We start from the raw sequence: 57671 nt of genomic DNA, 5'->3' as shown, positions 1-57671 counted from the left end.
ACCTTCCTGATCTTCGCATCGAGAAGTGTGCCAGCCAGTTGCAGCTTCATTCCCGAGATCGGGCGCACGGCCAGGTCGAATTCAATGCCGTAAGTCCGCGCGCTGGCAGCATTGACGACCTGCGTGACGGGAAACCCGTTGTCGGTGAAGTTGAACACTTGCATGTCGCTGAAGTCGTTCAGGAAACCAGCAAGGTTCAGGGTGACCGCGCGGTTAAGCCAGCTAGACTTCAGGCCGATTTCAAACGCGTTCACATATTCCGGTTCTACCGTGCTGAATTCTTGAGGCAGGAACACGGTCCCGTTGAACCCGCCGGTTTTGAAGCCGCGATTGAAGCTCGCATAAAGCAACTTGGTAGGATCGACCTGATAGTTCACACCAAGCTTGAAGGTCGGCGCCTTGAATGTGCGCTTCGTGTAAGCGTCAACCAATGCAGTCGGCGAACCCAGAGGAACGAAGACGCCATCGTCGACCGTCAGGAAGCTGATGCTCTTGTTTTCGTAGGTGTAACGCGCACCGGCGATCAGGCTCAGTTGGTCGGACACCTTATAAGTGAGCTGGCCGAAAGCGGCGTAATCCGATGTCTTCTGGTTGTAGCTCTGGTCGCTGGTTCCCCCCAGGAAAGCCGTGATGTTGCTGGCGGTCAGGCGCTCGTGGAAGAAGTAAAGTCCGCCCAACCACGAAAGCGGGCTGTCATTGTCCGACGCCAGGCGCAGTTCCTGTGAAAACTGTCGGCTGAGGTCGTTATAATCAACCGTGGCGACCTCGGCGGGTGAGGCATCGGTATCCTCGAACGTCGAGTAGCGCGTCCGATCATAGGACGTGACTGAAACGAGGCTGGCACCGCCAAGATCGGCCTCAAGCCGCAGAATGCCTCCCTTCTGACGGATGCGCTCCCGCTCATCCTGATAAGGGCTCGAGATCGTGAAGAAGTCTTTGTTAGCGACAAAGCCGTTTATGTCGCCCAGTTCACCGGTGCCGGTGGGGACTAGGCCCCGGCTGTAATAATAGTTCGGGTTGGCATTGGTGTTCGCGGCATGGACATTGGCAACGATCGTGACATCGTCACTTGCCTTGTATCGCACGATGGCGCGGCCTGCATATGTCCGATAGCCGTAAGTGCGGCGATTGGTGACGTCATTGAACTCAACCCCGTCGCGACGGTCATACGTGCCGGCAAAACGAAGCGACAGTTTGTCGTCCACCGGGATGGTGATGCCGCCTTCGATGCCGTGCTGGGAAAATGCCCCCGCACTTGCAGTGACATGGCCTTCCAGCGCATCGCCAGGTTGGGCGGAGTTGAAGTTGATCGCACCACCGGTGGTGTTCTTGCCGTAGAGAATGCCTTGCGGACCGCGCAAGACTTCGACGCCTGCAAGATCATACATCTGTGCGAGCTGGCCTGATCGCGCGGCTATGAAAACTTCGTCCTGATAGACGCCGACCGCCTGCTGATCGGTGGCATTGAAGCTTTTGAAGCTGATGCCCCGGATGGCAAACACCGGCTTGGAAAACTGGAACGATCCGGCGATCTGCAGACCTGGGGTGGCAATCGCGAGGCTGCGCGGATCGGTGATGTGCGATTGCGCCAACGCGGCGGTATCAAACGCGGCGATCGAGATCGGCACCTTCTGCAGCGGTTCGGCACGGCGCTGCGCGGTGACGATAATCTCGCCTTCGGTGTTCGCATTGTCGATTACCTCGGCGGTCGAGGTGTCCTGCGCGAGAGCTGCGTAAGACGAGCCGGCAAGCGTCGCCCCGATCAGCGATCGCGCGAACCATCTCAATGCCATCGAGCGTGCAGCCATGATTTCATACCCCTGATTACGCAGTCTCTGCGCATTTATTTTAAGCTTAAAACTGTTGAGATGTTGGACCCTTGTCAAGCGGAATTTCCAGAGGGAAAATCTTCGGGTCGTCCGACGTCGCCGCTGGGATGCGGGCCAGCACCCCCACGATTGCAGGCGTCCGCAGGTACGGATGGGTCAAGGGAGGCATCGCGCAGGGGTGCGCTATCGTCTCCGTCGCCAAGCCAACCGGCTATCGCGAATGGCTGATGGGCGCGCTTGTCGCCCCGCGATTATCTCGTTTTGAAATAATCGGATGGGCAGGTGGTGCAGGACGCCGATACGTCGCCGAATGGCGTACATTCCGCGTCCGTTTCTTACCGCCGTTCCCTCGACACCGGTTTTCCGATCTCGGATTTGACGATCAGATAGCCGAGGCAAGCGCCAGGAGATTGGCGTTCGAAGCCTCCGCATCTCCACGCATTTCCTGCCTGACAAAATCCACGAATGCCCGAACTTTTGACTGGGCATAGTTTCCGCGCGGGAAAATGATGTGCAGTGAAATGCGTTCGGTCACCAGATCGGGCAACAATGGTTCCAGTCGGTTGGCCGCAATATCATCCTCGACCAGAAAGCGCGGCAGATAGCTTATGCCAAGCCCTTCAAGCGTAGCCTCGCGCGCCATCCGCACCGAGTTGCTGGTCAGCGGTCCACGATTGATTGCCACCGTCACGTCTTCCGACAGCCGCCATTCGCCCACTTTTGAGATATGTGTCTCAACGATGCAGGTGTGGTCCTTCAGGTCATTGGCGACGTGCGGGCGCCCTGCATGTTGCAGGTACTCGCGTGATGCGACCAGCACCATGGGATAGTTGCGCAGGCGCACTGAATCGAGCGAACTGTCGAATGTTTCGCCCATCCAGAAAGCAACGTCGAAGCGTCCCTTGATCAGGTCCACCTTGCTGTCCGACAAATTGAGAAAGAGGCGGACGTCGGGATATGTTTTCAAAAAGCGCGGCAGGATCGATGTGAGATCAAACAGCGAGGAGACGACCGGCGCGTTGACCTTGAGTTCTCCGCGCGGTTTCGAAACCATGCCGTTGATGATCTGGTTGGCCTCACTCACTTCCTCGACGATCCGCGCGCAGCGCGCATACATCTCGCGCCCGGCAGGGGTAAGCGTAACGGAGCGGGTGGTGCGATCGAGCAATCGCACGCCGATGCTCTGTTCAAGCTTGGCGATCTGGCGGCTGACAGCGGCCTTTGAATAGCCCAGCATGTTCGCCGCGCTTGAGAAGCCGCCAGTGCTGACGACTGCAGCAAACGACATCATCGCCATCACGTTACCAAGATCGGGCTTTTCGTCCATGCGTTCTCCTCTTGCACGCGAGGCTGCAAGTCAATGGCAGCCTCTCCGTATCCGCCAGCCACTCATGATGCCAAGCCGTGCACCAAGCCGGGAATTGTTCACTTAACGTAAGAAACACCGCCATAACACTATCACTGTTGCATGAGTGTACTAAATGCGCGAAGACGGTGCGTCACAGATGTGCCGCCCTGATTCGAGATGCGTGATGGGCCGGCGATGGGAGAAATCAAATGGCAACCCAGCTTTCCGAGGCCGCACTGCGCGACCAGCGCAGCCAATTCCATCCATTCACTTCAATAACCGATCTCATGACCGATGGCCCAACGGTTATGGCCAGCGGCTCAGGCGTGCGTGTCACCGATGTAGACGGCAAGGAATATCTCGACGGCATGGCGGGCCTGTGGTGCGTCAACCTCGGCTATGGCCGCAAGGAAATTACCGAAGCCATCGCAAAGCAGAGCGAGCGGCTCTCGTTCTTCCACACGTTCAACGGCATGTCGTCCGACGTGGTTGCCGAATGCGCCGAAGCGCTGCTGCAGCGTGCGCCGGTGCCAATGTCACGCGTGTTCTTCGGCGCTTCGGGCAGCGATGCCAACGAAACCCAGCTCAAGCTGATCTGGTATTACAACAATCTGCGCGGCAAGCCGGAAAAGAAGAAGATCATTGCCCGCTGGAACTCCTATCACGGTTCTGGCGTCGCCACGGCCAGCCTTACCGGTCTTCCCGGTATGCACACGCTGTTCGATCTTCCCAAGGGTCCGATCATTCACGTCAGCGCGCCGTATTATTATCGCAACGCGCCCGAAGGCATGAGCGAGCGCGAGTTCTCGCGCCAGCTGGCCAAGGAACTGGAAGACACCATCGAGCGCGAAGGCGCCGATACGATCGCCGCCTTCTTTGCTGAAGCGGTAATGGGTGCAGGTGGCCTGATCCCGCCGCCCGAAGGATACTTCGATGAAATCGGCCCGATCCTGAAGAAGCACGATATTCTGCTGGTGGCGGACGAGGTCGTCTCCGGGTTCGGTCGGCTCGGCACCTACTGGGGCAGCCAGACCTATGGCTACGAGCCAGACCTGGTCACGTCGGCCAAGGGCGTGACCTCGGGCTACTTCCCGATGTCGGTCTGCTTCATCTCGCCCAAGGTGTGGAACGTGATCGAAGGCGCAGCTGCTACGGCCGGTCTGTTCGGCCATGGTTATACCTACTCGGCGCACCCGGTCGGTGCAGCAGCCGCTCTGGCCGCGCTGAAACTGATCGATGACCTCAAGGTCGTCGACAATGTTGCCGATGTCGGACCCTACATGCTGCAGCAGCTGCAGGACAAGCTGGGCCAGCACGCCCACGTTGGCGATGTTCGCGGCAAGGGCCTGATGATCGGCATCGAGCTGATGAAGGACCGTGGCACCAAGGAAACCTTCCCGATGGCCAACCGTACCGGACGCCAGGTGCTCAAGGCTGCAGCGGCGCGTGGCCTGATCACGCGCGCGCTGGGCGACACGCTGGTGTTTGCGCCACCGCTGGTGATCAACCGCGCCGAAGTGGACGAACTGGTTGAAAAGTTCGCATTGGCCATCAACGATGTCATGCCCGCCTGATCGACACGAGTGATACTGCGCGCGGGGGAGTGGGTGTGGCGATAGATCGGGCACAGACGATAGACGATATCTCAGCGGCATCTGGCGAGGTTGTCCGGCTTACGCCGGCTGGCCTTGCCAGTGCTGTGGCGGTCGGAATGATCGGTGCTCTGGTTATCTTCGTGACACCCGGCTTCCTCGCGCTCGTCGCGCAGCAGACGGGTTTCGACAACGACCAGCTCGGCTATCTCGCCGCGTGGGACATCAATGCGATGGGTATCACTATCGGTCTTAGCACATTCGCGCTTTCGCGGGTTCGCTGGCGGTTGGCGGTAGCTGTCGGCCTGATGCTGATAGCGGTCGGTAATGTGCTGACCGGCCTTGCGACAAGCTTTCCGGCGATGGCGGCGGCGCGTGTCGTGGCCGGTGCGGGGGAAGGCATTGCGGTGGGCTTTGCCTTTGCTGCGCTGGGGCGGGCACGCAACCCTGATCGTGCGTTCTCGATCTATCTCGTCGCCGGCGCGCTGTTCAGCTCATTGTTTCTCTATGCCTTGCCTGAGATTCAGGCCGCTTTTAGCCCCAGCACCGTGTTTGCGGCGATCGCCGTGGCCAGCGTTTTGGTGATGTTTTCGCTCAAGGCCCTGCCTGATGGCTCGGTTGACGAGGTGGATGTGTTCGCCGGGAGCGGTGCACTTGACCGGCGGATCGCATTTGGATCGCTTGTGGGCGTCTTCCTGCTGTTTTTCGCCATGGGCGCTGGATGGAGCTATTCCGAACGAATGGGCATCGAAAGTGGCGTTCCGTCCGGCACGATCGCCAGCGGACTTTCGATTGGCACGATGGCGGGTGTTGTGGCTGCTGGCCTTGCTGGGTTCATGCCGCAACGTTGGGGCAGGGCAGGGCCGCTGATCGTCAGCGCCATTACAGGTGTGACCGGCTTCCTGCTGTTTCGGGGAGAGATCACGCAGGGCGCATTTGTGGCCGCGTGCGTGCTGATGATGTTCAGCTGGAACTTTGCCCAGCCTCTATTGTCCGGCATCTGCTCGGAAGCCTGCGGGCGGGGACGCGTTGTCTGCGCGATGGGGTCTATCCAGACCTTCGGCACGGGCCTTGGCCCGGCGGCGGCTGCAGCAACCCTTGCCACCGGCAACTTCAACCTGATGCTCTATGCGTGCTGCGTGGTGCTGGTGTTGAGCGTGGTGGCAACGATCTGGGCCACATCACGCAAAACAGCGTGAAGCAATGTCACGATAGGTAAGGAAAAAGGGCGCTGACCGTAAGGCCAGCGCCCTTTTTTGCATCAGAGGAACACGGCGCGCGACAGACCGCCGTCCACCGCGATGGATTCGCCAGTGATACCACTGCCCAGCTTCGAGCAGAGGAACACGATCGGATCGGCCACTTCTTCAACTTCAAGCATCCGGCGCAGTGCGGCAGGCGCTGCGGCTTCACGCTCGACGATGGCATCGAAGGTTGTGCCTTCTTCGGCAGCCATTTCGGCAAACCATTCTTCGATGTGCTCCGTGCGCGTAACGCCGGGGTGGATGATATTGACGGTGATCCCGTCCTTGCCGACTTCGTCCGACAGCGTCTTGGTAAAGTGCACCAGCGCCGTGTTGCGCATGCCCGAGAGCGCTTCGGTGCAACGCGCGGTAAGGCCGCCGACATTGACGATGCGGCCCCAACCAGCCTTGCGCATGTGCGGCACGCAGGCCTTGGCGGTGCGGAAATAGCCGAAAAGCTTGGTGTTGAGGTCGAGCATCAGCGCGTCCTCATCTGCTTCTTCGATCGCGTTGCGAACAAGACCGCCAGGTGCTGCGGCGCAGTTTACCAGAATGTGCACGGCGCCAAAGCGCTCGACTGCGGCTGCCACCAAGGCTTCGACCGACTCTTTCGATGTCGTGTCGGTAGGCACGGCGATGATCTCTCCGCCGGTGCTTTGGCGTAGGTCTTCAGCCGCCGCTTCCAGCTTGGATGCGGTGCGGGCGGCAATCACGACCTTGGCCCCGGCCAGTGCAAGCTTGCGCGCCGTTTCCTTGCCGATGCCGACACCGCCGCCGGTGATGACGGCAACCTTGCCGTCCAATCCTAAATCAAGGTTCATAATCAAATCTCCCGATAAAGTTCATGCTACAAGAGTGATGCGGGCTGCGTCGATGCCGTCGAATCCGGCGACGATCACGTCCCCGGCATTGACCAGCGTGGCGCCTGTGCAGGAGCCGGACGCAACCAGTTGTTCGCGGCGCAGTCCGCCTTCGCCATTTTCGCAGAGCCAGTTGGCGAGCCACACCAGCGCATCGAGCGGATTGCCCATGACGCGCACGGTTGAGCCATTAACCCGCACGTGGCCATTGGTGGCGATGGTTACGGGCATGTCACCGAAGTGATCTTCCCACTGGAAGGAAAGGCGATTGCCGAGCACCAGCGCATGACCCATCGCGTTATCGGCCACAAACAGGCCGAGTGGCAGATCCGTGGTTTGAAAACGCGATGCGGCAAGTTCGATGCCGCCATAAATCGCCTTGATCGCCGGCAGAACGGTTGCGCGTGTGTAAGGACTGTCGGTTGGTGGCAAATCCTGCCCCAGTTCGAACACCAGTTCAGCTTCGGCATATACCTCTGGCCAAACGTGCCGCGCCTCAGAGCCGGTGTTCAGGATGGCGCTGGCTGCCAGCCGCCCTACTGCCGGCATATCGGCGCCGAATGCCTCGCGAGCAGGTAGCGACGTCAGGCCCAGCTTCCACACCATAACGGGAAGCTCGCTGGTGCGCATGACTGCGCGTTGCACGTGGTAGGCTTCAGCCAGGGAAAGTGCCTGCGATGGAAGCGCTAATGACGCGCCAGTGCTGCGGGCTCGTACGAGCAAGCTCTCCAGGGTTTCTCCGGTTTCGGCCATGGCGTGTTTCTCCCCATTGCGCGCACACCATTGAAAACTGGACCGCGCCACATATCAATTGTCTATCTTATGAAACAACCAAACTTAAAAATCTAGCATTGTTTACCTTGTGAAGGTGCGTTATCACGTGATTCGAAGATGACCGACTATGGCCGGATGAACCGATGGGTGTTCGCGTATGGCATGGTCGATCCCAAGGAGGGGTAATGTCCGCAGTTGCTCAAGCCACCGCAGGTGACGCTTATTCCATCGCCAGCCGCCTTGAGGCCGGCCTCAAGGGTGCGCCCCGGGGACTTCTGATTGATGGCAAATCGGTACAGGCCGTTTCAGGCAAGACATTCGCCACGCTTAATCCCGCGACCGGCAAGGAAATCTGCCAGGTTGCCGAAGGTGGTGCTGCCGATGTCGATCTGGCTGTGCAGGCTGCGCGCCGCGCGCTGACGAACCCGGCATGGTGCAACATGAGTGCGGTTGATCGCTCTCTGGTGCTCAACCGTCTGGCCGACCTGATCGAGCGGGACGCGCAGGAACTGGCCGTTCTGGAATGCATCGACAACGGCAAGCCGGCAACGCTGACCAAGGTGGTAGAAATCGAAGGGTCGATCAAGACCTTCCGTTACTTCGCCGGTTGGCCGACCAAGTTCGGCGGTGAAACCCTGCCGGTTTCGCCGCGCAGCGGGGCCAAAATCCTCAACTACACCGTGCGCGAACCGGTTGGCGTGTGCGGCCTGATCGTGCCGTGGAACTACCCGATGTCGATGGCGGCTTGGAAGGTTGCACCGGCGCTGGCAGCAGGGTGCACGGTCGTGCTCAAACCTGCAGAGCAGACGCCATTGACGGCGCTGCGCCTTGCTGAACTGGCTCTGGAAGCGGGTATTCCTGCGGGCGTGTTCAACGTGATCACCGGCTTCGGTGAAGCGGGTGCGGCACTGGTCGACCATCCGGGCGTGGACAAGGTGGCGTTCACCGGTTCGACCGAAGTTGGCAAGGCCATCGTGCGCGGCAGCACTGGCAACCTCAAGAAGGTCAGCCTCGAACTGGGCGGCAAGTCGCCGCAGATCGTGCTGCCCGATGCCGATCTTGATGCAGCAGCAGCGTCCATTGCCGCAGGCATCTTCTTCAACCAGGGGCAGACCTGCACCGCCGGGTCACGCCTTTATGCCCACGCCTCGATCCATGACGATCTGCTGGGGCGGATTGCAGATCATGCGGCAAAACTGACTATCGGCAACGGCCTTGATCCTTCCGTGAACTTCGGCCCTCTGGTCTCCGAGGAGCAGTGGGACCGCGTCAGTTCCTATGTCGAAATCGGCCAACGCGAAGGTGCCGAGCTCGTCTGCGGTGGCGCGCGGCCTAACGGTCTGGGCGATGGCTTCTTCTTCCAGCCGACCATCCTTGCCAATGCCGGGCGCGACATGCGCATCGTGCGCGAGGAAATCTTTGGCCCGGTCCTGAGTGCGCTCAGCTGGTCCGACCCTGAAGATCTGGTGGCGCAGGCCAACGATTCCGATTTCGGTCTCTCGGCCGGTATCTGGACCAACGATCTCAAGCAGGCCCATCGTCTGGCCGGAGCGGTCAAGGCCGGCACCGTCTGGGTCAACTGCTTCAACCTGGTGGACAACGCCACGCCATTCGGCGGGTTCAAGCAGTCGGGTTGGGGCCGCGAACATGGCCGTCAGGCGATGGAACTCTACAGCGAAGTAAAGAGCATCTGGGTCAACCTCAGCTGAGCCAGAATAACGCCAGAACAGCAGGAATGGGACAACCATGAGCAGGACACTCATTGTCGCAACAGACGGACAAGCCGTCATGCGCAGCCACGATGATGGCAAAAACTGGTATCGCATCAATATCCAGCAGGATCTTGAATACGATGATCGCGTGCGTTGCTTGCTTGTCGATCCGGCAAACCCGGAAGCCATCTTCGCTGGCGCGGAAAAGGGCCTGTTCTACAGCGAGGACCGCGGCGTCCATTGGAAGCGGATCGATTGCGCGCTCAATGGTTTTGCGGTCTGGAAACTTGCGGTCAGCGAGAGCGATCCACGGGTCATGTATGCAGGAACGGGCGCGCCTTCGCTTTCAGCCCTGTTCCGTTCGATCGATGGCGGGCAGACCTGGGAAAAGACCTCGCTTGAAATGCCGGAATTCTGCGCCGGCGTGAACCGCCCCCGTATGCTGGCCGTTGTGGTCGATCCCCACGATCCGAAGGACGTGTGGGCAGGCGTCGAAGAAGGTGGCCTCTACCGCAGCCGTGATGGTGGCGACAACTGGGATCGCATCGATACGACCTGGTCGGAATTCGGCGGCAATTCGGATCTGCACGACATCATGATCCTGCCGCAGGATGATGGCAGCAAGGTTCACCTCGCACTGACGGTTATCGCACTTTACCGGTCAACCGACGATGGCAAGACCTGGGTACGCACCCCGGCCAAGGAGGCCTGGGGCCTGCGCTATTCGCGCGTGATGTTGCGCAAGCCAGATAGCGCCACGCAGATCGCCGTTGGCATCGGTGACGGAACGCCGGGCACGACTGCAGCCATCCTGACATCGGACGATGCGGGCCTGACGTGGACCCATGCCACGCTCGACAAGCCATCGAACTCCTGCATGTGGGCATTTGGTTCGAACCCGGCCGATCCGGAATTCCTGCTGGCGGCCAGCAAGTTCGGCTATCTTTATCGCAGCACCGATGGCGGCCGTAACTGGGTGAAGGAATGGCGCGAATTCAACGAGATCACCGATCTTGCGTGGGTTGAAGGCGTGCCGGAAGATCTGGGGTTGCCACATGTCACCAATTAAGGTCGATCGCATCGCGCACATCGTTCTGTTCGTGCGCGATCCTGAAGCGTCTGCGCAGTGGTACTGCGACGTACTCAACATGAAGATCACCGCTCGTGCGGGCGATGGCCCTTACAAGGGCGGGGTCTTCATGAGCTTTGGCGAGAGCGACCACGACATCGCCCTGTTCAAGGCCGAAGACGGTGCGACCAAAGGCAAAGAGTTCGAGCATGTCGGCCTGATGATGGCTGGTACCAGCATGGAAGACTTGCGCGCGAATTACGCCTTCTTCAAAGATCGCGGCGTTGAAATTGCCGAAATACTCGATCACGGCGTATCGGTGGGGATCTATTTCTATGACCCCGATGGCCACATGCTGGAAGTGTTCTGCCAGAAAGTGCCGCAGACAGGCGGCCTTTCGCAGGAAGAATTGAACCGCAATCAGGGCCAGGCCAATCCGACCACGCTTTGAATTCTGACTGACCGTGAGCCACCCTCAGCGGGGCCGCGATAGAATTACTTGGGGAGTTATCATGACGACTTATGCCGCCAATTTTGGCGCTTTCCACGTTCGCCGTTGGTACGCACAGGTTCAAGAAATCTGGGCTGGTGAAACCGGTGCTGCCGCCGACGGCGAGCCGGTTTTCAAGTACATGATCGGTGCCTGCATCAAAAATCCCTACGCCGGTCAGTTCGTTGAAGACCTTTCGGGCTGGATCGAGGCTTCTCCGGTACTGGGCGTGGAATTCGGTCGCCGCCTGAATGCGCTTTCGGGTGGCACCAAGATCGAAAGCTACGGCAAGGCGATCCTCGTCGGCTTGGATGGCGAGTATGAGCACGGCAACGCGTTGCTCACCAATCCGGCGGCCAATCCGATCCGTGAAGCCGTGGGTGGCGGTGCGTCATGGGTGCCGTCAACCGGCAAGCGCGGCGTGCCCGGCACGATCCTCGATATCCCGCTCGGCCACAAGGACGCGCTCTATGTGCGTTCGCACTATGACACGATGAGCGTGTCGTTCGACGATGGCCCGAACCGTGACGAAGTGATCGTGTGCTGGGCCTTTGCCACGCGCGGCCGCCTCAACGCACGTCTCGGCGGGCTGCGCGCCGAAGACGCCGAAGGCAATGGCCTGACCTGAGTGGCTGAAACGATGTCCGCGTCACAGGTCTCTGGCACTGCACCGCTCCCCGTCAACCTGCTTGACGGAGAGCGGACAAGGACTGTCGCCAATGGCGATGTGAATATCCATGTGCGGGAGTGGGGCGATCCGGGCAATCCGGCAATCGTCCTGCTTCACGGGTTGCGTGGCTATTCCGGCACTTGGCGGAACCTGGCGCGGGCATTGGCCGACCGCTTCCACATGATCGCATTCGACGCGCGCGGACGCGGCGAAAGCGCATGGGACCCGGGCCAGAACTACTATACCGATGCCTATGTGTCTGATCTGGAAGCGGTCGTTGCAGATTGCGCGCTGGACCGATTTATCCTCATTGGCCATTCGATGGGCGGCACGACGTCCTATGTCTATGCTGCGAACAATCCCGGCAGGCTTCACGCGCTGATCGTTGAGGACATAACGGCCGGATCGTCGGTATCGGGCGCAGGATTCGAACGGATCGTGGCCGAAATGAAGGCCTTGCCCACGCGCTTTTCCGGGTGGGCCGACGCGCGCGCCTATTGGCGCAAGCTTCGCCCCAATGTCAGCGACGCCGCCATCGAAGAACGGTTGTGGGAAAGCATGCGCGCCACCGACGATGGTGCGGTGATCTGGCGCTATGACGCGCAAGGCATAGCGCAAACGCGCGTTTCGCCCGATCCGGCGCGGGTGATCGATCTGTGGCCGGTGATCGCGTCGATTGCGGTGCCAACGTATATCATCAGAGGCAGCCGCTCGGACTTCTGCAATCTTGAAGCGGTGCACAAGCTCGAAGCGCAGAATACGATGCTGCGGCACGCCACGGTCGATGGCGCATCGCATTATGTGCATGACGATGCGCCACAGGAATTCCTCCGTCTGGTAGAAGGCTTTGTGGCCGGGGTCAGCGCGGGCACAAGACAGGAACAACAAGCATGAGCGAGCAGACCGTGGCCAAGGGTCGCGCCGGTGCGGATGTGATGTTCGATGCCCTCTGGCAGGGCGGGTCGAAGATCTGCTTCGCCAATCCGGGCACTACGGAAATGACCATGGTCAGCGCGCTCGCTCGCAATGGCCGGATTCGCACCGTGCTCAGCCTGTTCGAAGGCGTCTGCACGGGTGCAGCCGATGGTTATGCCCGTGTCTCGGGCGACGTGCCGATGACGCTGCTGCACCTTGGTCCGGGCTTTGCCAACGGCATCGCCAACCTGCACAACGCCCGCCGTGCCGGATCGCGGATCATCAATCTGATCGGCGATCATGCAACGTGGCATCTGGCATACGATGCGCCGCTGACATCGGATATCGAATCTCTGGCATCGCCCGTATCGCGTCAGGTGATCCGCATGGCCTCGACCGCTGGGATCACACAGGATGTCGATGCCGCCTTTGCCGCCACTTGCCTCGCAGAAGGCGGAGCCGCAACGCTGATCATTCCGACCGACGTGATCGATGCTCCTGCACAAGGCAACGCTGCAACGCTTGTCGCCCGGGCGTGGGTTGGAAAGGCCGTGTCCGACGATGCAATCGGGCAGGCGCAGGCAGCACTTGCTGACGCCAAGGACGTGATCGTTCTGCTGGGTGGCAGTGCCTTGTGCGAAGCTGGCGTGCGCGCCGGCGCCGCATTGGCCGCGCATCTGGGCGGACGGCTCTTGATGGAGCCTTATCCGGCAATCGTCACGCTTGGCGGTGATTTGCCCGCTGTAGAGCGGCAGGCTTATTTCCCGGACGATGTCATCGCACAAATGGGCAGCGCAACCGTCGTGCTGGTCGGATCGCGCATGCCGATCAGCTATTTCGGCTATGAAGGCTATCCCAGCCAGCTGGTTGCCGAGGCGCAACTCGTACGCCTCGCAGCGCCTGAGCATGATGCTGTCGCCGCGCTTGAAGCGCTGAACGAAGCGTTGGGTGCCCCTGCGTTGCCTGTCCAGCCAGCTACCCCGCCGGTGCCAAGCAGCACCGATCGTGCTTGCGCGCTCACCCCGGCTTTGGTGGTCGAAGAGCTCGTGGCCCAGTTGCCCGAAGATGCGATCATTTCGCTGGAAGGTTCGACGCTCGGCGGCCCATGGCTGCGCAATGCCCATCGCGCACGCCGCCACCGGGTCATGACCAACACCGGCGGTGCCATCGGGCAGGGGCTGCCCTGTGCGGTCGGCGCGGCACTGGCAGAACCCGCAGCGCGTGTCATTTCGCTCCAGTCCGATGGTAGTGCGCAGTACACCGTTCAGTCGCTCTGGACGATGGCGCGCGAGAAGTTGCCGGTTACCGTGATCATGGCAGCCAATCATCGCTACGCCATCCTTCAGACCGAACTGGTCCGCGCCGAAGCACCGCTCGACGATGCGGTGATCGCTGGTTTGACCCTGCTCGACAATCCGCGCATCGACTGGACGGCTCTTGCCGCGGGATACGGCGTGAAGGCTGTGCGTGTGACGACCGCCGGAGAACTGGCCGATGCGCTGCAGGAAGGCCTTTCCCATGACGGACCAATGCTGATCCAGGCGGAACTACCGTGAACACAGCACCGGTCGCAATCGTAACGGGCGGCAGCGGTGGCATTGCGCCGGGCATCGTGCGCGCACTGGCCGCTGCGGGCTTTGCGGTTGTCATCACGGCGCGGGACAAGGCGCGACTTGAAGCCGCAGCGTTGGCGATGGCGGGCGAAGGCACCGTAGTCGCACTGACTTCCGACGCGACCTCTCCGGGCAGCATATCGAGCATGGTCGAAACCGTGCTTGAGCGCTTTGGCCGGATCGACGTGCTGGTCAACGCAGCGGCAAGCTCCAATCCCATTGGTGGTGCGATCGAGGACGTCGATGTCAGCCTGCTGATCGCAGACGTCGATACAAAAGTGGGCGGCTATCTGCGCTATACGCAGGCCGTGGTCCCGGCCATGAAGGCCCAAGGCTTGGGCCACGTGATCAACATCGGCGGGCTCACCGGCCGTTCGAGCGATACGCTGAGCGGCCTTCGCAACGTGGCGGTTGCCCATCTCACCAAGGTTTTGTCTGACCAGCTTGGTCCGTTCGGAATCAGCGTCAACGCGGTGCACCCCGGCATCGTGCGCACGCCGCACCTTGAAGAGCTGTTTGCCGAAATGGCGCACGATCGCGGGGTCGAGCCAGCTGTGATCGAGGCCGAATTTACTGCCGATATTCCCACCGGCGCGATACTCGGCGTCGACAAGATCGGTCGTATGGTGGCTTTCATCGCGACGGGGCAGGATGCGGCGATCACGGGTCAGTCGCTGACCGTCGATGGTGGATATTCACGGGGCATTTACCTGTAAAGTCAGGGTAAAGGGGAGAACGATCATGGCAGGCACTACGGTACCAACCACCAAGTATCCACGTTCGATGCGCATCCTGCACTGGGTGCGCGCAGTGATCGTTCTGGGCCTGATCTGGTCTGGCTGGTACATGACCAGCCTGCCCGAGGATACGCCAATGGCAACGTTCGACTTGTTCTATCCCAACCACAAGCAGTTCGGGGTGCTCGTCTGGTTGCTGGCGATTGTCCATCTGGCGATCCGGTGGAGCAACCGTGCGCGTCTGCCGCATGAACCCGAAGCGTTGAAGCCTTGGGAAAAGATGCTCTCGCATGTCGTGCACCGGTTGATCATGCTGCTGACCGTCCTGGTCCCGCTTCTCGGCTATTCCATGTCGTCGAGCTTTACCCAGAGCGACGGCGTGCCGTTCTTCTTCTTTGGCGAATTGCCCGAACTTCTGCCGAAGAACGATGACGCCTTCGCGATCTTCGATGCGATGCACAAGTACAGCGCCTATGCGCTTCTGGCTCTGGTTATACTCCACGCAGCAGGGGCGATTAAGCACCGCATTCTCGACAAAGGCGGCGAAACCGACGTCCTGCCGCGGATGCTCTGAACCGCTCACTTTCAAAACAAGGCGATACCATGACGGCAGATTCTGCCCTCGGACTCCTGCGTCCGCACACCCTTGATTCCGATGACGGCATCCGGGTCCTCAATCCGGCCAATGGCGTGCTTGTGGCATCGGCGCGCCGCTATGACGTGGACGAGACGGCGGCCATGATCGAGGCTGCCGACGTCGCGCGCCGCGAATGGGGCGCGCGCACTGCCAAGCAGCGTAGCGATGTGCTGCGCGCGTGGTACGACCTGATGGTGGCTCACGCCGAAGACCTGGCACTGCTGATGACGCTCGAAAGCGGCAAACCGCTCGATGAAGCCAGGGGCGAAGTGAAGTACGGCGCATCTTTCATCGAGTGGTTCTCGGAAGAGGCGCGGCGCGCCTACGGCGAGGTCATTCCGAGCTATGCCACGGACAAGCGGGTGCTCACGCTGCGACAGCCGGTGGGAACCTGCGCGGCGATCACGCCGTGGAATTTTCCGCTGGCAATGATCACCCGCAAGGTGGCTCCAGCACTTGCGGCAGGATGCTCGATCATCGTCAAGCCGGCCGAAGCAACGCCGCTTTCGGCACTGGCGCTTGAAACGTTGGCACATCGCGCAGGCGTTCCAGAAGATCTGTTCCGCGTGGCTCCGGCGCGCAAGTCATCGGCGATCGGGGAGCTGTTCTGTACGCATCCACTGGTGCGCAAGATCAGCTTCACGGGTTCGACCGAGGTGGGCAAGGTGATCATGGCCAAGGCTGCCGGGCAGGTTAAGCGCCTGAGCCTTGAACTTGGCGGGAACGCACCTTTCATCGTGTTCGACGATGCCGATCTGGATCGCGCAATCGCAGGGGCCATGGCGTCGCGCTTCCGAAATGCCGGCCAGACATGTGTCTGTGCCAACCGGTTCCTTGTGCAGGCAGGTGTATACGAAGCCTTTGTCGAGAAGCTGGTTGCGGCAGTAGCCCAGGTGCGGGTTGAAGACGGGGTCGCAAACCCGAGCGGCATGGGACCGCTTATCGACGACCGCGCGGTTGAACGCGTGGCAGGTCTCGTTACCCAGGCATTGGCTCAGGGCGCGATGCGTGCAGGCGAAAATGTCGCCGCCCCTGCAGGCGGGGCATTCCATCCACCCGTGGTTCTGGCCGAAGTGACCGAGGCGATGGCGATTGCCGGAGAGGAAATCTTCGGACCGGTCGCCCCGGTTCTGCGCTTTAAGGACGAAAGCGAGGCTCTGCGCATCGCCAACGACACGCCTTACGGCCTTGCTGCCTATGTCTTCACGGCCGATGCTGCACGCCAGTGGCGGATGATGGAAGGTTTGGAATATGGCATGGTCGGCGTAAACGACGGCCTGATCTCCACCGAAGTTGCACCGTTTGGCGGTATCAAGGAATCGGGCTTCGGCCGCGAAGGATCGAGCCACGGTCTGGCGGACTATATGAACGTGAAGTACTGCCTCGTCGGCGGACTTTGATAAGCCGCGCGGCACCGCACGCAAAAGGACCTGAAGCATGAGCGATGATCAGTTCGAACGTGGCCTGACGCTCCGCAAAGAGGTTCTCGGTGCGGGTTACGTAGAAAATGCAATGGCACGGGCAGACGATTTTACCCGTCCCATGCAGGAGCTTTCGACGACCTATTGCTGGGGTGACGTCTGGTCGCGTCCGGGCCTCACGCGGCGCGAGCGCAGCCTGCTAAACCTGGGCATGATCAGCGCGCTCAATCGGCCGAACGAGCTGCGCCTGCATGTCAAGGCGGCCCTACGGAACGGCCTGACAACCGAGGAAATCCGCGAGGCGCTTCTACAGGTTGCCGTCTATTGCGGAATTCCGGCAGGGATCGATTCTACCCGCATCGCTGCCGAAGCCATTGCCGAATACGAGGCCGAACTTGCCGGTGCGGCCAATACAGACCTGAAGTGAACGCGACCGGCAGTTTTGCTCGCGACAAAACGGTTTAAATTCGGCCACCCTTTTTGGCTGTGGCCGAAAATACAATCTATCGGACCGCCGCCGCAATACCGTCATGACGAGGTCATGACACACTCAGGCAATGGTCCAAGGTTGTAAGCTTGAGGGCCGAAGACGACAGTTTGAAGACGTGGTTCCGGTCTAGGTCGGATTGATCAGCCGGCGGTACCTGTACCGCTTTTCGGTCGCGGCCTTGCGTCTGTAGCAGTCTTGCCGATTGAGGGGGCAAATCTTGACGAAGCCGGTGCAAATCAGGGACGTTGCGGTGAAACTTCACCGCTACCTCGGCCTGTTGCTGGCGTTTTTCCTCGTGATCATTGCTGCCACCGGCAGCGTTATTGCCTTCTATGACGATCTGGAGCGCGCGCTCAACCCACGTATGCGCGTCGTCGCGCCCAGGGCGCAGCCAGTGACAGTGGATGATGCGCTCAGAATCCGCGAACGGCTCGAAGCAGAAGACCCGCACTCGCACCTCTTTTCGCTGCAGTTTCCGCAAAAGGCGGACGAACCGCTCTTTTCGCGCGTCATGCCTGCAATCGACAAGCGCAGCGGCGAACCCATGCCGATCGACTACGATGAAGTCTTCGCCAATCCCTATACGGGCGAACGTCTTGGCCAGCGGATTATCGGCGCTGCAACACTGCGCCCCGACGGGATCCCGTCGTTCCTTTATTATCTGCACTATGCGCTGATTTTTCCGTTGGGCATCGGCATCTTGCTGATCGGCTCACTCGGCCTTGTCTGGGCGGTTGCCGCCCTGTCAGGTTTCTACCTGACATTTCCGGCCAAGGTGAAGCGGGGCAAATCAGGAAACAAGCCACGCCCTTTCCATAAGCGGTGGGCTACTTCCTGGAAAGTCAGCAAGGGCAATAATTCCAACCGCTTCGTGCTCGATCTGCATCGTGCAACGGGGCTGTGGTTGTGGCCCCTCCTGATGATTTTTGCGATCACCGGTTTCGCGCTTAATCTTGGCGGCTATTACGGCAGCTTCATCAAGAACTTCGCAGAATACGAGCATTTTCAGGAGCTGCCACCGCGTGCGCCCTTGGCCGCGCCGCTAATCGAGCCGCCGGTAAATTGGTTCAAGGCCGCAGAGCTTGGGCAGGAGTACTTCCGACAAGCTGCCGAGCGTGAAGGCTTCACGCTCGGCAAGCCAGCAGCGATCGAGTATCGCCGGGACCTGGGCGTCTATTTCTTCCTGATGCACACGTCGCGCGATCTGCTCGATGCGCAGGGAAACCCCACCGAGACGGATTCACCCGCAACGGCCGCCACAATCGCAATAGATGCCCGCGATGGCAGGCTGCTTGGGCTGCAACTGCCCACAGGGCAACGCGCCGGGAACACGATCACAAGCTGGATTGTGGCGCTTCACGTGACTGCGATTGGCGGCCGGGCATGGCAGATTGCGGTGTCCGCGTTCGGCCTTCTGGTGGTGGGCATCTCGCTCACCGGCGTGCTGCTTTGGTGGCGAAGGCGACGATTGCCGCGCGCAAAACCAGTGACCGCGCAATCAAAAGCGGATGGCAAACAGAACTATAAACAACAACCAAAATATTAATTTAAAGGGGAAATATAATGAGTGGAGTAATCAAGCGCACACTCGCGGCGTCCTGCGTGCCTTTTTCAAGTGCAGTGATGCTTGCATTGGCGGCCACGCCAGCGGCTGCTCAGTCGGCGGCGAAAGCTGACGAATTGGGCAACGAGATCATCGTTACCGCGCAAAAGCGCGAAGAGCGGTTGAAAGACGTGCCCGTGCCCGTCACGGCTGTTGGCGGTGGGGATCTCCTGACACAGAACCAGACCAAGGCGCAGGATTTCTTCGCCAGCGTACCTGGCGTGAACCTCCAGTTTCAGAACAATCGTGCCCAGCTGTCGATCCGTGGCATTTCCACAGGTCCAGTCAGCGGCAACCCGGTCGTAGGCTACACCATCGATGACGCACCGTTCGGCGCATCGACCGGGCAGGGCGGTCTGTTCGGCTCTGCACCCGATCTTGATCCTGCCGATCTGCAGCGGGTCGAAGTACTGCGCGGGCCGCAGGGCACGCTTTATGGTGCCAGCTCGATGGGTGGTCTGGTCAAGTATGTCACCGTCGATCCCGACACCAGCGACTTTTCGGGCTCCGTCGCTGCCGGCACCAATCTGGTCCACGAGGGCGGAAGCGCTGGATACAACCTGCGCGGCTCGATCAACGTGCCCGTCAGCGAAACGCTCGCCGTGCGCGGCAGTGCCTTCGTCCGCAGGGAGGCGGGCTATATCGACAACGTTCGCACCGGGGTGAAGGACGCCAATTCATCCAAGGTTTGGGGCGGGCGCGTTTCTGCGCTGTGGAAGCCTTCGGAAGCATTCTCGGTCAAGCTCAGCGGCCTGTATCAGGTGCGTGACATCTACGGTGCGCCAAACGTCGATATCACCACCGGCTCGCTCTACAAGCAGACCGATCAGATCGGTTCGGGGCGCAGCCGCTCTGAAACTGAAATGTACACTGCCGAAGTGCGTGCAGAACTGGGCGCCGTCGACGTAACCTCTATCACGTCCTATTCGCGCGCCCGCAACTTCGACTCGCTCGATTTCACCGCTTCGCCGCTGGTAGAATTCGCACCGGTCTTTCCGATCCTGTTCCCCGGGATCAGCCCGATCGGAGACGTTTTCCGCCAAGGCTATAACGTCGACAAGTTCTCGCACGAAACGCGGCTTTCCGGCTCGTTCGGTGACAATATCGACTGGATCGTCGGCGGGTTCTACACCGACGAAGACGCCAACTACGATCTTGATAACTACGCAACCAATCCGGCCAATGGCGCAATACTGGGCGTCCCGATCAACGATGGAACCGGCCCTCAACTCGGCACGATCATCGTCTGGCGCGACACGATCAAGTTCCGCGAATATGCGGGTTTCGGCAATCTGACCGTTCGTCTGTCCGACCAGTTCGATGTCCAGTTCGGCGGGCGCTACAGCCACAACGATCAGGAAATGTTCCACCACGAGTGGTTCCAGTTCGATCCTTACCCTGCGCTTCCGCTCGAAGGGATCAACCGCCCTGAAGCAAGCGGTAACGCGTTTACCTATCAGATCACACCGCGCTTCAAGCCTTCACCCGATCACATGATCTATGCCCGCGTTGCATCGGGATATCGTCCGGGTGGAACCAACGCGGTCTGTGGGCCTCTGGCGGCGCCGGCCAACGTGCCGTGCCAGTTCGCACCCGACAAGACCGTGAACTACGAACTCGGTGCCAAGGGTGATCTGGCTGGCGGGCTGCTGTCCTACGATGTGTCGCTGTTCCACATCGACTGGAAGGACATCCAGATCGTGCAGGTGCTCGACGTGTTCACCTATAATGGCAATGCGGGCAAGGCACGCAGCCGGGGTGTGGAACTTTCGCTGTCTGCGCGGCCTGCCGATGGGCTGACCCTTAGCGCTTGGTATTCCTATGTCGATGCCACGCTGCGCGAAGAATTCGTCGATGCGAACTTCTATGCTCTGCAAGGGGATCGGCTGCCGTTTTCAAGCAAGCATTCCGGTCGCTTCTCGTTCGACTACAAGACGTCGGTCGGGCAGGATGCGGACTTCTCGCTTGGCGGCGCGGCAACGTACGTCGGCCAGCGCAACGGGGAATTCGTGCCGTTCGAGGGCGCCGCTCCGCTCCGGGCCAACTATCCCGGCTATGTCCAGTTCGATGTCAACGCCGCGCTCAACATCGATAATTGGACGCTCAGCGCCTTTGTCCAGAACCTCACCAACAAGCGCGGCATCATCGGTGGCGGCTTCTGGAACCAGACCAGCTACAACACCAACTGGTTCAACTATTCGCAGCCACGCACTGTCGGCTTGAATGTCGAAGTGAAGTTCTGATCAGAATAAACCTGCCGGTGCGGTAAAGCGCAGCGGCAGGTCCATAAATAGGCCGCAGCGGTTCCAGTCCGCTGCGGCCTTCCTGTTGGGCCCAAGGGTTGTGTTCAATGTGCCGGCGGCGTGAAGCCCCGTTCTTGCTCGATGCCGCCCTTGATAACGCGTGAACTCTTGATCGTGCCGCTGGCGTCCAGCGTGATCCGCACCACCGTCATGCCCCGGTTCTGCCAATGCCACCCGTGTATGCCGGTGAACGCGGCGACATAGCGGCCTGACTGGCGATCGGCCTTGGCGATGTCGTAGCTTTCCGTCTCGGCTTCGCCCCCGGCGAAGGGATGGGCGTGCATGTCATAGTTCAGCGGGCCAGTTGCGCTCCAGCGAAACGCCATCGGCTTGCCCTGCTCGATCTCGTACTTGAGTTCGATCTCTTCGTAAGGATGCAGCTCGTACTCCCAGTGATCTTGAATCCCTGGTTCCTGCGCGGCTTCGCCCGGCGTGAACACCCCCTTGCGTGCCCTGCCGCGTGCCAGCAGGCGCTCTGCCCCGGGGTTGGCCATCTTGGAAAGACCGCTGCTTTCGCCAAAGCCGGTCGGATCGATCCCCAGTTCTGAAGGCAGGATAAACAAGACGGTCACCGCACCTGCCACGATGGCGATGCCTGTGCCCCACAGCAGCTTTCGGCGCGTGGAACTGCGCGTTGGTTGGCTATTCATGATGCGAAGAACTCCATTGATTGCTGGATCATGATGGCAAGGCCGCAGACCACCAGAAGCGCGCTGGCCACACGGGCAGAAAACGCGAACGAGCGCGCATTGCGCACGGTGCCAAGAAACGCCACCAGCGGCAGAAGGACGAGAATTTGGCCAGCCTCTACCCCGATGTTGAAGGCCACAAGGTTGGTCACCAGGCCGTTGCGCGGCATTGCAAGGTCAATCAGCTTGGTGGCCAGGCCAAGTCCGTGGAAAAGCCCGAACACGAGTATGACGAGGCGTTGATCGGGACGCAGGCCGATCTTCTGGAACCCGCCGAGGTTGTCGATGCCCTTGTAGACTACCGATAGCCCGATAATCGCATCGACCACATGGGAATTGGCACCAATACCGCCAAGCACGCCGAGCAATAGTGTTGTGGAATGGCCGATCGTGAACATCGAGACATACAGGACGACGTCCTTCAGCCGCCGAAGCAGCAGGACCACGCCGAGCAGAAACAGGATGTGGTCGTATCCCGTAACCATGTGCTTGGCGCCGAGATAGAGAAAGGGAAAGAACGCCGGTCCTGAAACCGTCTGGACAAAGGCACGGTCACTGCGCGCGACATCGTGCGCGAGCGCGAGAGAGGGCATGGCGGCGAACAACAACGCCACGAAAACTGCAAGAAAGGCAAAAATCGGCCAGCGCGAACCGAACGTTTGCCGAGCCACGTTCACGACCCGGTCGTTGCCGCAGCCGACGCAACGCCAGCAGGGGCAGCGCCGCCCGGCGACGGCATATAGACTTCGTGGCAAGCGCTACACACGTTGTAAATCGCGCCGCCAACCTCGAACACCTTGTCCGGGCTTCGCTGCTTGGCTGCCTGCTCGGCCTGTGTTGCGACGTCGGCAAGTCCCTGTGCAAAATCCTGCCAATCCGTGCCCCGGCCGGCAGCCACTGCGGGGTCTTTCATCTGTTCGCCAAGCTGACGAAGCTTGGCCGCCGCTTCCTGCGTACGCGTCCATTCGGCATCGGTACGAGGCTCGATCTTGCGGGATCCCGTTTCGTCGGAAATGTACTGCACTGCGTTCCAATACACCTCGGCGGTCGGCTGCACGTGATTTGCCATCAGCGCCTTGATGTCGAGCGGTGGAGCTTGCGGTTCGCGATTGCAGCCTGCTGTGATCAGCGCAAGGAGGGCAGGCCCTGCCAGTCTCAAAGCACCTAGAGGGGCAAGTCTCAGATTCATTTCTGCTTCTCCCGACGCGGCAACACCAAAAGCGCCGCAGAAAGAGCTTGCCCGCATTCACGCCCGGCACGGTAGAAGTTTCCGGTAACCGGGCAGTTACACCGCCGTTACACCGACCCAACTCACCAAGATGCAAGGGCACAACCTCGTGATCGCGATCTGCGGGTCAGCCGCGCGCGGTCCGCACCGGCCATGCTACAAAAGGTGCGAACCGTTCGTAACTTGTCTCCTCTGCGCAGCCTGACCAGCCACGCTGGATCGACCAAAAATGGCCGTGGGGAGACAAAAAATGGGTAAAGGCGCAAAATCGTCGGCATCGGCTTGGCGTATGCTTTGCGGGGCGGGGTTGCTTGGCATCGCGGCTCATCCAGCCGTGGCCAACGCTGAAAGCGATTCCGCCGCACCACCGGACAGTGTCCGGCAAATCGTCGTAACAGCGTCGAAGCTCGATGTGATCGGCATTGCCGCGACATCGAGCGAGGGTTCTATCACGCGGCAGGAAGTCGAGCAGCGCCCTGCCTATCGCGTGGGTCAGTATCTTGAATCAATTCCCGGCCTTGCCGTGACCTCGCACAGTGGCGAGGGCAAGGCGAACCAGTATCTCCTGCGCGGCTTCAATCTCGATCACGGTACTGATTTCGCTACCTGGGTCGATGGCATGCCGGTGAACCAGCGGACACATGCCCATGGTCAGGGCTACACCGATGTGAACTTTCTGCTGCCTGAAGTGATCGGGGGAATAAACTATACCAAAGGTGCCTATTTCGCAGCCGAAGGCGATTTCTCGGCTGTCGGCAGCGCCCATTTGCGACTGCTAGATGAAATGCCGCTGACAGTCTCGCTTGGCGCAGGGACTGTCGGCGATCGTCGAGCTTTCGCTGGCGGATCGATCGGGCTTCCGGGCGGAAGTACGTTGCTGGGTGCCGCAGAGCATTTCCGGCTGGACGGGCCGTGGGACAATCCTGACCGCCTGAGACGGTTCAACGCCATGTTGCGCTGGTCCAATGGCACCGTAAGCGATGGCATGTCGATCACAGCCATGGCCTATGACGGCAAATGGAATGCAACGACAGACCAACCTGCGCGCGCGGTCGCGTCCGGCCTCATAGGTCGCTTTGGCACGCTTGACCCAAGCGATGGCGGCAAGGCATCGCGCTATTCGCTGTCCTTTCGTCTGGCAAGACAGCTGGGCGACGTCGACCTGCTGGTATCGGCATACGGCATCCGCCAACATTTGACGCTCTGGAGCAACTTCACCCATTTTCTCGACAATCCCTTGCGTGGCGATCAGCACGCCCAAAACGATTCACGCTGGATAGGCGGCGGTAGCGCTTCGGTGCGGGTGCCTTTCACGGCATTCGGTGCAAGCCAGGCGATCACTGTCGGCACGCAGGTCCGCGCTGACGCCATCAATGTCGATCTGGCCTCAACCGAGCGTCGGGTGCCTTTTGCTGTGGAGCGCGACAACCACGTCAACGAACTCAGCCTTGCGGCTTATGTCGAACATCGCGCGAACTGGACGCCATGGTTGCGGACCGTCATCGGCGTGCGTGAAGATCATTTTCGTGCAACGGACCGGGACCGCCAAAGGGGCGGTTCCGGGACCGAAAGTGCATCGCTTTTCCAGCCCAAGGCGAGCTTGATCATCGCGCCATGGGCAAAAACGGAGCTATATCTTTCGGCTGGGCGCGGCTTCCATTCCAACGATGCCCGTGCGGGATTGATCGAGGACGAACAGGGGCAGGCGGTCTACGTTCGTCCACCGCTGCTGGTCCGGTCAGACAGTATCGAAGCCGGCATCCGGACCAATGCAATCTCGAAGCTCATTTTGACGGCTACAGTGTTTCAGGCTGAGTTCGATTCAGAGCTGACCTATTCCGCCGACGCCGGGCAGACCGAGGCAGGACGCCCAAGCAGACGGCAAGGTGTGGAACTGACTGCGCAATATCGCCCCGCCTCATGGCTGGAAATCAACGGCAATCTCGCTTTCAGCCATGCACGTTACCGGGACGGGCCGGTTGCTAACCGGTTCGTCGAGGATGCGCCCGGCTTTATCGGTTCCGCCGGTATCCTGGTCGATGGCCTTGGGCCTTGGTCCGGCAGCCTTGTCTGGCGCAAGCTGGGCTCGCATCCTCTGGTTGATGACAATTCGGTCCGCTCGCCAGGGTACGGTCAATTCAATTTCGCCGTGGGCCGCAAGTTGGGACATGGCCTCACGTTTCGCGCGGAAATGTTCAATCTGCTGAACAGCTCCGACAATGCCGCCGATTACTTCTATCGCAGCCGGCTTCAGGGTGAGGGCCCTGAAGGCGCCGAGGACCTGCACGTCCATCCGCTCGAGCCGCGGTCGCTTCGCCTCACGCTATCGGCAGCATTCTAGGCGGCAATGAGGCTGTGACAGACCGTTTCGGCTGGCGCTGTCGCGGTATCGTACCGTTTCATAGTTCGGCCGGAGCGCTCGCACCACTAGGGCGTGTGAGAGGTTCCACGACATTTCGCCACATCGGCCAACGCAATATCATTACATCGGGAGAACGAGGCATGTACATGCAATCCTTTGGGGAATGGCTCTACGAGACGCCGATATCCACCATGTTCCGGGATATCACGTGGATCATCCCGGCAGTGCAAAGCACGCACCTTCTTGCCATTGCCGTGGTTATCGGGTCCGCCCTCGTAATGGAATTGCGGTTGGCGGGGGTACTGGCCACCGACGAGCCCGCAGGCACCGTTGTGCAGCGCTACTTGCCATGGATATGGCGCGCGCTTGTCGTCCTTTTGCTGACCGGCACGCTACTGGTAGTGGCAGAGCCTGCGCGCACCTTGGGCAACACGATTTTCTGGACGAAGATGGCGCTGGTCCTCGTTGCATTTGTGCTGACGCTTGTCTTCCGCCGGCCGTTGCTGCGCGCACCCGGAGGTCATGCGGCCATTCCGGCCAAGCCGATCGCGTGGCTGATGCTGCTGATCTGGGTCGTGGTCATCTTCTGCGGCCGCTTCATCGCCTACACCTGAGCGGCATCAGCCGCGCCACCAATCAGACCAATTTCAGGGGGAGCTTTCCGCCATGTCGCTCGAAACTACACTCCAGCAGATCTATGACCTGCCGATTTCCGCATCGATCCGTGAAAACGTCAACGCGTTTCCGCTGATTGAATCCCTGCATGTTCTGGCCATCACGCTTGTGTTCGGTACGATCCTGATCGTCGATCTCCGGCTGGTCGGCTTTGCGTCTCACCGGCGCAGCGCCGACAAGCTGATCCGCGAACTGCTTCCCTATACCTGGGTAGCCTTCGTCCTTGCTGTGATAACGGGCGCGCTGCTGTTCTCATCCAATGCACCTGCCTATGCCAACAACCCGGAATTCCAGCTCAAGCTGCTGGCAATTGCGGCGGCGGGCTTGAACATGGCCATCTTCCATACCACTGCGCATCGCCGCATTGCCGATTGGGATCTCGATCTGCCGCCACCCGCAGCAGCGCGGATATCGGGCTTTCTCTCGCTCGGCCTGTGGACTCTGGTGATCGTGCTTGGCCGTTGGATCGGCTTCACGCTCGACGTGCTGTTCTGATCGTCACCCGGGCAGATCGTCCTGCCTGAGGAAGCGACCGGGGGAGACCCCGGTCCATTCCTTGAAAGCGCGCGAAAAGGCGGCCGTATCCGAATAGCCCAGCTGTTCAGCGGCAACGGCCAGCGAGATGCCCGATTTCGAGAGCATGGTCTTGGCCCGTTCCTGCCGCGCTTCCTGCAAAAGCTCGCGGAACGATGTGCCTTCCTCGGTCAGGCGCCGCCGCAGCGACCGTTCCGACAACTTGAGCTCTGCCGCAACCGACGCGCAATCGACATGCGTCCGGCCCAGCCAGCGGGTGATGATGTCGCGAGTAAGGTCGACAAAACTGTCGCTCGGTGTCGCTTCGGGCCCCATCAGATCCAGCAGGTGCCATTCAAGGATGGTACGCAGCTTGCGATCTTCCGATGGGATTGCGCTGGCAAATGGCTTGTCCAGATCGGAATTGTTCAGGACCAGCCCGTTGGCGATCTGATTGCCGTGGACGGGACAGCGGAAATGCTGAACGAGCTGCTCGTGCCGGCCGACGATCGAATGCTCAAAATGGACGCTTACCGGGCACCATTTTGTGGAAGTGAGCTGCTTTGCCAGATTCACATAGCCGGAAATCGCGAATTCGGCGTCCTGCACTCGAGGCCAGATTTTCGTATCCTGAATGCGATACGTGTAGGTCGTAGTATCGTGCTCGATCGTGCTTTCGAACAGGGTGTGGTTCTGCAGGCGCGACTGGAACAGGGCGAGGTAGTCCAGCGCGCCGCGTAATGTGCCCGATGCCCGCAGCAGGGCGTAAAACGGCCCAAGCTCGGTCAAACCGAACGATGATCCCATTGCAAGGCCCAGATTGGGGCGATCGAACTTTGCTGCTGCGCTTTCCAGCAGCGCGACATAACGGTGCAGGGGTACGCGCTCGTAGGGTGTTTCCTGCTGCGAACGGTACATCCCGTGCTCCCGCAGCAGCGGGTCGATGCGCCGGCCGACATCTTCGAGCGCCGCGAACATGGCAGACAGGAAAAGCAGGCGGATTGTCGCCTGATTGCCTTTGGGCGCCCTCTCGCCCGGTAGCTGCGCAACATGATCGGGCATTTCAACACGCTCCCTTCATGGCCGATTATGCAAAGCCGCAATCCCGACCTGCAATTTACTCTTTTTGGGCCAGGCCCGAAACCGGCTCACGTAGGCAATCCGGCTGAAATCGGCGGGAAAGTCCCTCCTGCAAACGAAAAGCGAGGCGCGAGTGTCAGATCGAACTGCCAGTCATGAAGTCACCAGATCGGATGCCACTGTCAAGCTTTCATCGCCACAAGGGTTGCCGCTGGCCGACATGATCAGCACGCAAGCAGCCAGCGCAGCCCTCCCGGCGATCAACTTCATTTATCTTTCCGAACCCGACATGATCCGCGCCGGGGTGACCGATATGCCCGCGTGCGTCGATGCCATGGAAGAAATGTTCGCGCTGCTCCATCGCGGCGATTATCGCATGGCCGGCGGTAACAACAATCAGCACGGCGCGATCATCATTTTCCCTGAAGATTCGCCCTTTCCCAACATGCCCAAGCCAACGACCGACCGTCGCTTTATGGCGATGCCGGCCTACCTTGGCGGCAATTTCCGCACGGCAGGCATGAAATGGTACGGATCGAACATCGCAAACCGCGACAAGGGTCTGCCGCGCTCGATCCTGACCTTCGTGTTAAACGACGCCGATACCGGCGCACCTCTGGCCTATATGTCGGCCAATCTGCTTTCGGCCTATCGGACCGGCGCAGTGCCCGGGGTTGGCGCGAGGCATCTGGCGCGCAAGGATTCGCGCGTGGTCGGGATCGTAGGTCCGGGCGTGATGGCACGCACCTCGCTTGAAGCCTTCATGGCCACGTGTCCGAACATCGATACCGTGAAAATCAAGGGCCGGGGGCAGGCCAATCTGGAAGCCTTCTGTGCGTGGATGGCAGACAAGTGCCCGCAGATCACCACCGTACGCGTTGTTGAAACTGACGAAGAGGCCGTGCGCGATTCAGACATCGCCACATTCTGCGCTTCGGTCGCCACGGGCGATCCGTCGATCTACCCACTGGTACGGCGCGAATGGGTGCGTCCTGGCACGTTCCTGTCCATGCCGGCACCCTGCAACATCGACGAAGCCATGGAAGCGCCTGAAATCCGCAAGGTGCTGGATTTCACGGGCATCTATGAAGCCTACGAAGAGGAAATGCCCGCTCCCGTCCACCGGTTCATCCCTGCCGTTGGCGTGCGCTGGTTCGATCTGGCCGCAGAAGGGCGCATCCCGCGTGACAGCCTTGAGGATCTCGGCCGGATCGTATCGGGCGATGCGCCGGGGCGGCGCAATGACGACGAAATCATCATGCTGTCGGTCGGCGGAATGGCGGTCGAGGACGTGGCATGGGGCACCCATGTCTATCGCCGCGCTCTGGCCGAAGGCATCGGCACCCGCCTTAACCTGTGGAATGAGCCCGCGCTCAAGTGACGCGCGCCTGCAAACCCCTTTTGAATGGAACGATCAATGGTTAATGTGATCAAGGTCAAGACCGGCAACAAGTTCGAGGAACACGGCAGCTATTCGCGCCTCGTTGCCGTTGATAACCTCATCTTCGTCTCGAATACGGCGGGCCGCAATCCGCGCACCAAGGAAATCCCGACGGATCTTGCCGAGCAGACCAATCAGGTGCTCGACAACATCTCTGCCGCACTCGCATCGGTCGATGCCGTGCTCGAGGATGTCGTCTCGGCCCGTGTTTTCGTGCAGTTCCCCGACGATATCAATGACGTGATGACCGCCTATGGCGAGCGGATGCGCGGGATCAATCCGACGCTGACGATGACCTGCCCTCCGCTGGGATCGGCCGAATACAAGGTTGAAATCGATGTCGTGGCTTATCGCGGCGCGTCGAAGGGCAACGTGCGCGAATTGCAGATCACGCTGTAACCATGGGGCCCCAGATAGATCCGGTCCAGACCTCGGCGGTCATGCCCCCGCGCACCACGGTTGTGGTCATCGGCGGTGGCATCGTTGGCCTGTCCACCGCGTTGACGCTTGCCGAACGCGGCGTGCCGGTGGTCGTGCTGGAAAAGGGCCGGATCGCTGCGGAACAGTCCTCGCGCAATCTTGGCTGGGTGCGCAAGGTCATGCGTTCTATCCCCGATCTGCCGATGGCGATCGAGGCCGAGCGGATGTGGAGCGAGATGCCCGAACGCGTCGGCAGTGATTGCGGTTTCCGCAAGGCCGGCATTACCTATGTCTCGCGCACGCCAGAAGAACTGGCCAAGTACGAAGGCTGGCTGAATACGGTAAAGGGCGTCGGGCTCGATTCCCGCATGCTGTCGCGTCGGGACATCCAGACCATGGTGCCGGGTGGCGCGGTGGATTGGGTCGGCGGAATCACTACGCCGTCCGATGGGCGTGCCGAACCGCAACTGGCGTCGAGCGCCATTGCACGCGCCGCCATGGCCAAGGGCGCCATCATTGTCGAGAATTGCGCGGTGCGCACGCTGGTGAAAACCGGCGGCAAAGTGACCGGCGTCGTTACCGAACACGGTGAAATCGCCTGCGAGCATGTCGTGCTGGCCGGTGGCGTCTGGTCGCGCCGCTTCCTCGCCAATCATGGCGTCGAACTGCTGACGCTGCCGCTCGTCGCGGCGGTTTTGCGGACTGCGCCGTTCGAAGGCCCCGCCGATTGTGCGGTTGGCGCATCGAACTTCTCGTTCCGCAAGCGGCTCGACGGCGGGTACACCATCACGCAGCGCGGCGCGTTGTTTGCGCCGCTGACGCTCGACCATCTGCTGATCGGGATGAATTATCTTCCCGTTCTCAAGGCCGAATGGAAGAATCTTCGCGTCTCGTTCGGCAAGGAGTTCTTTGCTGATCTGGGCCTGCCACGTCGCTGGAAGGCGGATGGGACTTCACCGTTCGAGAAAGTGCGCACCATGTCGCCTGCGGTGAACCACGCGCTTAATGAAGAAGCCATGCGCAACCTGATCGAGGCCTGGCCAGTCTTCGCCAAGGCCAGGATCGCACAGGAATGGGGCGGCATGATCGATGTCACGCCGGACTCCCTTCCCGTGATCGGCGACGTGAAGCGCTTGCCCAACCTCACATTGGCGACGGGCTTTTCCGGTCACGGGTTCGGCACCGGCCCCGCCGCCGGGCACTTGGTGGCGGATCTGGTGATGGGCAACAAGCCTTTGGTGGATCCTGCACCCTATCGGCTTGAACGTTTTTACGCTTGATGGGCAGGTACTGGGCAAACGCCTTTCCCATTGCGGCTGTTCTGCTGTGGGGTGGCAATGCCGTTGTCACCAAAGCCTCTGCCGGCGTAATCGGCGCGGCCGAGATCGCCTTCTGGCGCTGGCTGATTGCAGCGGCGCTGTTGCTGCCGTTCGCGATCAATCCGTTGCGCACGCAGTGGGGTGACGTACGCCGCAATCTGGGCAAGCAGGCCATTCTCGGGCTGCTCGGCAGCGCGCTGTTTCCCACACTGATGTATCTGGCAGCAAGCCATACCAGCGCGATAAACATGGGCGTTATCCAGTCGCTGATGCCGATCATGGCGCTCGGCCTTGCTATGGCATTGTTCCGGCAGCGCTTTTCAGCAGTGGTCTGGGCAGGCGCGCTGCTGTCTCTGCTCGGCGTTGCGATTGTCGTTACCGGCGGCAGCCCGGCGCGGCTGTTGGCGCGTGGGGTGAATCCGGGCGATGCAATCATGCTGGCGGCAACGGCGTGTTTCGCGCTCTATAGCACTCTGGTGCGTAAGTGGCGTAATGACCTGCCGCAAGTGACCAACCTGTTCCTGCAGGCGGCCTTTGCCTCGGCTGTGCTTAGCGTGCCATTTGCGCTGACTCCTCGCGTGGGCATCAACGCGGGTAACGTCGCGATCGTGCTCTACGCTGCGGTCCTGGCCTCGATTGCCGCTCCGCTGCTGTGGATGGCCGGGATTGTGCGCATCGGCCCAGCGCGCGCCGCCAATTTCTTCAACGGCCTGCCGGTCGTCGCTGCCGTGTTTGCGGTATTGTTCCTGGGCGAGCGGGTTACATTGGCCATGCTGCCCGGCGTGGTGCTGGTCATCGGCGGCGTCATGCTGGCCGAACGCTACGCTGCGCGTCCGCTCGGTTCCAAAGCAGGCTGACCCGGAAATCTAACGGACGGCAGCCGGGCCGGGGCAGTACCCCGGCCTCGCCAGTTAAAGATCCGCAGCGCCCAGATCGAGCCGGATGCAAACCGCCTTAGGTTCGGTGAAAGCCTGCAACGCTTCGCTGCCGAACTCGCGACCGACGCCCGAAAGCTTGTTGCCACCAAACGGCATCGCCAGATCCAGCACGTTGTGCGTGTTGAGCCAGACAGTGCCGGCATCAATGCGGTCTGCCAGAATGTGCGCGCGATCCAGATCGCGGGTCCAGATGCTTGCGGCAAGGCCAAACGGCGTGTCGTTGGCAATGCGGATTGCGTCGGCAACATCGTCATAGCGGATGGCGCAGACCACCGGCCCAAAAATCTCCTCGCGCATGACGGTCATGTCGCGCTCGACGCCACCCAGAACGGTAGGGCGGTAGTACCAGCCTTCGCCGTCGGGAGTCTGCGCGCCGGCAAGGGCCGTAGCGCCTTCTTCCAGACCCTTGGCCACAAGGCCTGCCACGCGGTCACGCTGGCGAGCAGAAATGAGCGGCCCCATCTGCGTGGTCGCATCGAAAGGCGATCCGATCTTTATGTCTGACGCGATCTTGCAGACGCCTTCCATCACACGGTCATAGATCGAGGAATGGACCAGCAGCCGCGATCCCGCAGTGCAAATCTGCCCGGAATTGGCGAAGATGGCACCGGCAACGCCAGGGATGGCACGATCAAGATCGGCATCGGGCAAGACAATCGATGGGGACTTTCCACCCAGTTCCAGGGTCACCCGCTTCATCGAGCGCGCCGCCGCTTCCATGATCCGCTGGCCGGTGCCGGTTGATCCGGTAAAGGCGATCTTGCGCACCAGCGGATGGTCGACCAAAGCCGCACCGGCTTCCGCGCCGTAACCGGTCACGATGTTGACCGCGCCTGCCGGGAAACCTGCTTCGATGATCAGTTCACCCAACCGGAGCGTGGTGAGCGACGTTTCTTCGGACGGCTTGAGCACGACGGTGCAGCCAAAGGCAATCGCGGGTGCAATCTTCTGAATCGCCTGCCCAATCGGGAAATTCCATGGCGTGATCCCGGCTACGACACCCACCGGACGGCGCTGGGTAAAGGCGCGATAGATGGCAGGCTCCGGTACGAGCGGAGAATGCGTCACATACTCGCCCGTAATCTTCGATGCCCAACCGCCAAAGTAACGCAGACCGTCGATGGTGAATTGCAGGTCGATGGCGTCGGTGACGGCGAGCAGCTTTCCGCTGTCCAAGGATTCCAGCGCGGCAAGCTGTTCACGATCGCGTTCGACCAGAAGGGCAAGCCGTTCGAGCAGGCGGCCACGATCGAGCGGGCGCATGTTCTGCCAGGCATCGCTTTCAAAGCACCGCTGCGCAGATTGCACGGCACGATCGACGTCTTCGGCATCGCAGGCGTGAAACTGCATGATCGGCTTGCCGGTTGCCGGATCGATCGACGTGATCATGCGATCAGGACGGACGGGTTCGACCAGACGGCCGTCAAGCAGAATAAGCCCGCTGGGAAGGGTCTGGACGGGTGGCTGAAGTGCAGTGGCCATTGTCGGACTCCGAGTTGTGTAAAGTTTGGCGGGGTTCAGGCCGGGACCGTGGCCACGTCGCCTTCGACTTGCGTCGTTCCCACGCGGGCATATGTGGCAGGCGCCTTGCGGCGCAGATAAGCCCCATGCGCAATCCCTGCAAAAGCCGTGACAAGAAACAGGAGCGGCAGGGCGTTCACGATGATCAACGTAGTCCCGGTAAGCGCCTGATAGTTGGCCAGCGACAGGACCGTTGCGATTCCGATGATCACGCCGCTCAGCAGCGGGGCCAGCGTCTTGCCCAACGAATATTCTCCGCGCCGCGCAAAGAAGACAGGGATCGCAAGCGATGTGACGGTGAGCAGGATTTCAAGACCGACTGCGCCCATCGACGAAAGGCTGGTCGAAAGGTTGAGCAATGGGTCCAACCCGGCAATCGCGAACAGGGCCATGATCGTAAACAAGATCACCGTGAGCAGTCGGCAAGCGTTATATGGCGAACCATGGACGGGGTGGACCCGGCCCAGTGCCGCCGGGATCAATCCGTCCCGCGAAAGGGCAAAGAAATAGCGGGCGATGTTGTTGAAGAAGCCCAGCGCGGCCGCAAACAGACTGGTCACGGTCAGGAGGTTCAAGGCCTCACGACCGAATTCGCCAAGGTATCGGAAGGCAATGCCCGTCACGAGCCGACCGGGGTCTGCTGCGGCAACTTGCTGTATGCGCTCGGGCGTTTCAGCAAGGACGAGACACCAAGCGGAAAGCACGTAGAACGTGCCCAGCACCAGCACGGCACCATAGGTAGCACGCGGGATCGTGCGAGCGCGGTCAACCGCTTCTTCCTGATAGATCGCGGTCGCCTCAAACCCGATGCAGCCGTTGATCGCATAGATCACCGCAATGCCGAGGCCGGGTGCAAAGACCTTGCCCGGGGTGAAGCTGCTGAAATCGAGACCGGCCCAGCCCGCGTCATAAAGGATCATGACGTCGATCACGACGATCAGCCCCACTTCCAGCAGGAGGGCAACGGCCAGAACCTTGGCCGCCATCGTGATCTTGCGATAGCCGAGCCAGGAAATGACCGCCACGCCAAGCGCAGCCCAGAGCACCCACGGCGTTTCAATCCCCAAGGCAGTCTTTGAAAGGTCCGACGCAAAAAATGCCATCGCACCAAGCACCGAAGCTGCCGCGCAGATATAGGCAACGACTGCGGTATAGGCCGCGGCAATGCCCGCTTCCTTGTTCAGGCTCACCGCGATGTAGGCATAGAACGCACCGGCATTGCGTACGTGCGGGATCATGCGCACGTATCCCACGGCAAACAGCACCATGACAGCGCTGATCATCAGCTGCGTGCCGGGCATTCCAGCGCCATTGCCGAAGGCAAAGGCCAGCGGAATGATGCCGGCCAGCACGCCCATCGGCGCCGCGCAGGCCAGGATCATGAAAATGATGTCGCCCGTTCCCAGCATGCCGGGAAGGAGCCCGCCCTGCCGGTTCGCTTCAGGGCCCTGGACGCTTGAATCAGTGCTGGACATCGAGACTCGATTGCTGAGGGTCTATGCGGAACGCCGGGTGCTGGACAAAATGCCGGTTCCAGGCAGCGAAAGGTATAGCGCTTCTACCGGATTGGATTGTAAATCCGGCCAGACATCCATCAACTGCGCGGGATCATTGCTGCCACCCGCAGCGGGCTGCCGGATCCGCCCTTGATCTTGAGCGGCATTGCAACGATCACAGCCCCGAAGGTGGGCAGGCGATCCAGATTGGTCAGGCACTGCAGACCAAATCGGCCATTGCCGTGGAGGATCGAGTGGGCCGGAAACGGCTCGTCGAAGTGCGAGCACATGCCTGCATCGGTGCCGACCGTTTCAACGCCCAACCCTACGCAATCCCGATCGTGCACCAAAAAGCGCATGGCATCGGCATCGGGGCCAGGAGAATGCGCGCCATCATCGCGCAAGTTCAGATAGGACAGCGTGCCCACCCGCTTTGACCAGTCGCTGCGCAGGAATATCCAGTGGCGCGGTGGGATCGGTCCATTTGCGCGTTCCCATGCTTCCAGGAATGGGCGCGTCACGATGAAGTCCTCATCCTGTGCCGCTTCGGCCGCGATGTCGATCACCACAACCGGATGAACGAAGTCGCGCGGCAATACTGCATCGACAGTGCCGTTGGGCACGTCCTTGCCAGTGATCCAGTGTGCCGGAGCATCGAAATGCGTACCGGTATGTTCGTTCATCGAAATGTTGTTCCAGTACCACGCCGGACCACTGCCGTCGTAGCGAGAGACGGTCTCCATGCGGAACGGTTCACACTGGCCGAACTCGGACGGGAGAACGATCACCGGAAAATCGGGCGAAAGCACGTTGGTAAGATCGACAATCTCAACCGAGCCCGTGGCGATAGCCGTGGCAAGATCGGCGACGAGGGATTGCGCAGCGGTCACAGGTTCTTCTCCCGAACAAAGAGGGCAGGATCGGTCAGCCAGCGCTCCATTGCGTCTTGTGCGGCATCGCCGACGCAGGTCTGTTCGCGACCGTTCAGCAGGGCATCGACAACGCTCGAAGCAATGCGGGATGGAGCGACTTTTGGCGGTGGGACGTGTTGATGATCAGCGTCTTCGACCGGCCCGGTGAAGACCGACATCACGCGTACACCCGTGGCCCGCATCTCTTGACGGAGGGACTGCAGCAGCGAATGCCGCGCAGCTTCAGCCGCTGCAAATCCTGCTTGGTGCACTTCGCCGCACAGAGCCGACGATGATAGGATATCTACGAAGGCGCCGTTGGGGCGGCCTGCCAGGATCGGTGCGAACGTGCTGGCAAGGCGGGAGAAACCCATCGCCGAAACTTCGAACGCACGGCGCTGTTCGACAAAACCCGGATTGGCGCTGACACCGCCGGTTCGAACATGGCGGGCAGTGTTGACGACGATGTCCAGTGGGCCACCGATCCTGCTCGCGGCCTCGGCCACCGACGTTGCATCGGTGACATCGAGCGCGATCGTTTGTACGCGATCGAGGTTGAATACGGCGTCATTGGCGTCGGCGGCGAGCGATGGGCCGGGAAGTCCTGCGACGACCAACTCGGCACCTCGCGCCTGCAGTTCTTTCACCACGGCCCGCCCGATGGCGGATCGCGCATCGCTGACCAGCGCAATGCGGCCTTCAACAGGCACCACGAATTCGCGCCACTGCGGATCGCTCATCAGATCAGTTCCTTCTGCGGGGATGGCGAAAAGCGCTGCATTGCCACCCCGATCGATCATCATCCGCACCACCGTTTGGTCGCCGGGATGCAAGGCTGCGTGCAAGTGAACCAATGCTACCGGACCAGCATTCAGCAGGACCTTGCCCATGCGCCAGGGCATGTGATCTCTGAAATAGAGATCGGTGGAAACACGGACGGTCGTTTCGCACAAAACCTGGCCGCCGTCGGGCTGATCCTGCCAAGAAAGTTCGCCCCAGCATTGCGGACAGGCATCGCGCGGTGGATAGGTGACATTGCCGCATTCGGTGCAGGCCTGCAGCACAAAGCGTCCCTGCGCTGCGCGGGCCGAGAGGGCGTGCATCGCCCTGCTGCGCAGGCCCATGGGAACATGGCGCAGGCGCTTGCGGGCAAGCGGGTCACGTTTTTCGCGCGTTGCGGTCATGGCAGCGCCTCCAGCAGTGCTGCACCCGTACAGACGCCACGATCGTAGTTGACCAATCCGAACCCCGAAACTGCGGCGATGCGCGCGTCAGGCACCTGATCGCCCAGTGGCATGTGCAGAATCTGGCGCAGGCCCTCGGTCACATTCTGGAATCCGCCTGCCGCACCGGCCTGCCCTGCCGAAAGCTGTCCACCGTTGGTGTTAAGCGGCAGGTCGCCCGTGATGGTAAAGTCGTTGGCCCGAATGAATTGCACCACTTGGCCTTTTTCGCAGAAGCCAAGATCCTCGATCTGCATCGCAACGATGACCGGATAGTCATCATAGACTTGCAGCACATCGACGTCCGCCGGCGTTATGCGGGCCGTCTCCCAGAAGCTGTCGATGTCCATGGCCCAGCCCCCGCGCGACTGCACGGGGTCCTGCGGGAAAGCGTTGTGACGTTCGATCGTGGCAAGAACCTGCGCCATCTTCAGCCCAAGCGCCTCCGCCCGTTCCGGGGTTGTCACGATAAACGCCTCGGCTCCTGCGCAAGGCATGACGCAATCGAACAGGTGGACAGGATCGGCGATCGGGCGCGCTGCCATGTATGCATCGAGCGTGAGGGGCTTGCGCTGCAAGGCCATCGGATTCGATCCGGCATTGGCGCGCTGCGCCAGGCAAAGTTTGCCAAATTCTTCTCGCGTTACGCCATATTCGCGCATGTAAGCGTCGGTGATCAGGGCAAACGTGGCATTTGGGCCGCCAAATCCATACGGATAGACAGCGTCCTGTGAAAAGCGTGAAAAACCGGCAAGACTGTGGCGGAAGCTATCGATCTGGTTGGTGTCTGCAGCCAGGCATACAACCAGTTCGGCGTCGCCACATTGCACGGCCCGCGCTGCGCGGCGCAAGGCCATGACGCCGCTTGCCCCGCCAGTAGGGATATGATCCAGCCAGCGTGGGCTAAGCCCCAGATGCTGGATCATGCCGACCGCTGAATCCGGCCCGGACGAAAAACTGGCAAAGCAGAAGCCGTCAATGTCCGAGGGGCCCAATCCGGTCATCGCGCGCAAGTGGCGCAATGCGCGCCCGGCCCACCAGTGTGCCGGCTCTGCCGAAAAACGCTGGTAAGGCACCGTGATCGGTGCACAGACCGCCACACCGGTGTAGGGCGCCTGCGCCTTGCTCATGCCTGACGCTTTTTGAGCGCGCGCGTGTCATGCAGTTCGCCGCGCTGCATCTTCTCTTCCACCACGTCCTTCAACGCCGCGCGCATGATCTTTTCGGTCGGCGTACGTGGCAGGCTATTTACAAAGCCCAGCCAGCCCGGTGCCTTGTAATAGGCCATTTGTCCCAAGGCCCAGCGTACGATTTCGCTGGCTGTTTCGGCGGGCTGCCCGGCATCGTCGCAAACCACCAGCGCTGCTACTTCGTCCCCGCGGACGGCATCGCGCGTAGCCGCCACGGCAACTTCGCGTATCGCGGGGTGACGCGCCAGAATGGCTTCGACTTCCACGGCTGCAATGTTCTCGCCCGAACGGCGGATCACGTTCTTCTTGCGGTCCACGAAGTGGAGGTCACCATCGGCATCACGCTCGACAATGTCGCCGGTATGGAACCAGCCACCTTCCCATGCTTCGGCAGTGGCTTCCGGGTTCTTGAGGTATTCGCTGAAAAAGCCATAACGCGGATTTGCGCCTGCACGGCGCACGAGCAGCTCTCCTGGAACGTTCGTAGCCACCTCGTTGGCCGCATCGTCGACGATACGAATTTCCATATCCTGGCCAGGGCGCCCGAAGCAGCTTGTGCCCACCTTGCGCGGTTCCCTGGACGCGCAGATCACACCGCCGCTACCGGTTTCGGTCATCGCCCACGCTTCGACCAGCGGAAAGCCGAAGCGCTCCTCGAACGGGCCATGCAGTTCGCGCGGCGATCCGGCACCAAAGCCGAAGCGCACTGCATGGTTGCGGTCTGCCTCGTTTTCAGGCGCGTTCATCAGCATGGCCGGCATAACGCCAAGATAATGCAGGCACGTCGCACCACTGTCGCGCACCGATTGCCACCATGAGCGCGGGTGGAACCGATCAAGGATAATCAGACATCCGCCGACGGTAATCATCGCCATGACCGATACCGAAAGCGCGTTCATGTGGAACACAGGCAGCGGCGTGAGCATCCGTTCCTGGCCATCCTGCAACGCGATGATCCCTCCGGTATCGCGATACCAGTCGCCCGAGTGGAGGAAGTATTCGTTGGACAGCACGCAACCCTTCGGGCGTCCGGTAGTGCCCGAGGTGTAGAGCAGTGCAGCTTCGGTCGATGGACCGAGTTGGGCGTTGGCCGTTGCCGGGCGTGAAAGCGCGGGAATGATGTCTTCCGGCGTGATGCAGGGAATCGGATTGCCCCCGGCAATGGCAGCCGCCGAAACTTCGTCACGCCGCGGCGCAGTCACGAAGGCGAGCGACATTTCCGAATGCGAAACGAGGTATTCCAGCTCGGCCGAACGCAAATCAGGATTGATCGGCACCACCGATGCGCCAAGGCTGTTGGCAGCAAGAAAGATTTCCAGAAATACCGGGCGATTTTCCAGCAACAGGCCGATGCGCGTGCCCATGCCCACGTTCGCTGCTGCCAGCGCGGAACGGCGTAGCGACGCAGCCGCGTACATCTGGGCGTACGTGATCTCGCCCGCTTCGATGCCATAGACCTCTGCCGTCTCTGGCAGGATGTTCAGAAATGGTTTTTCGGGAAAGCGCGCTGCCGTACCGGCAAAGCGGGAGAATACGGTTTCGCCCGGTCCATCCCGGTCTAGCAAACTCACGCCCTCTTTCTCCAATAAATATCTATATGCATAAATTGAGCTATAAAGTAAATTTCGTCAAGTCGCCCTGTGCACGCTTCCGGCAAGGATTGATTAGGACCGCAGGTTTGCGGTCATCGCCAGCAGCACGCGTCGCGTAGCGGCCAGATCTTCCTTGGAAATGCCTTTGGTCACAAGGGTATGGAACGCTTCCATTTCCGGCCAGCAAGCAAACAGCAATGCGCGTCCCGCATCGGTGAGTACAACTTCACGGCGGCGAAGGTCGGTATCGGGAGTATGGCGCTCAACAAGACCTGCGGCGACCATCGAATCGATTGTGCGACTGGCCTTGGACTGCTCGCTGAAAGTGCGTTCGGCAATCTCGTTGATGGTCAGACCGTGCTCGATATGCAGCACTGACAGCGTGCGCAGGACAATTAGTGAAGCGCCGCACTGCTTCAGCATGATGCCCAAGCGAGACTGGCTGTGGCTTGCCAGTCGGTTGACCAAATAGGACAGCTGAGCCTCAAGTTCGGCGAGCGTTGCGGGTGGCGACGGGTTATCCGGCATGGCTTGCATCAGTTCGCGCCAGTTTGCCCCTGACCTGTTCCAGCACGCCGACGGCCTGCTCCAGATCGGCGCCTGGCAGACCGTGAAGCCATTCGTGCACCAGCGTATCGTGGCGTGCGCGGGCCGCCTCGAAGGCCACCGCACCTTGCCGTGTGATCGTGACGATGAATGAGCGACGATCGGTTGCCGACATCTCGCGCGTGATGAGGCCATCGGCAACAAGCCGTTTGGCAAGGCCGGTTACATTGCCGCCGGTGACCTTCAGTTTGCGGGTCAAATCGCCAAGGGTCAGCCCCTGCGGCAGACCGTATATCTGGGCAAGGAAATCGTACTTTGCCAGCGTCAACCCGCATTCCCGCGTCATCGTGCGGTTGAGGCGGGCATAGAGCTCAGACTGGAGCGAAAGGGCGCTGACCCAGAGGCGGACTTCCCAACTGCGCGCTTGCATAAACCTTGGCCGATCAACTCTTCTGGGAGGCGAGGAGAGCTTCTTGCAGCCTTGCCCCTATCGAGGCAAGCGCTGCAAGGTGCCTCAGGCAAATGAGCGGATCGTCTTGATCAAGCCATCCAGATCGCCACCCTCGCCGTCGCGGATGGCGGTCTCGCGCAGGCGGCTCGCCCATTTGGCGGCATCGTCACGACCGAACAGCTGCTGGATCGCGGCGGTAACTTTCGCAAACTTGGACTGGCTGCGCTCGTGCGTGTCGGAATAGCCCTTGATCAGGCGACGGCACTTCACGATCTCGACGCCCAGTGCATAGTCGTACTGTGCGGCCTGGACGGCTTGTGCCAGCCACGCTTCGATATGCGCCATTTCGGTGGCGTGGCGCAATGACGCGCGCCTCCAGCTGCGCAGTCCACCAACGATGTAGAGCAGCACAAACCACCCGGCTGAATACGTGCGCACGCGGCGCCCCTTGTCGATCCGGCGGTCGAGCCAGCCGTAAAGGCCGGTCTGCCGTTGCAGCCAGCGGGCAAAGCCTGCCGGAAGGATCCCGGCCAGCTCTTCCAGTCGGGGATGCATGTATTCGGTCGTATGCAGGATCTGGTCTTCCCTTGCACCTACTTCATCGACGATGCGTTGGCGGCGGCCGGCTCGGGTCTTGAGATCGGCCACGCGCACGATGTCGTCATAGGCCATCGCATTGGCGAGGTACTTTGCCGTCTGCGCCGTCAATTCATGAGCATGGCCCGTTTCTGATGCTGTCGCATCACCAAGCATCTGATCGATCTGGTGTATGCGTTCCAAGCGTTCGAGATATTCCGAACCATAGTCGAGGTCCTGAAAATCGACGACTTTGGCCAAGCCGCGCAGCGCCAGTTCAGCGGCAGGGCGGGGCAGTTCAAGCGCATCGACACGGCGCGCAAGCGTGTCCATCCGGTGATCACGGAAACGCGGGATTGCTGCGTCGGGTTTGGGCGCAGGTGTGGCTGCAGGGGCCACAGGCTCTGCGTTTGCAGTTTCAGCCATGGCAACCGTTCGTTCGAAAGCAGCGCCGAAGGCCCGCAAGCTTGCGGCCGCCCCCTTGCCACCCGTCCCGATTACCGCGTGATAGGCTTCGAGCGGGAAGGGCAGCGCGCCCGAACCCGCCAGCGCACCGAACATCGCCGAGGAGATCACACTGCCGTTTTCGATGGCCAGCGCGTTCATGTCGAAGATGATTTCCTGCCGTGCTGCCACGCCAATCGCGTCGGTCACGGCGCTGCTGTCGGCAATCCCGAGCCCGGGCGCGCTCTTTTCCGAGATGGCCAGCGAACGGTGATCGGATGCGATGAGTGTGGTGCGGCCCGGCGTGACGATCCCGCGCAGGATCGACCGGCCGGCTTCCATGAACTCCGAAGCGAGCACGACATCGACATCGCCCGGCGTGGGCATCTGAGCAAGGATCGGCTTGCGGCCATCCTGCGCGCGCATCATCTCGACATAGTAGATCGTCGCTCCGGTGCGCTGCGCGACACCGGGAACTGAGGTGGATTGGGCAACCCAGCCTGCATCCTCGGCCAGCTTGACCACCCATCCGGTCAAGACGCCGCCACCTTGGCCGCCCATGGCAACGATGGCGATGGAGATCGGGCGTTCGGTAGCATCGCCGGCGGGGGCAAGGGCCAAGCGGACAGTCTCGTCACGCATCATGCGAACTCCACCGCGACCCGGCTGCGCGAACGGCGCGCTTGCAGGGAGTTTACGACAGTCATCGACAGGCGCGCCTTGAATTTGTCCCACCACGTGGGATTGTGGATCACATCGGCGCGGTAGAACGACGGGCAAAGCACCGCAGCCTCCGAAACCTCGCCACAGTTGCCGCAGCCGACGCAGGTATTGTCGATTGCCGCCACCGGATCGTCACGCAGCGGATCGTCCAGCTGTTTGACGGACAGCGAAGGGCAACCGGACAGGCGAATGCAGGCATGATCGCCAGTGCAGACGTCCTCGTCCACGCCAAAGCGCTCCTTCACCATGCGCTTGCCGTCCTTGATCGCCTTGGCCACCAATGGCTTCACCCGGCGCTGCTTGTTGAGCATGCATTCGGACGAGGCGATGATGATCTTCGGCCCCGCCTCCTTGGTGGTCAGGGCCTCGGTCAGCACCTTTTTCATCTTGCCGACATCATAGGTCCGGTCGACTTCGCGGATCCACGTAGCGCCGACGCCTTCAACTGCCTTGATGATCGGGTTGTTGGTCTTGCGATTGCCGTTGGTTGCGCGCGAAGACAGGATATCCTGCCCGCCTGTGGCCGACGAGTAGTAGTTGTCGACGATCAGGAAAACGCCGTCGTGCTTGTTGAAGACGGCGTTGCCGATACCGCTGGTCAGGCCATTGTGCCAGAATCCGCCGTCACCCATCACCGCGATCGAACGCTTGCCCCCCTTCTGGCCAAAGGCCGACGCCGATGCGCCGCCAAGTCCAAAGCCCATCGTCGTCGAACCGATGTTGAACGGCGGCAGGATCGAAAAGAGATGGCAGCCGATGTCGGCCGACACGTGATGTTCACCAAGATCCTCATTGACCATTTTCATCGCGGCGAAGATCGGACGTTCAGGGCAGCCCGTGCACAGGCCGGGCGGACGGCTCGGTACGACTGACTTGAGCTTCTCGACCTCTGGCAAGGCCAGCGCCTCGCGCGCATCGGGAAGGGGTGGACGATTGCCCAGCAGGTGAGGGTGGTTCTGTTCGATGAACGCGCCGATCCCGCTCATCAGCGCCTGAACCGTGTAGTCGCCGCCCATCGGCAGAACATCCTTGCCCTGAACCCGCGCGGTATGATTACGGCGCTTCAGGATCGTGTTGACGGCCTGTTCCAGGTACTCGGGCTGCCCTTCCTCGACCATTAGGATCGAGTCCTTGCCGTCCGCAAACTCGGCGATCTCGCTGTCGATCACCGGATAAGTCACGTTCATCACGTAGAGAGGAACTTGGGTATTCCCGTACGCATCGGACAGGCCGAGGTACTGCAGCGCACGGATCACGTTGTTGTACATCCCGCCCTGCAGCACGATGCCAACCTTGCCTTTTGATGGGCCGAACCATTCGTTCAGCTTGTTGTCCCGCACGAAATTGATCGCGGCGGGCAGGCGGTGCAGGATCTTTTCCTGCTCGTGCAGATAGGCCGCCGGTGGCAGCACGATGCGGTCCAGATCGCGCTTGGGGCTATTGCGGGCGTCTTCCAGCGTGAATACCGGGCGAACGTTGTCCTTGGCCACAAAGCTGCCGTGCATGTGGCAGGTGCGCACGCGCACTTCGAGCATCACCGGGGTATTCGATACTTCGGAAAGCTGGAATCCCTTTTCGATCAGGTCAACGATGCAAGAATGGTCGGGGCGCGGATCGAGCAACCACATTTGCGATTTCATCGCAAAGGCGTGCGTGCGCTCCTGCATGATCGAGGAGCCTTCGCCATAATCTTCCCCGATGATGACCATGGCCCCGCCGGTCACTCCGCCCGATGCAAGGTTGGCCAGCGCATCGGAAGCGACGTTGGTGCCCACCGTGGACTTCCACGCCACCGCACCGCGCAAGGGGTACATGACCGAGGCGGAAAGCATGGCCGCAGCCGTTGCTTCGTTGGCCGAACTCTGGAAGTTCACGCCCAGTTCGTCGAGAATGTCCTTCGCGTCCGCAAGCACATCCATCAGGTGCGAGATGGGCGAACCCTGATACCCGCCGACGTAGGAAACGCCCGCCTGCAGCAGCCCCTTGGTGATCGCAAGGATCGCCTCACCCTTGAACGTCTCACCGTCGCCGAGGCGAAGGTGCTCGACCTCCTTGGCAAATGAGCGCTCAGCCATGACGTTCCTCCGATTCCCAAACAATATGCAAATGCATAAGTTGAGATGTGAAGAACGTCAAGCGATCGTCAGATCAATCCGCTGCATATTGAAGCTGAATCCGGGCATGAAGCGCCTGACCACACCCGTTTCGATCACGGTGCGTTCTTCAGGCGTTGTGGCTTTGGCCAGCTCTGCTTCTACTGCGGCTTCGCTTGCGCCAAATTCGCGGATGCCCTTGAGATCGGGCCATACAAGCCAGAACGATCGGCCGTCGGGCGCAATCCAGCCCGGCGCAATCTGTGGCGCGTAGGCGCGGGACAGCGGATCACCTCCGGGGGTCCAGGCCGTGTCTTCATGGATCTGGCGCCATGACCCCGTCGGCTGTTCCGATACCCATAGGCCAAGGTAACCGGGTTTGCCGAATTCTGTCCCATCTGGTCCCACGCCGATTCCGGCGCTGGACATCATGTAAAGTCCCAGTGGTGCGTTATAGACGACGCTCGGCAGCCATGCTTCCACCACAAGATCGCCGGGGAACAGGTTGACGCTGTTGACCCAGCCAAGCGGGAATGTGTGAACCGGCTTGCGCGCAGTGATATCTGCGCTCCATCGCGGACGCCCCGCGCCATCGTGGCCAGCAAAATACCGGTAGGCCTTGCGATCTGTCAGATCTTGCGGCTGTGCACGGAACAGCACGAGCTCGTTCATGCGCCCATCGACGCTGCCGTTGAGGCCGTAGACATAGACGTAACCATCCGGTCCGGTCCTGCCCCGCCCGTATTGCGCAATGGACAGGAGCGAGAAGCAGCCGTCAGGTTCGAAAAACACGAGGGTGTCGCGGGTTTGCTCCTTCCACTCTTCCCATACCACGGGCGTCGAACCGTTCTGATTGCGCCAGGTTGCGCCGCCATCGGTCGACATGATGAGCTTGGCACCAGTCCAGCGGCGCGGACGGTCTTCGGCATGATCGAGCGTGCCAAGGAACTGGTAGATCGCATTGCCGATCTGCACCACGCCGTGACCGTAATAGTGCGGGGCCTCGGGCGGGCGCTCGGACCGGTTGAGGTCGGGATAGCCAGGAAGCGCCGCAAAGGTCGGCGCCGCAGGGCCACCACCCATCTGCCAGATGCGCGTGCTGTAGAAGGCCTTCGGTGGCTCGACCCAGCCCGGGCTGTCATTGACGACGATAAGCTGCGACCCATCGGGCCGCAGCGTCATCTTGTAGCCATCGCCCAATCCGCCAAGATTGCGGATCGTCTCATCGCGCCGGGTGGCTGACATCACCTGCGCAGGCTTGCGGGCTTGGGCTCGGGCAAAGACAGTTCCGGCGCTCGCCGCAGCCACGGTCGAGACAAGAGCCGTGGCGAGCAGTTCGCGCCGGGTGGGTGTCATGGCTTTACTTGATCTCGTCCGAGGACTTCATCTCGACAGTCCCATCCTTCGTGACCTTGAACAGGGGGTCTTCGCGGTCGCAGTAGTATTCCATGATCTGGTACTCGGGATTGCGCTTGTACCCGTAGGTGAAGCGATAAGGTTCGAGCAGGACCTTGGGGTCCTCGATGGTAATTTCGTTTTCGATGGTGTCCGGGCCGGTCACCTTGAGACGCTCGGTTATGGTCATTTCGAAGCTGTGTGGGATTTCGAAGAAGCGCGTCTCTTCCTTGACGCCCTTGGTCGTGACAACAAGGGTGTTGCCCTCCCATTTGCCGATCGACATCCCGTAGAACGTTGGCGTCAGCTCATCGAGCGCCGGCATGGTCTTGTTCAGAAAGATGCGGCGCGTCTGGGTGATGAACTCGGCAAGAACCGTTATCTGGCCCGGCGTCTGCAGGAATTCGAGCGGGAAGATTGCCGCCATAACCGACGGCATACCTTCAGGAAGGCACTGCGTGTTTGGATCGACAAGAGGCGTACCGGCCTTCAGCTTCGCGTCGCGATTGGCGCGAAGCGTCTTCCATTCGGTGGCATAGGGTTCGCGCAGCTTGGGTCCATCACCCGGTACCGGAAGTTCGAGGAAGGTATTTTCCTCGCCGGCGAAGGGATCGGGATAAAGCTCCCAGATGCCAGTGATATTCGGTGCAGTGGCCGTGGCGGTCGCCGGGGCAGCGGCAGCGGCATAGCCACCGGTTGAACCAAGCGCAGCTAGACCCAGCGCTGCGGCACCAGCCATAAGTCGAATCGGGCGAAAACGCATGAAAATTCTCCCTTGCGATTCAGCCACGAGCCGTTCGCATGTGCATTTTTGAATTGTATGGGGCGACGTCGACGCGCCGCCCCAGAAATGTCGTTAGCTGCGTTTACCAGCCGCTGAGCATCCGCCCATCGGCAACCTTGATCGTCTTGAGCATGCCACCCGGCTTGCCATTGCGCAGCGGATAGAAGGTGATGTCCACGGTATCACCGGCCTTCAGCGTGTTGTGCTTCCAGCCTGCGCGGCTCATCATGTTCACGCTGCTGCATTCAAGAGCATAGCGCGTAACGCCATTACCTTCCTTCACGTTGACCACTACGAAGGAGTGGGGGTTGGTAAAGCGAAACTCGGAGACTGTGGCACGCACTTTCGTGCTGATCTTGGCCTGGTCGAACATGGCGAAGGAATGGTGCGCCAGGGCCGGGGACACCGCACAGACAGCCAAGGCTGCTGCGGCAACAAGGGCTGCGGCCTGCTGGCATTTGCTGAACATCGAATACTCCTCTCGATCAATTGCTATTGCCGGAAAACGGACCTTTGCCCTTGAACATAACCTGATCCTTGTGGACCGGCGGGGGCAGGTGTCGTATTCCGACAACATCCTCCGAATTGTGGGCGCGATTGGGTTCTGGAGCGAAGTCGATTACAGTTGTGAAACCGTTACTGTAGCCCCTCAAACCCGTCCGAATGCGGCCTGCCGCGTAGGGCAATCGGCCAGCGAGCTCCATGTGTTGATATTTTGCAACTGTAATTGCAATTTTCCGGGAATTGTTGATAATTTGCCGCATGAATGATGCTCGATCTTCGGAGATACCGGACGCTGACGAATCCGCCCAGATTCGCGCAGCAGCGCTCGCTATCCGCCCGAATCTCGAAGGGCATCGGTCAGACAAACTGCTGCGGTTGTTTGATTTTCTTGTTGAGCGCAGCCTGCAAGGCAATCCGCCCACAGAAGCACAGATTGCCCAGGACGTGTTCTCGACCGGACGGGTCGGCACGTTTCCCGGCGATTCCAATGTCAGGGTTTACGTTCACAGGTTGCGCCGGATGCTTCAGAGTCTGCCCGTAGACGAGCAGGGCTCGCGGCTGGACCTCATGGTCGGAAGCTATATGTTGCGTCTTGCCCATCAGGCTGAACCGTCCGAACCTGAAAACGGCCAGGAGGGGGCATCCCTGCCACCCGTACGTAACGGTTTTCGTGGCAAGACATTCATCCGCGCGATCGGTGTTGCCACCCTTGCGATTGTTCTGTCCATTGCCGCCTGGATGTTCTTCCGGCCAGCAGTGGGCGGCCAACTTGCCGACACCATGCCTTGGGCCGCAATACGCGATTCCGAACGGCCAATCACAATAGTGATGGGTGACTACTACTTCTTCGCAAACCAACCCCATGGCCAATCTGCTCCCTCTGGCTCAACGCTGATCTGGGACCGGTCGGTCCCGGCACCGGAAGACTTGATCATCTTTCAGATGCTCAACCCTGAAAAAGCCGACAGCGTATCCGATCAGAACCAGCACTACGTAACATCGGCAACCGTTGCGGCAGCGTTTGCTATCCGCACCGCACTTCGGCGGGATGCCGTATTTCGCCAGCGCGATGTGCATCTGGTCTCGGCCTCGCAACTCACGCCGGAGATTCTGAAATCCACCGACGTAGTCTATATCGGCCAGATAAGCGGCTTCAGCGCAATCCTGCGCGATCCCGTAGCACAGGCATCATCGTTTAGAGTGGATGACAGTCTTGTGAGCATGACAGACATTCCAAGTGGGAAGCAATACCGGTCAGACGGCATCGAATTGCGCGACTTGCAAATTTCCCGTCGGGACTATGGCTACATCGCCCGCATACCCGGGCCTGCGCAAAACAGCCTGATCCTGATCGCCAGCTTGCGCGACGCCGGGTTGAACGAAATGGTGTCCCTTGCGCTCGACGGTGAAAGGCTTGCCCTGCTCGACAGTGGCACGGCGGGCTCGCCGCAAGGTTTCGAGGCATTTTATCATGTGCGCACGCTGGGCAGTGCAAATCTGGGTGCCACGCAACTGCTCGCACGGCCTTTGCGCTCGGCTGGAATCTGGGACAAATCGGCAAGCGTGCCCGAATACCGGCCCATTGCCATGCCGACGGGCCGTCGCCGATGAAACTTGGCCGGGTGTGAAAAGGAACAGGCCGTTTCAGCAATACGGTATGCGCCTTGCCGCAGGCATGATCGCAAGATGATGATCCGCTTGTACAAACCGCTTCTCGCACTTGGCACGGCTTTCACCCTTGCCGCTGTGCCGTCCGCCGCCTTGGCCAACGACATCGACGATATCGTTCTGCGCGAGATGCAGCGGGCCGCAGTGCCCGGTGTGGCAGTGAGTGTGATTGAGCGCGGTACAGTCCGGAAACTACATGGTTATGGCGTTGCCAACCTGGAGCTTGCGGCTCCGGTCCGGCCGGACACGCTGTTCAAGACCGGCGCTTTGGGCATGCAATTCACGGCAGCGGGAATCTTGCGGTTGGCAGAAGACGGCAAGATTGGACTGGACGATCCGGTCAGCAAATATCTGCCGGAGCTTCCAAAGACCTGGGCTGGCGTGACCATCCGCCATCTTTTGAATCATACCTCGGGCGTTCCGGCCACTCCCAGCGGCGAGTTTCAGAAAGAGTATACTGACGCCGAATTGCTCCAGATCATTACCGGGCAGGATATCAACTTCCGCCCGGGAACGCGCTGGCGCTTCAGTTATGTAGACTACGTCGTCCTCGGCTATGTCATGAAGCGCGTGACGGGCGAGAATTTCGCACTCTTTCTGAAAAAGCGGCTGTTCGAACCAGCAGGCATGACCGGGGCCAGAGGGATCGACGAACTGGCGATCATTCCGAACCGCGCCACGGGCTACGAATTCCGCGATGGCGGGCTGCGCAATGCAGAGAAGATCTCGGCTACGGCGAATTCAACCGCCGATGGATCGCTCTATATCTCGGTGCTCGATTATGTCGCGTGGGCGCAAGCAATGTCGCGCAAGGCCGTTCTTTCGCCGGCATCGTGGGCGGAAATGGCAAAGCCTGCGGTTCTCGTGAACGGGCAACAGTGTTCCTACGGTCTGGGCTGGTACCAGAACGGAGGCGCCAATGCAGCGAGCTGGTATCATTCGGGGATGTGGCAGGGCTTCCAGACCTATGCCGTTCACGCACCGGCAGACGATCTGACCGTGGTGGTCCTGGCCAATGGTGAAACGGCCGATTCCGCTTCGATGGCGCGCCGGATTGCCCAGGCAATGGCAGGACCATCCGGGCAGAAGGCCGCAGCGCCCCAGTCAGATGCCCCCGCCGCGCTGCTTCGCCAAGTCGGCACCGTTCTCGACGATCTCGCCGCCGATCGCGTGGATCGCGCAAAGTATGTCGATTATGCCAAGCTCGATCTCACGGAAATGGTGGCGCAATACGCCATGCTGATCGCCCCCATGGGCAAGCGGCAGGAAGTGGCGCTTTTCGATACCCGCAAGGAATGCGGCGGCACCACCCACCGCTTGCGCGCCCGGTTTGAGCGCGGTGTGATCGACATCGTGATGGCAACCGATGCCGATGGGCGCATCGGCAGCCTCGACATCGTTCCAATCAGCGCGTGGGAAGCGCCTTTGTAGCGTCGGCCTCAGCGGCAAAGCTCGGGCGCTCGAGCTGAAACAGGTCGGTGCTGCGGGTATACCAACCCGCGCCGTGCATGCGCGCAACAAGGTTCATGGCCAGCGTGTCGACATGCAGGCGCGCTGGATCAACCAGCGCTTCCTCGATGTGGAAGTGCAGGACTTCGCCCAGCACGACGGTGGTCGCGCCCTTGTCGAACGTCTCCAGCACGCGGCACTCCATAGCCACCGGCGCAGATGCGATCCGCGGCGGCGCGATTGCCAGCGAAGGCGTGACAGCGATACCGGCGTGAGCCAACTCGTCATACTCTGGCGGCGCATCGATGCAGGTGAAGTTCATCGCCGCAGCATCGTGTTCGGCCACCAGATTGACCACGAACTCCCGTGTATCGATCACATTGCGCGCACTGTCCTTGTGCGTTCCATCCGGCCTGCGCATCATGCCGATGGCAACGAGCGGCGGCTCCGATCCCATCATGTTGAAGAACGAATAGGGCGCAGCATTGCGAATGCCGTCAACCGAAACGGTCGTCACCCACGCGATCGGGCGAGGGGTGATCGCTGCTGCCATAAGCTTGTAGCGCTCAGGCGCGGCCAGGACACTGAAATCGAAGTGCATCAAGCTTACTCCGCACCCTCGCGCCGAACCGCCCGTTGGGGTGCCACATTGACCGAGAGCGAGAACACGTCTGGGCGTGCATAGTGCCCGGTCACGTCGAAATCGTATTTTGCGCGCACGAGATCATCGGGGTCGATATCGGCATAGAGGATCGTCTCGCCGCTATAGTCTGGCCCGGCCAGCACCTGTCCCAGAGGTCCGACGATCATCGATCCGCCGCGCAGCAGAACGGTTTGCGGATCGTCACCCAGCGCGCAGTCGAAATCTTCCGGATAGGCACCGCGCGTGATGTGCTGGCAGGCTGACAGAACATGGCAGCGGCCTTCCAGCGCAACGTGCCGCATCGACGCTGCCCACGTATCGCGATCGTCTGCAGTCGGTGCGCAGTAGAGCGAGATGCCCTGATCATACATCGCCATGCGCATCATCGGCATGTAGTTTTCCCAGCAGATGACAGCGCCGATCCGCCCCAGTGACGTTTCGATCACCGGCATGGTCGATCCATCGCCAAAGCCCCAGATCAGGCGCTCGGCTCCGGTCGGCATCAGCTTGCGATGCTTGGCAATCAGCCCTTTTTCCCCGTCGAAAAACAGCGCCGTGCAATAGACGGTGCCGCCGTCGCGCTCGATCACGCCGATAACCACGAAGGCACCGGTGGCCTGTGTGGCTTCGGACAAGGCCTGCACTTCCGGGCCATCCAGATCGATGGCTGCCGCATGATAGCGCCGGAAATCTTCCCGACCCTCGGGCTTGCGCATTCCAACCGGCGTGCCGAATGAGGCACCCTTGGGATAGCCGCCGAGGAATGCTTCGGGGAACACGATCAGCCGCGCGCCCTGCTGCGCCGCCTCCTGCACCAATGCTGCGGCCTTTTGTGCAGATGCTGCCGAATCCATCGGGATCGATGCCGCTTGAACCGCTGCTGCCCTGAAGGTTTGTGCCATCACGAATTCTTCTTATCTGCGCCGCATTTGCGGCAATGATCATCTTCCAAACAGGATACTTGCCAGATCGCCTGATGCAAGATATTTTAAGCCTATAATAAATTGGCTCTGGGGAGAGCAGCGAGGATATGAGTCGTGCAAGAAACCAGCTTTGACCAATACCGCGAAGATGTCATCGGCCGTGCCAACGTGCCCGATACCCCCGAGCTTGTCGCCTATTACAGGCGGCTGAAGGAACTGGGAACCGGCGCCCTATGGACGGTTGCCAACAAGATCGAGCCGTGGGAACCCGCCTCCACATCCGTGCCGATGCTTTGGCGCTATCGCGATCTGCGCGAAGATGTGCTGAAGGCGCTCGATCTGGTCACGCCCGAACAGGCGGGGCGGCGCGTCGTCTATCTTGAAAACCCGGGCCGCAGCGATGTCGTTGCAGCGGTCGGATGGCTCTATTCGGGCCTTCAGGTGATGAAGCCGGGCGAATGTGCCTCGTCGCACCGCCATAGCGCCTCTGCCTTGCGCTTCATCATGGAGGGCAGCGGAGCCTTCACCAATGTCGATGGCCAGAAGCTGACGCTGGGCGCGAACGATTTCGTGCTGACGCCCAATGGCACCTGGCACGAACACGGCGTGGCCGAAGATGGCGAAATCTGCATCTGGCAGGATGGTCTGGACATCCCGATGATGAATGCGCTCGAGGCGAACTTCTATGAAGTGCACCCCGATCTCAATCAGGCTGTCAGTCACCCGGTCGATGCGTCGGTGGCCACCTGGGCCAATGCCGGTCTGCGTCCGTGGGGGGCGACCTGGGACAAGCGCTATTCGCCACTGCTCAAGTACGAATGGGCGCCCACTTACGAGGCCCTGCAAAAGTACGCCCGTGTTACCGATGGTTCGCCCTACGATGGCGTCCTGATGGAATACGTGAACCCGGATACGGGCGGTCCCGTCATGTCGACGATCGGTGCCCACATGCAGATGCTGCGTCCGGGCGAGCGGACGAAGGCCCATCGTCAGACCGGCAGCTTTGTCTATCAGTGCTGCAAGGGACGCGGCTATTCGATCATCAATGGACAGCGGTTCGACTGGCAGGAGCGCGACATCTTCGTGGTCCCTGCCTGGATGTATCACGAACATGCCAATGCATCCCAAACCGAGGATGCCTGCCTGTTCGCCTTCCATGACCTGCCGGTGATGCGTGCCCTTGGTCTCTACCGTGAAGAGGCCTTCGGCGACAACGGCGGGCACCAGCCAATTTTGACCTGATTGCTGAAAAAGGAATTGCAATGAAGCTTGTTACCTATCGCGCCTCGGTAGAGGCCGAAGCAAGGCTTGGTGCGCTGGTGGACGGCCTTGTCGTCGATCTCGCCCGCTTTGGAGCCGCCGCGGGCGTGGTCCTGCCGTCAACCATGCTGGAGTTCATCGATCTTGGCCCGCAGGCTGTGACACAGACCAGTGCCATGCTGGATCAAGCTGACGGTTCCTTTCCACTTGGCAGCGCCGTCCCGCTTGCCAATGTAAAGCTGCTCGCGCCCATCCCGCGCCCGCGCAAGAACATCTTTGGCATCGGCCTGAACTACACCGAACACGTCGCGGAAAGCGCCAAGTCGCTAGACACCTCGGCAGAACTGCCGCGCCAGCCGGTGATCTTCTCAAAGCCGCCGACCAGCGTGATCGGCCCGGACGACGCCATCGTCCACGATGCCGAAATCACACAGCAGCTCGATTGGGAAGTCGAACTGGCCGCGATCATCGGCACGCGCGCCAAACGGGTTTCGCGTGAAGAGGCGCTCAATTACGTTTTCGGCTATACGGTCTGCATCGATATGAGCGCGCGCGATTGCCGCCGTGCAGGGCAGTGGATCTATTCGAAGGGCCAAGACACCTATTGCCCGATGGGCCCGGTGGTGGTCACGGCTGACGAGATCCCCGATCCGCAAACGCTGGACCTGTGGCTCACCGTCAACGGAACGGAAAAGCAGCGCAGCAACACGGCTTTCATGCTGTTCAAGGTCGATGAACTGGTGGCCGACATCAGCAAGGGCATTACGCTCGAGCCGGGTGACATCATTGCCACCGGTACGCCCGCCGGCGTGGGCGCTGGTCGTGATCCGCAGGAATGGGTCTGGCCGGGTGATGTCATCGTCGCCACGGTCGCAGGCATTGGCACATTGCGCCATCCTGTTGTGGCAGCCTGATCGCCCTCTCATAGATCTGGTTGTCCGCTGGCCGCGCCGTCCCCAACGGCGCGGCCTTAGCGTTTCTGGAGTCCGAGACGCGCTACATTGCGCGCGCGCCGGCAACTGATCAAGCTGCCAGCGTCGAAGCTTCGCTGATGCGCAGGCGCATATCGTCAGGCCAAGCAGTCGATCGCTGGCTCTCCAGATCCATGCAAACCAGCACGACCTCTGCTTTTAACCTCACTTCACCCTCACAAGCGAAGCATATATCAAGATTGCAGCTGCTGCGGCCCAGCTTCTTGGGCGTGAGTGCAATCGAAAGATGGTCGCCAAGGTGGCTTGGCGCGGTAAAATCCACCTGCAGTTTGACAGTAGGAACTCCGATTTTCCGGTCATGGTGCATTTCGCGAAAGCTCACGCCCAGCGCTCTTTCGCACCAGTCTTCAACCGCGCCGTTCAGCATTTCCAGATAGCGCGGGTAAAACACGATTCCTGCTGCATCGATATGCGCGAACCGCACCTGTGCCGATGTTTCAAAGGCAATACTCAACTATCGTCCCCTAAGATCTTTCGCAGCTCGCCGAGACCCTGCACCAGCTGGTCGATCTGTGCGGCAGGCACATCGCGAAACACTTTCGCAATCCAGCGGTGGTGGGCTTCGGCAAGCGCCTTGAATTGCGTTTCGCCTTCAGGCGTCAGGGAAACGATTGCCGAACGACCGTCCTGAGGGTCGGGCCGCGACACGACCAGCCCTTGTGCCTGAAGCTGCCGCACGATTGCCGTGACGTTCCCGTTGGACACCAGCAAGGCCCGCGAAAGGCGACCCATGCTAAGGCCATCGGGCTCGCGGTGGAGAGCGGCCATTACGTCAAAGCGAGGCAAGGTGGTGTCAAACTGGTCTTCGAAATTGCGACGTAACTGCTTTTCGCCAATTTTGGCGCAGCGCAGCAAGCGCACCCAAAGACGCAGTTCGGGTGTGCCCGCGCCTGCGGGTTCGTCGCGTGCATCCACAACCGCCACTTCGCTCATTCCGGCTCCAGTCCTGTTGTCTTTTCGGCTCAGGCTTTGCCTGATTGCGCCTGCTTCGACAACCTGATCGCTTGCTGTTGGCCCAGAACATAGGGCGCTGGCACGAACTGCCCCTGGTCGTCGCAGGCAGCAGCCGCGCGCAATGTCCACACGGGATCTGCCAGATGCGGGCGGCCCAGCGCGACAAGATCGGCCCGACCTGCCGTCACGATGCTGTTCACCTGATCAGAATCGACGATATTGCCGACGGCGATGACCGGAATGAGCGCAGCGTTGCGGATGCGATCGGCCAACGGGGTCTGGAACATGCGCCCATAAACGGGGCTTGCGACAGAAGCCGTTTCCCCGGAGGACACGTCGATCAGATCGACGCCGGCATCCTTGAAGTACCGCGCAATCTCGACCGCTTCCTGCGGCGTCACGCCCTGATCGCCGACCCAGTCGTTGGCGGAAATGCGCACAGCGAGTGGCTTGTCGGCAGGCCATGCGGCACGCACGGCTGCCGTAACAGCGAGCGGCAGGCGGAGACGATTTTCCAGAGAGCCGCCATATTCATCGGTCCGATGGTTCAGCACCGGGGTGATGAAGCTGGACAGCAACGATCCGTGTCCTGCGTGGATTTCGATCATGTCGAACCCGGCCGCTTGGGCGCGGCGCGTGGCGGCTACGAAGTCTTCGATGATCCCGGGCATTTCCGAAACTTCGACCGCATGCGGCATCAGGCCGCCAACCTTCCAGGGAATCGCAGACGCGGCTATGACCGGCCAGGAATCGGCCAGCGGCGTGTCGGTCGGCACATCGAAGGGCACCTCGCACGAAGCGCGGGGACCGGCGTGGCCAATCTGCGCACAAGTGCGCGCCTTACTGTGGTTGTGGGCAAAGGCGTTGATGTCCTGCCAAGCGGCGATTTGCTGGTCATCATACAGGCCGGGGCACGCAGGCGTTGCTCTGCCCTCAGCCGAGACGGCCAGCGTTTCGGTCATGATCAGGCCTGCGCCGCCGAGCGCCCGCGCACCATAGTGGACGCTGTGAAACGGGCTCGCAGAGCCGTCCGCTGCCGCGTTGTAGGTCAGCATTGGCGGCACAACCACCCGATTGGCCAGGGTCATGCCGCGCAGCGAGAAGGGCGCGAACATTGGCTGGCACGTGTTGTTTGCCTCGCTCCGCTCGGAAAACCAGCGCTCGACACCATCCAGCCACGCAGGGTCACGCAGTCGCAGGTTTTCGTGGCTCACACGCTGGCTGCGTGTCATCAGCGAATAGGTGAACTGCAACGGATCGAACCCGATATAGCGATCCAGCGCTTCGAACCATTCGGTCGAATTGCGCGCACTGTTCTGGATCTTCAGCACTTCGACATGCCGCTCCTCCTGGTACTCCTCAAGTGCGCGGGCCATTGTGGCACGGTCCAGCGCACCGGGGCGGCTGATCACGTCGGCAAGCTTGATCGCATCTTCCAGCGCCAGCTTGGTGCCCGATCCAATCGAGAAATGCGCCGTATGGGCAGCGTCGCCCAGCAGCACCACATTGTCGAACGACCAACGCTCACACAGGATGCGGCGGAAGTTGATCCATGCGGCCGACCCGCGCAAATGCGCTGCATTGGTCAGCAGCGCATGCCCATCGAGATGCCGCGCAAAGATGCGTTCGCACAGCGCGATGGATTCTTCGGGCTCCATCTGGTCAAGGCCAAGGCCCGTCCACGTTTCAGGTGAGCATTCCACGATGAAGGTCGAATGCGTGTCATCGAAGCGGTAGGCATGGGCCCAGATCCAGCCTGCCTCGGTCTTTTCGAACAGGAACGCAAACGCGTCGAACATGCGCGTCGTGCCGAGCCAGCAGAAGCGGTTGCGCCGTACATCGATGTCTACGTCGAACTTGTCGGCGTATTTGGTGCGCACCTGACTGTTGATGCCATCCGACGCCACGATAAGGTCATAATCGCCAAAGTCCGAGACATCGCCGTCGAATTCGCTTTCGAAGTGGACCACCACACCGAGTTGCTCCGCGCGCTCGGTCAGGATGCGCAGCAGGTTGCGGCGTCCGATTCCGATAAAGCCATGCCCGCCTGAGCTGACGGATTGACCGGATACACTGACCTCGATGTCATCCCAATGTGCAAAGCTCTCGGTCATCGCCGCAGCGCTCACCGGATCGTTGGCCACCAGATTGCCCATGGTCTGGTCGGAAAAGACCACGCCCCAACCAAACGTCTCGCCGCGCTTGTGGCGTTCGAACACGTGGATTTCGTGCTGCGGATCGCGCAACTTCGTCGAAATCGCAAAATACAGTCCGGCAGGTCCGCCGCCCAGGCAGGCAATACGCATGTTCGCTCCTTATTTTGCTTTAGGCTTAAAGCAAAATAAGGGCGCGGCCAAGTGG

The 57671-nt window shown here is 60.7% G+C and carries 52 protein-coding genes (1 of these 52 running past the window's edge); 26 read left to right on the top strand and 26 right to left on the bottom strand.

Going from position 1 to position 57671, the window contains the following annotated elements; all coding sequences use genetic code 11:
- Both GGQ88_RS03195 and GGQ88_RS03190 read right to left on the bottom strand, forming a co-directional pair.
- Positions 1–1808: the 5' portion of a TonB-dependent receptor gene (locus GGQ88_RS03195; RefSeq protein WP_183611648.1), read on the bottom strand. The gene continues 379 nt to the left of window position 1, outside the view; 1808 of the gene's 2187 nt are visible here — the first part of the coding sequence; its start codon is at positions 1806–1808; its stop codon lies beyond the left edge, outside the window.
- Between the two features lie 403 nt (positions 1809–2211).
- Positions 2212–3156, bottom strand: a complete 945-nt coding sequence (locus GGQ88_RS03190) for a LysR family transcriptional regulator (RefSeq protein ID WP_246385411.1) — start codon at positions 3154–3156, stop codon at positions 2212–2214.
- 230 nt (positions 3157–3386) lie between these two features.
- On the opposite strand from GGQ88_RS03190, the gene GGQ88_RS03185 reads away from it, so the two are divergent.
- Both GGQ88_RS03185 and GGQ88_RS03180 read left to right on the top strand, forming a co-directional pair.
- On the top strand, positions 3387–4751 hold the full coding sequence (locus GGQ88_RS03185) for an aminotransferase (RefSeq protein ID WP_183611647.1): 1365 nt from the start codon (positions 3387–3389) through the stop codon (positions 4749–4751).
- Between the two features lie 35 nt (positions 4752–4786).
- Entirely contained in the window at positions 4787–5968 is a 1182-nt protein-coding gene (locus GGQ88_RS03180; RefSeq protein WP_221214472.1) for an MFS transporter, read from the top strand.
- 62 nt (positions 5969–6030) lie between these two features.
- Here GGQ88_RS03180 and GGQ88_RS03175 read toward each other — a convergent pair whose 3' ends face one another.
- Together GGQ88_RS03175 and GGQ88_RS03170 are read right to left on the bottom strand one after the other, a co-directional pair.
- Positions 6031–6834: an SDR family NAD(P)-dependent oxidoreductase gene (locus GGQ88_RS03175; RefSeq protein WP_183611646.1), complete on the bottom strand. Its 804-nt coding sequence runs from the start codon at positions 6832–6834 to the stop codon at positions 6031–6033.
- 21 nt (positions 6835–6855) lie between these two features.
- On the bottom strand, positions 6856–7626 hold the full coding sequence (locus GGQ88_RS03170; protein WP_183611645.1) for a 2-keto-4-pentenoate hydratase: 771 nt from the start codon (positions 7624–7626) through the stop codon (positions 6856–6858).
- A 206-nt stretch (positions 7627–7832) separates the two neighbouring features.
- Between GGQ88_RS03170 and GGQ88_RS03165 the strand changes: the two genes are divergently transcribed.
- The 12 genes from GGQ88_RS03165 to GGQ88_RS03110 all read left to right on the top strand — a co-directional run bounded on the left by GGQ88_RS03165 (position 7833) and on the right by GGQ88_RS03110 (position 21247).
- A complete protein-coding gene (locus GGQ88_RS03165) occupies positions 7833–9356 on the top strand; it encodes an aldehyde dehydrogenase family protein (protein ID WP_183611644.1) in 1524 nt (507 codons plus the stop codon).
- 37 nt (positions 9357–9393) lie between these two features.
- Complete coding sequence (locus GGQ88_RS03160) at positions 9394–10428, top strand: WD40/YVTN/BNR-like repeat-containing protein (RefSeq protein WP_183611643.1); 1035 nt, start codon at positions 9394–9396, stop codon at positions 10426–10428.
- Positions 10415–10879 (top strand): VOC family protein, encoded by a 465-nt coding sequence (locus GGQ88_RS03155; protein ID WP_183611642.1) that lies wholly within the window; start codon positions 10415–10417, stop codon positions 10877–10879. Before GGQ88_RS03160 ends, GGQ88_RS03155 begins: the two co-directional genes overlap by 14 nt.
- Before the next feature lie 61 nt (positions 10880–10940).
- On the top strand, positions 10941–11546 hold the full coding sequence (locus GGQ88_RS03150) for an amino acid synthesis family protein (RefSeq protein ID WP_183611641.1): 606 nt from the start codon (positions 10941–10943) through the stop codon (positions 11544–11546).
- A gap of 12 nt (positions 11547–11558) precedes the next feature.
- Positions 11559–12482, top strand: coding sequence for an alpha/beta fold hydrolase (locus GGQ88_RS03145; protein WP_183611640.1), 924 nt, complete (start codon positions 11559–11561; stop codon positions 12480–12482).
- Positions 12479–14059, top strand: coding sequence for an acetolactate synthase large subunit (locus tag GGQ88_RS03140; protein WP_183611639.1), 1581 nt, complete (start codon positions 12479–12481; stop codon positions 14057–14059). The genes GGQ88_RS03145 and GGQ88_RS03140 overlap by 4 nt, the downstream gene beginning before the upstream one ends.
- On the top strand, positions 14056–14832 hold the full coding sequence (locus GGQ88_RS03135; protein WP_183611638.1) for an SDR family oxidoreductase: 777 nt from the start codon (positions 14056–14058) through the stop codon (positions 14830–14832). Before GGQ88_RS03140 ends, GGQ88_RS03135 begins: the two co-directional genes overlap by 4 nt.
- A gap of 25 nt (positions 14833–14857) precedes the next feature.
- A complete protein-coding gene (locus tag GGQ88_RS03130; RefSeq protein WP_221214471.1) occupies positions 14858–15427 on the top strand; it encodes a cytochrome b in 570 nt (189 codons plus the stop codon).
- Between the two features lie 29 nt (positions 15428–15456).
- Positions 15457–16890: an NAD-dependent succinate-semialdehyde dehydrogenase gene (locus GGQ88_RS03125; protein WP_183611637.1), complete on the top strand. Its 1434-nt coding sequence runs from the start codon at positions 15457–15459 to the stop codon at positions 16888–16890.
- Positions 16891–16927: 37 nt separating this feature from the next.
- Positions 16928–17338 carry a carboxymuconolactone decarboxylase family protein gene (locus tag GGQ88_RS03120; protein ID WP_183611636.1) on the top strand — a complete coding sequence of 137 codons (411 nt, stop codon included), beginning with the start codon at positions 16928–16930 and terminating at the stop codon, positions 17336–17338.
- Between the two features lie 280 nt (positions 17339–17618).
- Positions 17619–18947 carry a PepSY-associated TM helix domain-containing protein gene (locus GGQ88_RS03115; protein ID WP_183611634.1) on the top strand — a complete coding sequence of 443 codons (1329 nt, stop codon included), beginning with the start codon at positions 17619–17621 and terminating at the stop codon, positions 18945–18947.
- A 17-nt stretch (positions 18948–18964) separates the two neighbouring features.
- On the top strand, positions 18965–21247 hold the full coding sequence (locus GGQ88_RS03110; RefSeq protein WP_183611632.1) for a TonB-dependent receptor: 2283 nt from the start codon (positions 18965–18967) through the stop codon (positions 21245–21247).
- 104 nt (positions 21248–21351) lie between these two features.
- Here the strand turns inward: GGQ88_RS03110 and GGQ88_RS03105 are convergent, their stop codons facing one another.
- From GGQ88_RS03105 to GGQ88_RS03095, 3 genes are read right to left on the bottom strand one after another with little or no spacing between them, the layout of a single operon-like run.
- Complete coding sequence (locus GGQ88_RS03105; RefSeq protein WP_221214470.1) at positions 21352–21957, bottom strand: hypothetical protein; 606 nt, start codon at positions 21955–21957, stop codon at positions 21352–21354.
- Complete coding sequence (locus GGQ88_RS03100; protein ID WP_343057064.1) at positions 21954–22610, bottom strand: HupE/UreJ family protein; 657 nt, start codon at positions 22608–22610, stop codon at positions 21954–21956. Before GGQ88_RS03100 ends, GGQ88_RS03105 begins: the two co-directional genes overlap by 4 nt.
- A 59-nt stretch (positions 22611–22669) precedes the next feature.
- Positions 22670–23185, bottom strand: coding sequence for a hypothetical protein (locus tag GGQ88_RS03095; protein WP_183611631.1), 516 nt, complete (start codon positions 23183–23185; stop codon positions 22670–22672).
- Between the two features lie 289 nt (positions 23186–23474).
- On the opposite strand from GGQ88_RS03095, the gene GGQ88_RS03090 reads away from it, so the two are divergent.
- The 3 genes from GGQ88_RS03090 to GGQ88_RS03080 all read left to right on the top strand — a co-directional run bounded on the left by GGQ88_RS03090 (position 23475) and on the right by GGQ88_RS03080 (position 26756).
- Positions 23475–25565 (top strand): TonB-dependent receptor, encoded by a 2091-nt coding sequence (locus tag GGQ88_RS03090; protein WP_221214469.1) that lies wholly within the window; start codon positions 23475–23477, stop codon positions 25563–25565.
- A gap of 161 nt (positions 25566–25726) precedes the next feature.
- Positions 25727–26200: a DUF6644 family protein gene (locus tag GGQ88_RS03085; protein WP_183611629.1), complete on the top strand. Its 474-nt coding sequence runs from the start codon at positions 25727–25729 to the stop codon at positions 26198–26200.
- A gap of 52 nt (positions 26201–26252) precedes the next feature.
- Positions 26253–26756 (top strand): hypothetical protein, encoded by a 504-nt coding sequence (locus tag GGQ88_RS03080; protein ID WP_183611627.1) that lies wholly within the window; start codon positions 26253–26255, stop codon positions 26754–26756.
- Positions 26757–26759: 3 nt separating this feature from the next.
- Here GGQ88_RS03080 and GGQ88_RS03075 read toward each other — a convergent pair whose 3' ends face one another.
- Complete coding sequence (locus tag GGQ88_RS03075) at positions 26760–27836, bottom strand: AraC family transcriptional regulator (RefSeq protein ID WP_183611626.1); 1077 nt, start codon at positions 27834–27836, stop codon at positions 26760–26762.
- 238 nt (positions 27837–28074) lie between these two features.
- Between GGQ88_RS03075 and GGQ88_RS03070 the strand changes: the two genes are divergently transcribed.
- The 4 genes from GGQ88_RS03070 to GGQ88_RS03055 are packed head-to-tail and all read left to right on the top strand — an operon-like array spanning position 28075 to position 31891.
- The gene (locus tag GGQ88_RS03070; RefSeq protein ID WP_183611624.1) at positions 28075–29235 is read left to right on the top strand and encodes an ornithine cyclodeaminase family protein; all 1161 of its coding nucleotides are present in this window, start codon (positions 28075–28077) and stop codon (positions 29233–29235) included.
- A 36-nt stretch (positions 29236–29271) separates the two neighbouring features.
- On the top strand, positions 29272–29694 hold the full coding sequence (locus GGQ88_RS03065) for a Rid family hydrolase (protein WP_183611622.1): 423 nt from the start codon (positions 29272–29274) through the stop codon (positions 29692–29694).
- A 2-nt stretch (positions 29695–29696) separates the two neighbouring features.
- The gene (locus GGQ88_RS03060) at positions 29697–30995 is read left to right on the top strand and encodes an NAD(P)/FAD-dependent oxidoreductase (protein ID WP_183611620.1); all 1299 of its coding nucleotides are present in this window, start codon (positions 29697–29699) and stop codon (positions 30993–30995) included.
- Positions 30995–31891, top strand: a complete 897-nt coding sequence (locus GGQ88_RS03055) for a DMT family transporter (protein WP_183611618.1) — start codon at positions 30995–30997, stop codon at positions 31889–31891. The genes GGQ88_RS03060 and GGQ88_RS03055 overlap by 1 nt, the downstream gene beginning before the upstream one ends.
- A gap of 54 nt (positions 31892–31945) precedes the next feature.
- Here the strand turns inward: GGQ88_RS03055 and GGQ88_RS03050 are convergent, their stop codons facing one another.
- From GGQ88_RS03050 to GGQ88_RS02990, 13 genes are all read right to left on the bottom strand, one after another.
- Positions 31946–33454 carry an aldehyde dehydrogenase family protein gene (locus GGQ88_RS03050; RefSeq protein WP_183611617.1) on the bottom strand — a complete coding sequence of 503 codons (1509 nt, stop codon included), beginning with the start codon at positions 33452–33454 and terminating at the stop codon, positions 31946–31948.
- 35 nt (positions 33455–33489) lie between these two features.
- The gene (locus GGQ88_RS03045) at positions 33490–34968 is read right to left on the bottom strand and encodes an APC family permease (protein WP_183611615.1); all 1479 of its coding nucleotides are present in this window, start codon (positions 34966–34968) and stop codon (positions 33490–33492) included.
- A 119-nt stretch (positions 34969–35087) separates the two neighbouring features.
- Positions 35088–35879, bottom strand: coding sequence for a cyclase family protein (locus GGQ88_RS03040; RefSeq protein ID WP_183611614.1), 792 nt, complete (start codon positions 35877–35879; stop codon positions 35088–35090).
- Positions 35876–37084 carry an SDR family NAD(P)-dependent oxidoreductase gene (locus GGQ88_RS03035; RefSeq protein WP_183611612.1) on the bottom strand — a complete coding sequence of 403 codons (1209 nt, stop codon included), beginning with the start codon at positions 37082–37084 and terminating at the stop codon, positions 35876–35878. The genes GGQ88_RS03040 and GGQ88_RS03035 overlap by 4 nt, the downstream gene beginning before the upstream one ends.
- Positions 37081–38253, bottom strand: coding sequence for a thiolase family protein (locus tag GGQ88_RS03030; protein WP_183611610.1), 1173 nt, complete (start codon positions 38251–38253; stop codon positions 37081–37083). The genes GGQ88_RS03035 and GGQ88_RS03030 overlap by 4 nt, the downstream gene beginning before the upstream one ends.
- Positions 38250–39884: an AMP-binding protein gene (locus GGQ88_RS03025; RefSeq protein WP_343057061.1), complete on the bottom strand. Its 1635-nt coding sequence runs from the start codon at positions 39882–39884 to the stop codon at positions 38250–38252. Before GGQ88_RS03025 ends, GGQ88_RS03030 begins: the two co-directional genes overlap by 4 nt.
- A 93-nt stretch (positions 39885–39977) precedes the next feature.
- Positions 39978–40442, bottom strand: a complete 465-nt coding sequence (locus GGQ88_RS03020; RefSeq protein WP_183611608.1) for a MarR family winged helix-turn-helix transcriptional regulator — start codon at positions 40440–40442, stop codon at positions 39978–39980.
- Positions 40423–40881, bottom strand: a complete 459-nt coding sequence (locus GGQ88_RS03015) for a MarR family winged helix-turn-helix transcriptional regulator (protein WP_183611607.1) — start codon at positions 40879–40881, stop codon at positions 40423–40425. Before GGQ88_RS03015 ends, GGQ88_RS03020 begins: the two co-directional genes overlap by 20 nt.
- 84 nt (positions 40882–40965) lie before the next feature.
- On the bottom strand, positions 40966–42567 hold the full coding sequence (locus GGQ88_RS03010) for an indolepyruvate oxidoreductase subunit beta family protein (protein ID WP_221214467.1): 1602 nt from the start codon (positions 42565–42567) through the stop codon (positions 40966–40968).
- Positions 42564–44720 (bottom strand): thiamine pyrophosphate-dependent enzyme, encoded by a 2157-nt coding sequence (locus tag GGQ88_RS03005; RefSeq protein ID WP_183611603.1) that lies wholly within the window; start codon positions 44718–44720, stop codon positions 42564–42566. Before GGQ88_RS03005 ends, GGQ88_RS03010 begins: the two co-directional genes overlap by 4 nt.
- Positions 44721–44777: 57 nt before the next feature.
- The gene (locus tag GGQ88_RS03000; RefSeq protein WP_183611602.1) at positions 44778–46094 is read right to left on the bottom strand and encodes a DUF4185 domain-containing protein; all 1317 of its coding nucleotides are present in this window, start codon (positions 46092–46094) and stop codon (positions 44778–44780) included.
- Positions 46095–46098: 4 nt separating this feature from the next.
- Positions 46099–46896, bottom strand: a complete 798-nt coding sequence (locus GGQ88_RS02995; protein WP_221214466.1) for a hypothetical protein — start codon at positions 46894–46896, stop codon at positions 46099–46101.
- Between the two features lie 103 nt (positions 46897–46999).
- Positions 47000–47290 (bottom strand): DUF6152 family protein, encoded by a 291-nt coding sequence (locus GGQ88_RS02990; protein WP_183611600.1) that lies wholly within the window; start codon positions 47288–47290, stop codon positions 47000–47002.
- Between GGQ88_RS02990 and GGQ88_RS02985 the strand changes: the two genes are divergently transcribed.
- From GGQ88_RS02985 to GGQ88_RS02975, 3 genes are all read left to right on the top strand, one after another.
- Positions 47289–47687, top strand: a complete 399-nt coding sequence (locus tag GGQ88_RS02985; RefSeq protein WP_183611598.1) for a hypothetical protein — start codon at positions 47289–47291, stop codon at positions 47685–47687. The genes GGQ88_RS02990 and GGQ88_RS02985 overlap by 2 nt on opposite strands.
- Positions 47680–49032: a hypothetical protein gene (locus GGQ88_RS02980; RefSeq protein ID WP_183611596.1), complete on the top strand. Its 1353-nt coding sequence runs from the start codon at positions 47680–47682 to the stop codon at positions 49030–49032. Before GGQ88_RS02985 ends, GGQ88_RS02980 begins: the two co-directional genes overlap by 8 nt.
- A 75-nt stretch (positions 49033–49107) precedes the next feature.
- The gene (locus tag GGQ88_RS02975) at positions 49108–50520 is read left to right on the top strand and encodes a serine hydrolase domain-containing protein (RefSeq protein ID WP_221214464.1); all 1413 of its coding nucleotides are present in this window, start codon (positions 49108–49110) and stop codon (positions 50518–50520) included.
- Here the strand turns inward: GGQ88_RS02975 and GGQ88_RS02970 are convergent.
- A complete protein-coding gene (locus GGQ88_RS02970; protein WP_183611595.1) occupies positions 50495–51139 on the bottom strand; it encodes a flavin reductase family protein in 645 nt (214 codons plus the stop codon). The genes GGQ88_RS02975 and GGQ88_RS02970 overlap by 26 nt on opposite strands.
- 5 nt (positions 51140–51144) lie before the next feature.
- Positions 51145–52083 carry a carbon-nitrogen hydrolase family protein gene (locus GGQ88_RS02965; protein ID WP_183611593.1) on the bottom strand — a complete coding sequence of 313 codons (939 nt, stop codon included), beginning with the start codon at positions 52081–52083 and terminating at the stop codon, positions 51145–51147.
- Positions 52084–52218: 135 nt separating this feature from the next.
- Here GGQ88_RS02965 and GGQ88_RS02960 point away from each other — a divergent pair, with 135 nt between their 5' ends.
- Together GGQ88_RS02960 and GGQ88_RS02955 are read left to right on the top strand one after the other, a co-directional pair.
- On the top strand, positions 52219–53346 hold the full coding sequence (locus GGQ88_RS02960; RefSeq protein WP_183611592.1) for a cupin domain-containing protein: 1128 nt from the start codon (positions 52219–52221) through the stop codon (positions 53344–53346).
- Between the two features lie 20 nt (positions 53347–53366).
- A complete protein-coding gene (locus GGQ88_RS02955) occupies positions 53367–54278 on the top strand; it encodes a fumarylacetoacetate hydrolase family protein (RefSeq protein WP_183611591.1) in 912 nt (303 codons plus the stop codon).
- 109 nt (positions 54279–54387) lie between these two features.
- Here GGQ88_RS02955 and GGQ88_RS02950 read toward each other — a convergent pair whose 3' ends face one another.
- Genes GGQ88_RS02950 through GGQ88_RS02940 form a run of 3 tightly spaced genes read right to left on the bottom strand, consistent with a single transcriptional unit; the run spans position 54388 to position 57616 of the window.
- Positions 54388–54810 carry an acyl-CoA thioesterase gene (locus GGQ88_RS02950; protein ID WP_221214463.1) on the bottom strand — a complete coding sequence of 141 codons (423 nt, stop codon included), beginning with the start codon at positions 54808–54810 and terminating at the stop codon, positions 54388–54390.
- Complete coding sequence (locus GGQ88_RS02945; RefSeq protein ID WP_183611589.1) at positions 54807–55289, bottom strand: MarR family winged helix-turn-helix transcriptional regulator; 483 nt, start codon at positions 55287–55289, stop codon at positions 54807–54809. Before GGQ88_RS02945 ends, GGQ88_RS02950 begins: the two co-directional genes overlap by 4 nt.
- A gap of 29 nt (positions 55290–55318) precedes the next feature.
- Positions 55319–57616: a bifunctional salicylyl-CoA 5-hydroxylase/oxidoreductase gene (locus GGQ88_RS02940; protein WP_183611587.1), complete on the bottom strand. Its 2298-nt coding sequence runs from the start codon at positions 57614–57616 to the stop codon at positions 55319–55321.
- Positions 57617–57671 lie beyond the last annotated feature (55 nt).

Origin of the sequence: Novosphingobium hassiacum (genome assembly GCF_014196055.1) — a bacterium.
Classification (GTDB): domain Bacteria; phylum Pseudomonadota; class Alphaproteobacteria; order Sphingomonadales; family Sphingomonadaceae; genus Novosphingobium; species Novosphingobium hassiacum.
This window is presented reverse-complemented; position numbering and strand designations above follow the sequence as displayed.

Coding starts and splice junctions, on each gene's coding strand:
- GGQ88_RS03190 (WP_246385411.1), bottom strand. CDS start 3,156: ATGGACGAAAAGCCCGATCTTGGTAACGTGATGGCGATGATGTCGTTT.
- GGQ88_RS03185 (WP_183611647.1), top strand. CDS start 3,387: ATGGCAACCCAGCTTTCCGAGGCCGCACTGCGCGACCAGCGCAGCCAA.
- GGQ88_RS03175 (WP_183611646.1), bottom strand. CDS start 6,834: ATGAACCTTGATTTAGGATTGGACGGCAAGGTTGCCGTCATCACCGGC.
- GGQ88_RS03170 (WP_183611645.1), bottom strand. CDS start 7,626: ATGGCCGAAACCGGAGAAACCCTGGAGAGCTTGCTCGTACGAGCCCGC.
- GGQ88_RS03165 (WP_183611644.1), top strand. CDS start 7,833: ATGTCCGCAGTTGCTCAAGCCACCGCAGGTGACGCTTATTCCATCGCC.
- GGQ88_RS03160 (WP_183611643.1), top strand. CDS start 9,394: ATGAGCAGGACACTCATTGTCGCAACAGACGGACAAGCCGTCATGCGC.
- GGQ88_RS03155 (WP_183611642.1), top strand. CDS start 10,415: ATGTCACCAATTAAGGTCGATCGCATCGCGCACATCGTTCTGTTCGTG.
- GGQ88_RS03150 (WP_183611641.1), top strand. CDS start 10,941: ATGACGACTTATGCCGCCAATTTTGGCGCTTTCCACGTTCGCCGTTGG.
- GGQ88_RS03145 (WP_183611640.1), top strand. CDS start 11,559: ATGTCCGCGTCACAGGTCTCTGGCACTGCACCGCTCCCCGTCAACCTG.
- GGQ88_RS03140 (WP_183611639.1), top strand. CDS start 12,479: ATGAGCGAGCAGACCGTGGCCAAGGGTCGCGCCGGTGCGGATGTGATG.
- GGQ88_RS03130 (WP_221214471.1), top strand. CDS start 14,858: ATGGCAGGCACTACGGTACCAACCACCAAGTATCCACGTTCGATGCGC.
- GGQ88_RS03125 (WP_183611637.1), top strand. CDS start 15,457: ATGACGGCAGATTCTGCCCTCGGACTCCTGCGTCCGCACACCCTTGAT.
- GGQ88_RS03120 (WP_183611636.1), top strand. CDS start 16,928: ATGAGCGATGATCAGTTCGAACGTGGCCTGACGCTCCGCAAAGAGGTT.
- GGQ88_RS03110 (WP_183611632.1), top strand. CDS start 18,965: ATGAGTGGAGTAATCAAGCGCACACTCGCGGCGTCCTGCGTGCCTTTT.
- GGQ88_RS03105 (WP_221214470.1), bottom strand. CDS start 21,957: ATGAATAGCCAACCAACGCGCAGTTCCACGCGCCGAAAGCTGCTGTGG.
- GGQ88_RS03095 (WP_183611631.1), bottom strand. CDS start 23,185: ATGAATCTGAGACTTGCCCCTCTAGGTGCTTTGAGACTGGCAGGGCCT.
- GGQ88_RS03090 (WP_221214469.1), top strand. CDS start 23,475: ATGGGTAAAGGCGCAAAATCGTCGGCATCGGCTTGGCGTATGCTTTGC.
- GGQ88_RS03085 (WP_183611629.1), top strand. CDS start 25,727: ATGTACATGCAATCCTTTGGGGAATGGCTCTACGAGACGCCGATATCC.
- GGQ88_RS03080 (WP_183611627.1), top strand. CDS start 26,253: ATGTCGCTCGAAACTACACTCCAGCAGATCTATGACCTGCCGATTTCC.
- GGQ88_RS03075 (WP_183611626.1), bottom strand. CDS start 27,836: ATGCCCGATCATGTTGCGCAGCTACCGGGCGAGAGGGCGCCCAAAGGC.
- GGQ88_RS03070 (WP_183611624.1), top strand. CDS start 28,075: ATGATCAGCACGCAAGCAGCCAGCGCAGCCCTCCCGGCGATCAACTTC.
- GGQ88_RS03065 (WP_183611622.1), top strand. CDS start 29,272: ATGGTTAATGTGATCAAGGTCAAGACCGGCAACAAGTTCGAGGAACAC.
- GGQ88_RS03060 (WP_183611620.1), top strand. CDS start 29,697: ATGGGGCCCCAGATAGATCCGGTCCAGACCTCGGCGGTCATGCCCCCG.
- GGQ88_RS03055 (WP_183611618.1), top strand. CDS start 30,995: ATGGGCAGGTACTGGGCAAACGCCTTTCCCATTGCGGCTGTTCTGCTG.
- GGQ88_RS03050 (WP_183611617.1), bottom strand. CDS start 33,454: ATGGCCACTGCACTTCAGCCACCCGTCCAGACCCTTCCCAGCGGGCTT.
- GGQ88_RS03045 (WP_183611615.1), bottom strand. CDS start 34,968: ATGTCCAGCACTGATTCAAGCGTCCAGGGCCCTGAAGCGAACCGGCAG.
- GGQ88_RS03035 (WP_183611612.1), bottom strand. CDS start 37,084: ATGACCGCAACGCGCGAAAAACGTGACCCGCTTGCCCGCAAGCGCCTG.
- GGQ88_RS03030 (WP_183611610.1), bottom strand. CDS start 38,253: ATGAGCAAGGCGCAGGCGCCCTACACCGGTGTGGCGGTCTGTGCACCG.
- GGQ88_RS03020 (WP_183611608.1), bottom strand. CDS start 40,442: ATGCAAGCCATGCCGGATAACCCGTCGCCACCCGCAACGCTCGCCGAA.
- GGQ88_RS03015 (WP_183611607.1), bottom strand. CDS start 40,881: ATGCAAGCGCGCAGTTGGGAAGTCCGCCTCTGGGTCAGCGCCCTTTCG.
- GGQ88_RS03010 (WP_221214467.1), bottom strand. CDS start 42,567: ATGATGCGTGACGAGACTGTCCGCTTGGCCCTTGCCCCCGCCGGCGAT.
- GGQ88_RS03005 (WP_183611603.1), bottom strand. CDS start 44,720: ATGGCTGAGCGCTCATTTGCCAAGGAGGTCGAGCACCTTCGCCTCGGC.
- GGQ88_RS03000 (WP_183611602.1), bottom strand. CDS start 46,094: ATGACACCCACCCGGCGCGAACTGCTCGCCACGGCTCTTGTCTCGACC.
- GGQ88_RS02995 (WP_221214466.1), bottom strand. CDS start 46,896: ATGCGTTTTCGCCCGATTCGACTTATGGCTGGTGCCGCAGCGCTGGGT.
- GGQ88_RS02985 (WP_183611598.1), top strand. CDS start 47,289: ATGGCGAAGGAATGGTGCGCCAGGGCCGGGGACACCGCACAGACAGCC.
- GGQ88_RS02990 (WP_183611600.1), bottom strand. CDS start 47,290: ATGTTCGACCAGGCCAAGATCAGCACGAAAGTGCGTGCCACAGTCTCC.
- GGQ88_RS02980 (WP_183611596.1), top strand. CDS start 47,680: ATGAATGATGCTCGATCTTCGGAGATACCGGACGCTGACGAATCCGCC.
- GGQ88_RS02975 (WP_221214464.1), top strand. CDS start 49,108: ATGATGATCCGCTTGTACAAACCGCTTCTCGCACTTGGCACGGCTTTC.
- GGQ88_RS02970 (WP_183611595.1), bottom strand. CDS start 51,139: ATGCACTTCGATTTCAGTGTCCTGGCCGCGCCTGAGCGCTACAAGCTT.
- GGQ88_RS02965 (WP_183611593.1), bottom strand. CDS start 52,083: ATGGCACAAACCTTCAGGGCAGCAGCGGTTCAAGCGGCATCGATCCCG.
- GGQ88_RS02955 (WP_183611591.1), top strand. CDS start 53,367: ATGAAGCTTGTTACCTATCGCGCCTCGGTAGAGGCCGAAGCAAGGCTT.
- GGQ88_RS02945 (WP_183611589.1), bottom strand. CDS start 55,289: ATGAGCGAAGTGGCGGTTGTGGATGCACGCGACGAACCCGCAGGCGCG.
- GGQ88_RS02940 (WP_183611587.1), bottom strand. CDS start 57,616: ATGCGTATTGCCTGCCTGGGCGGCGGACCTGCCGGACTGTATTTTGCG.